The organism is Teichococcus globiformis (assembly GCF_042646265.1).
Classification (GTDB): Bacteria; Pseudomonadota; Alphaproteobacteria; order Acetobacterales; family Acetobacteraceae; genus Pseudoroseomonas; species Pseudoroseomonas globiformis.
On record NZ_JBHRTN010000028.1, the window covers coordinates 36,368 to 77,773 of the forward strand.

The 41,406-nt window shown below is 63.8% G+C and carries 38 protein-coding genes and 2 pseudogenes; 23 read left to right on the forward strand and 17 right to left on the reverse strand.

The features are described from left to right. Positions 1-120: 120 nt before the first annotated feature. The 5 genes and pseudogenes from pqqE to ACFOD4_RS20715 form a co-directional block, all read right to left on the reverse strand. The gene (gene pqqE / locus ACFOD4_RS20695; RefSeq protein ID WP_379599549.1) at positions 121-1,209 is read right to left on the reverse strand and encodes a pyrroloquinoline quinone biosynthesis protein PqqE; all 1,089 of its coding nucleotides are present in this window, start codon (positions 1,207-1,209) and stop codon (positions 121-123) included. Then, positions 1,206-1,478 carry a pyrroloquinoline quinone biosynthesis peptide chaperone PqqD gene (gene pqqD, locus ACFOD4_RS20700; RefSeq protein WP_379599551.1) on the reverse strand — a complete coding sequence of 91 codons (273 nt, stop codon included), beginning with the start codon at positions 1,476-1,478 and terminating at the stop codon, positions 1,206-1,208. The genes pqqE and pqqD overlap by 4 nt, the downstream gene beginning before the upstream one ends. A gap of 149 nt (positions 1,479-1,627) precedes the next feature. Further along, positions 1,628-1,771: pseudogene (locus ACFOD4_RS20705) on the reverse strand (pyrroloquinoline quinone biosynthesis protein B); the annotation flags it as partial. Positions 1,772-1,777: 6 nt separating this feature from the next. Beyond that, complete coding sequence (pqqA, locus tag ACFOD4_RS20710; RefSeq protein WP_379599619.1) at positions 1,778-1,864, reverse strand: pyrroloquinoline quinone precursor peptide PqqA; 87 nt, start codon at positions 1,862-1,864, stop codon at positions 1,778-1,780. 413 nt (positions 1,865-2,277) lie between these two features. Then, complete coding sequence (locus ACFOD4_RS20715) at positions 2,278-2,454, reverse strand: hypothetical protein (RefSeq protein WP_379599553.1); 177 nt, start codon at positions 2,452-2,454, stop codon at positions 2,278-2,280. A gap of 265 nt (positions 2,455-2,719) precedes the next feature. Between ACFOD4_RS20715 and ACFOD4_RS20720 the strand changes: the two genes are divergently transcribed. The 5 genes from ACFOD4_RS20720 (at position 2,720) to ACFOD4_RS20740 (ending at position 8,686) form a co-directional block, all read left to right on the forward strand. Next, a complete protein-coding gene (locus ACFOD4_RS20720) occupies positions 2,720-3,598 on the forward strand; it encodes a LysR family transcriptional regulator (RefSeq protein WP_379599555.1) in 879 nt (292 codons plus the stop codon). A 408-nt stretch (positions 3,599-4,006) separates the two neighbouring features. Further along, positions 4,007-5,623, forward strand: a complete 1,617-nt coding sequence (locus tag ACFOD4_RS20725; protein WP_379599557.1) for a pyrroloquinoline quinone-dependent dehydrogenase — start codon at positions 4,007-4,009, stop codon at positions 5,621-5,623. Positions 5,624-5,780: 157 nt separating this feature from the next. Next, on the forward strand, positions 5,781-6,767 hold the full coding sequence (locus ACFOD4_RS20730; RefSeq protein ID WP_379599559.1) for an SMP-30/gluconolactonase/LRE family protein: 987 nt from the start codon (positions 5,781-5,783) through the stop codon (positions 6,765-6,767). Between the two features lie 33 nt (positions 6,768-6,800). Further along, positions 6,801-7,088, forward strand: a complete 288-nt coding sequence (locus ACFOD4_RS20735; protein ID WP_379599561.1) for a hypothetical protein — start codon at positions 6,801-6,803, stop codon at positions 7,086-7,088. 554 nt (positions 7,089-7,642) lie between these two features. Next, a complete protein-coding gene (locus ACFOD4_RS20740) occupies positions 7,643-8,686 on the forward strand; it encodes an NHL repeat-containing protein (RefSeq protein WP_379599620.1) in 1,044 nt (347 codons plus the stop codon). 808 nt (positions 8,687-9,494) lie between these two features. Here ACFOD4_RS20740 and ACFOD4_RS20745 read toward each other — a convergent pair. Continuing rightward, positions 9,495-9,875 carry a dihydrofolate reductase family protein gene (locus ACFOD4_RS20745; protein ID WP_379599563.1) on the reverse strand — a complete coding sequence of 127 codons (381 nt, stop codon included), beginning with the start codon at positions 9,873-9,875 and terminating at the stop codon, positions 9,495-9,497. A 169-nt stretch (positions 9,876-10,044) separates the two neighbouring features. Here ACFOD4_RS20745 and ACFOD4_RS20750 point away from each other — a divergent pair, with 169 nt between their 5' ends. Then, complete coding sequence (locus ACFOD4_RS20750; protein ID WP_379599565.1) at positions 10,045-10,350, forward strand: hypothetical protein; 306 nt, start codon at positions 10,045-10,047, stop codon at positions 10,348-10,350. Between the two features lie 462 nt (positions 10,351-10,812). Here the strand turns inward: ACFOD4_RS20750 and ACFOD4_RS20755 are convergent, their stop codons facing one another. Further along, positions 10,813-11,616 carry an anti-sigma factor family protein gene (locus ACFOD4_RS20755; RefSeq protein ID WP_379599567.1) on the reverse strand — a complete coding sequence of 268 codons (804 nt, stop codon included), beginning with the start codon at positions 11,614-11,616 and terminating at the stop codon, positions 10,813-10,815. A 4-nt stretch (positions 11,617-11,620) separates the two neighbouring features. Then, the gene (locus ACFOD4_RS20760; RefSeq protein WP_379599569.1) at positions 11,621-12,103 is read right to left on the reverse strand and encodes an RNA polymerase sigma factor; all 483 of its coding nucleotides are present in this window, start codon (positions 12,101-12,103) and stop codon (positions 11,621-11,623) included. Positions 12,104-12,289: 186 nt separating this feature from the next. Here ACFOD4_RS20760 and ACFOD4_RS20765 point away from each other — a divergent pair, with 186 nt between their 5' ends. The 4 genes and pseudogenes from ACFOD4_RS20765 to ACFOD4_RS20780 form a co-directional block, all read left to right on the forward strand. Next, positions 12,290-13,750, forward strand: a complete 1,461-nt coding sequence (locus ACFOD4_RS20765) for an SLC13 family permease (RefSeq protein WP_379599571.1) — start codon at positions 12,290-12,292, stop codon at positions 13,748-13,750. A 106-nt stretch (positions 13,751-13,856) separates the two neighbouring features. Further along, positions 13,857-15,080 (forward strand): glycerate kinase family protein, encoded by a 1,224-nt coding sequence (locus ACFOD4_RS20770; protein ID WP_379599573.1) that lies wholly within the window; start codon positions 13,857-13,859, stop codon positions 15,078-15,080. A gap of 11 nt (positions 15,081-15,091) precedes the next feature. Continuing rightward, entirely contained in the window at positions 15,092-16,474 is a 1,383-nt protein-coding gene (locus ACFOD4_RS20775) for a S8 family serine peptidase (RefSeq protein WP_379599575.1), read from the forward strand. Positions 16,475-16,642: 168 nt separating this feature from the next. Next, positions 16,643-17,179: pseudogene (locus ACFOD4_RS20780) on the forward strand (IS701 family transposase); the annotation flags it as partial. Between the two features lie 320 nt (positions 17,180-17,499). Here the strand turns inward: ACFOD4_RS20780 and ACFOD4_RS20785 are convergent. After that, on the reverse strand, positions 17,500-19,596 hold the full coding sequence (locus ACFOD4_RS20785) for an Ig-like domain-containing protein (protein WP_379599577.1): 2,097 nt from the start codon (positions 19,594-19,596) through the stop codon (positions 17,500-17,502). Between the two features lie 1,194 nt (positions 19,597-20,790). Between ACFOD4_RS20785 and ACFOD4_RS20790 the strand changes: the two genes are divergently transcribed. Beyond that, positions 20,791-22,476 carry a Calx-beta domain-containing protein gene (locus ACFOD4_RS20790; protein ID WP_379599579.1) on the forward strand — a complete coding sequence of 562 codons (1,686 nt, stop codon included), beginning with the start codon at positions 20,791-20,793 and terminating at the stop codon, positions 22,474-22,476. Between the two features lie 466 nt (positions 22,477-22,942). On the opposite strand, the gene ACFOD4_RS20795 is transcribed toward ACFOD4_RS20790, so the two are convergent. Both ACFOD4_RS20795 and ACFOD4_RS20800 read right to left on the reverse strand, forming a co-directional pair. Continuing rightward, positions 22,943-23,158, reverse strand: coding sequence for a DUF1330 domain-containing protein (locus ACFOD4_RS20795; protein WP_379599581.1), 216 nt, complete (start codon positions 23,156-23,158; stop codon positions 22,943-22,945). A gap of 152 nt (positions 23,159-23,310) precedes the next feature. Next, positions 23,311-23,706 carry a hypothetical protein gene (locus ACFOD4_RS20800; protein WP_379599583.1) on the reverse strand — a complete coding sequence of 132 codons (396 nt, stop codon included), beginning with the start codon at positions 23,704-23,706 and terminating at the stop codon, positions 23,311-23,313. 132 nt (positions 23,707-23,838) lie between these two features. Between ACFOD4_RS20800 and ACFOD4_RS20805 the strand changes: the two genes are divergently transcribed. Beyond that, complete coding sequence (locus tag ACFOD4_RS20805; protein ID WP_379599585.1) at positions 23,839-24,648, forward strand: helix-turn-helix domain-containing protein; 810 nt, start codon at positions 23,839-23,841, stop codon at positions 24,646-24,648. A gap of 436 nt (positions 24,649-25,084) precedes the next feature. On the opposite strand, the gene ACFOD4_RS20810 is transcribed toward ACFOD4_RS20805, so the two are convergent. Next, a complete protein-coding gene (locus ACFOD4_RS20810) occupies positions 25,085-25,972 on the reverse strand; it encodes an AraC family transcriptional regulator (RefSeq protein ID WP_379599587.1) in 888 nt (295 codons plus the stop codon). A gap of 104 nt (positions 25,973-26,076) precedes the next feature. Here ACFOD4_RS20810 and ACFOD4_RS20815 point away from each other — a divergent pair, with 104 nt between their 5' ends. The 9 genes from ACFOD4_RS20815 to ACFOD4_RS20855 all read left to right on the forward strand — a co-directional run bounded on the left by ACFOD4_RS20815 (position 26,077) and on the right by ACFOD4_RS20855 (position 35,070). Further along, on the forward strand, positions 26,077-26,808 hold the full coding sequence (locus tag ACFOD4_RS20815; RefSeq protein ID WP_379599589.1) for an SDR family oxidoreductase: 732 nt from the start codon (positions 26,077-26,079) through the stop codon (positions 26,806-26,808). Between the two features lie 657 nt (positions 26,809-27,465). Continuing rightward, positions 27,466-27,681: a PAS domain-containing protein gene (locus ACFOD4_RS20820; RefSeq protein WP_379599591.1), complete on the forward strand. Its 216-nt coding sequence runs from the start codon at positions 27,466-27,468 to the stop codon at positions 27,679-27,681. Positions 27,682-28,176: 495 nt separating this feature from the next. Then, a complete protein-coding gene (locus ACFOD4_RS20825; RefSeq protein WP_379599593.1) occupies positions 28,177-28,881 on the forward strand; it encodes a DUF4394 domain-containing protein in 705 nt (234 codons plus the stop codon). A 179-nt stretch (positions 28,882-29,060) separates the two neighbouring features. After that, the gene (locus tag ACFOD4_RS20830; protein WP_379599595.1) at positions 29,061-29,603 is read left to right on the forward strand and encodes a sigma-70 family RNA polymerase sigma factor; all 543 of its coding nucleotides are present in this window, start codon (positions 29,061-29,063) and stop codon (positions 29,601-29,603) included. Beyond that, a complete protein-coding gene (locus ACFOD4_RS20835) occupies positions 29,600-30,304 on the forward strand; it encodes an anti-sigma factor (protein ID WP_379599597.1) in 705 nt (234 codons plus the stop codon). The genes ACFOD4_RS20830 and ACFOD4_RS20835 overlap by 4 nt, the downstream gene beginning before the upstream one ends. A 425-nt stretch (positions 30,305-30,729) precedes the next feature. Next, positions 30,730-31,017 (forward strand): hypothetical protein, encoded by a 288-nt coding sequence (locus ACFOD4_RS20840; protein ID WP_379599599.1) that lies wholly within the window; start codon positions 30,730-30,732, stop codon positions 31,015-31,017. 97 nt (positions 31,018-31,114) lie between these two features. Continuing rightward, positions 31,115-32,896, forward strand: coding sequence for a type I secretion system permease/ATPase (locus ACFOD4_RS20845; protein ID WP_379599601.1), 1,782 nt, complete (start codon positions 31,115-31,117; stop codon positions 32,894-32,896). Continuing rightward, positions 32,893-34,233 carry an HlyD family type I secretion periplasmic adaptor subunit gene (locus tag ACFOD4_RS20850; protein WP_379599603.1) on the forward strand — a complete coding sequence of 447 codons (1,341 nt, stop codon included), beginning with the start codon at positions 32,893-32,895 and terminating at the stop codon, positions 34,231-34,233. Before ACFOD4_RS20845 ends, ACFOD4_RS20850 begins: the two co-directional genes overlap by 4 nt. Positions 34,234-34,236: 3 nt before the next feature. Beyond that, positions 34,237-35,070 (forward strand): hypothetical protein, encoded by an 834-nt coding sequence (locus ACFOD4_RS20855; protein WP_379599605.1) that lies wholly within the window; start codon positions 34,237-34,239, stop codon positions 35,068-35,070. Positions 35,071-35,114: 44 nt separating this feature from the next. On the opposite strand, the gene ACFOD4_RS20860 is transcribed toward ACFOD4_RS20855, so the two are convergent. Further along, on the reverse strand, positions 35,115-35,666 hold the full coding sequence (locus ACFOD4_RS20860; protein ID WP_379599607.1) for a hypothetical protein: 552 nt from the start codon (positions 35,664-35,666) through the stop codon (positions 35,115-35,117). A 328-nt stretch (positions 35,667-35,994) separates the two neighbouring features. Here ACFOD4_RS20860 and ACFOD4_RS20865 point away from each other — a divergent pair, with 328 nt between their 5' ends. Beyond that, positions 35,995-37,431, forward strand: a complete 1,437-nt coding sequence (locus tag ACFOD4_RS20865; RefSeq protein WP_379599609.1) for a calcium-binding protein — start codon at positions 35,995-35,997, stop codon at positions 37,429-37,431. A 916-nt stretch (positions 37,432-38,347) separates the two neighbouring features. Here the strand turns inward: ACFOD4_RS20865 and ACFOD4_RS20870 are convergent. Then, positions 38,348-39,175: a hypothetical protein gene (locus ACFOD4_RS20870; RefSeq protein ID WP_379599611.1), complete on the reverse strand. Its 828-nt coding sequence runs from the start codon at positions 39,173-39,175 to the stop codon at positions 38,348-38,350. Here ACFOD4_RS20870 and ACFOD4_RS20875 point away from each other — a divergent pair. Beyond that, entirely contained in the window at positions 39,174-39,362 is a 189-nt protein-coding gene (locus ACFOD4_RS20875) for a hypothetical protein (protein WP_379599612.1), read from the forward strand. The genes ACFOD4_RS20870 and ACFOD4_RS20875 overlap by 2 nt on opposite strands. Positions 39,363-39,388: 26 nt before the next feature. On the opposite strand, the gene ACFOD4_RS20880 is transcribed toward ACFOD4_RS20875, so the two are convergent. From ACFOD4_RS20880 to ACFOD4_RS20890, 3 genes are all read right to left on the reverse strand, one after another. Then, positions 39,389-39,826 carry a bleomycin resistance protein gene (locus ACFOD4_RS20880; protein WP_379599614.1) on the reverse strand — a complete coding sequence of 146 codons (438 nt, stop codon included), beginning with the start codon at positions 39,824-39,826 and terminating at the stop codon, positions 39,389-39,391. Between the two features lie 512 nt (positions 39,827-40,338). Continuing rightward, positions 40,339-40,782: a DoxX family protein gene (locus tag ACFOD4_RS20885; RefSeq protein ID WP_379599615.1), complete on the reverse strand. Its 444-nt coding sequence runs from the start codon at positions 40,780-40,782 to the stop codon at positions 40,339-40,341. Positions 40,783-40,822: 40 nt separating this feature from the next. Then, positions 40,823-41,278: a cupin domain-containing protein gene (locus ACFOD4_RS20890; protein ID WP_379599617.1), complete on the reverse strand. Its 456-nt coding sequence runs from the start codon at positions 41,276-41,278 to the stop codon at positions 40,823-40,825. Between the last annotated feature and the right edge of the window lie 128 nt (positions 41,279-41,406).

Consider the following 41,406-nt stretch of genomic DNA (forward strand, 5'->3'; position numbering starts at 1 on the left):
GAGGGCCGCAGGCTTCGCTGGAACGCCGTGGAGGAGGCACGGAAGGCCCGGGCGTGGGTGGCTCGACAAGCGCCCTTATGCTGATCCGGTCCGTGACAGACGGAAACAGCCAAGCGAATGTCAGCCCTGTTGTAGCCGCCGGGGCACAAGTGCCAGCGGCGCATCGACCGCCGCATCGATCGCCTCGCGCATTATGTGATGGTCCGCCGAACGGTGGCAGGCAGGATCGGTTCGGGCGGCATCGCCGGCCAGCGCAAGAGCCTGACAGCGGCAGCCGCCCCAGTCGATCTCCCGTTGGTCACAACCTCGGCAGGGCGCTGGCATCCAGTCCGTGCCGCGGAAGCGGGTGAAGGCGTCCGAGCTGGCCCAGATCGCGCCCAGCCCGTGATCGCGCACCGATGGGAAGGTGAACCCGGGCAATGTCTCCGCCGCATGGCACGGCAGCGCCTTGCCCGAGGGCGAAATGTTGATAAATCGATTGCCCCATCCGCCCATGCAGGCTTTAGGCCTGGCCGCATAATAATCCGGCACGACATAGTCGATGACAACTCGCCCCCTGAGCCGCTCCTGCGCGGCGGCGACGACCTGATTGACCTGTTCAAGCTGGGCGCGGCTAGGCAGCAGCGCGTTGCGGTTAAGCAGCGCCCAACCATAGTATTGGGTATGCGCGATCTCGATGCGCTCGGCGCTCAGTGCTACCCCCAGCGCGATCATCTCCTCGATCCGCTCAATATTCTGGCGGTGGATAACGAAGTTGGCGGTGAGCGGCAATCCGGCGTCACGAATGCGGCGCGCTGCTTCCAGCTTCTTTGCGTGGCTGCCCCTGTAGCCACTGAAATGATCGGCCTCCTCTGAGCGCGCGTCCTGAAAGCTTAGTTGAACATGGTCAATGCCGGCCGCCAGCAGGTCCGCCATGGCGGACCTGCTAAGCAGGACGCCAGAGGTGATGATATTGGTATAGAGGCCGGCGTTCGATGCATGGGCGATCAGCTCGCGCAGGTCGCGCCGGGCCATCGGTTCGCCCCCGGAGAAGTGGACCTGCAAAATGCCGATCGCGGCGGCCTCATCCAGGACGCGAAGCCATTGCTCAGTCGAAAGCTCCGATTTCGGTGCGTCCATGGCAAGCGGATTAGAGCAATAGGCGCATTGCAACGGACAGCGATGCGTCAGTTCCACGATCAGCCCGAGCGGTGGCCCGAGCGCGGTCACAGCTGGATGCCCCCGCGCGCCGAGAGATCGTCGAGCACGGCGATCACATCGGCGGCGATCAGGTCGCGCGCAGCATCGAAGCGGACGGAGAGAGTGTCCGCGATCGCGCCGATCGAGCGCTCTCCGTCGACCAGTTTCAAGATTTCAACGGCGATGTCGTTGGGCACGTATACTCGTTCTGGCGCGAGCAGCACCCAGCCCTTCCGCACGGTATCGAAACGGAACTTCACCCCGCGCCCGAAGGCGGGAATGGCGGTCTCGTCACTCATGCGCCATCACCCGGCATGAAGGCGCCAAGCTGAATCATCCCCGGCGCGACATAGGCAAGGTAGCGACCGTCGAGCTGGCACCAGAGCACGTCGCATTTGAAGTGCAGCGCAGCCAGCACCGCCTGTTGCTTCTCGACCGTGTCGGCACAGCCTTCCTGGCTGACTGCAGGGCCCGCCTGTGTGCGGGGCGTTGCTATTGGATCACCCGCGCGGGCGCGACGGCATCCTTCCGCATCGGAATTCCACTGGGGGAAGCCGCCATTGCCGGCTGCCCCCAGGACGATGATTTCCACGAGATGTCAGGCCGTCAGGCCCGCGCTGGCGTAACAGTTGATTTCGGCGCCCAGAGCGATCTCGCGGACCTCGGGTTTCTTCCAGGACATCATCACTCTATCTCCTTCAGGGTCGGTGTCGGTCCATCAGGGATGAGCCTAACATCCAGTCCGCGCTAGTGCCGCTTCCGGCTACATTGTGTTGCGTTTTGCGAGACGCCGAACCAGCCACAACCCGGACGACATATCGGGCCAAAGAACTGGGGCCAGCTCGTTTGGTGATACGGCTGCCTCCCGGTTCAGACCGTGCCGCTGACAGGAGGGGACGCGCGCCGGCGAAGCCGGGCCCGTCGCACCGACGCAGCAGGATCGTTAGCGGCCTGCCAGGCGGATCCGGCCCGGGGTCCGTCGTCGACGATCCTGGTCGAGTAGCTCGGCCACTTGGCTCTGCTCTCACAGATCCGGGCAGGAGGCTCTCGCTCGACCAGGCCTTGCGCGCGCATGGCGTTGAACCGCACAGCCCAGTCTCAAATGATCTGCAGCGTTACGGTGCCGATCCGCGCTGCTTCGGTGCGCCAGGCGTCGTCATAAATGGCCGCCAGCGCCAGCAGCCACCGGGCCTGCATGGCATCTCTGCATCGGCGCACCGGGGTGCGCAGGGCTGGACCATCATAGTCGGGACGGAGAGGAAGCGGCTGGCCCATCGCAAAGCTCCAATGCTCGCCTCCTTGAATCGGATCGCTCCATGTCGGGAAAGCGCATTCGCGAGTCACGTCCGCCAGAACTTGATATTATGTTCATTGCTCTGAGAGCCCGCCCCGTTTGAAGTTATCGCCACTGGCGGACGCGGTCACCCGGCGGATGGCGAGGCCGCCTTCGTCGGAGGTTGGCGCGTTAGGACGGGAGCGGACGCCGATACGAGTGCCTACACGATGAGACCTGATGTGAGGACGATGCGAGGAACTTCCGATGGACACTGAAGACATGCGCACCTTTGTCGAAGTGGCGGATGCCGGAGGCGTTTCCCATGCGGCGCGGCGACTCGGTCTCTCAAAGTCTATCATCAGCCGTGCGCTGGCCCGGCTCGAGGTCGACCTGGGCACGCAGCTTCTGGCGCGCAACACGCGCGGGACGGTCCTGACGGAGGCCGGCGCAATCTTCCGCAACTACGCAGTCAAAGCCGTCGCCGACATGGACTTGGCGCGAGAGACCATCCTGCCGGAAGGCGAACTGCGCGGCCGGCTGCGGGTGTCCGCGCCGTTGACATTCGGACCCAGGCATTTCGCACCGGTGCTGGCAAAGATGTCGAGGCTTCATCCCCGTCTGCACATGCAAACATGCTACACCGACCGCTTCGTCGACCTCGTCGCCGAAGGGTTCGATTGCGCAATACGCGTGGGATACCTACAGGATTCCAACTTGGTTGCCCGGCGCATTGGGCCGGTCACCGGCAAGCTTGTAGCCAGCCCCGCTTATATAGAGGCGCACGGTGCGCCCGAGAAGCCGGAGGAGATCGCGGGGCACGAAGCGATCATGCAAGGGACGGAGACCTGGTCATTCCTGGATGGCACCAGGATCGTGACCGTCCATCCACATGGTCGGTTCAAGGCGGACAACGGCAGCGCCCTGATATCGGCGGCGCTTGAGGGTGTCGGGCTCGGCTGCCTGCCTTCCGACTTCGTCGACGAGCACATCGCAACCGGCGCCCTCGTCGAAGTCATGCCCGGTTACCCTCTTCCCCCGGCGGGCGCGTACGTGCTTCGCCCTCCGGGCCAGAACCCCTCGCGGAAGATTCGTGTTTTGACCGAGCTTCTGATTGAGCACTGCAATCCCGGAGAGCGTAACTAAATCGCCGGTGCACAAGGACGGGGCGAGTAAAGCTGGCGGACTTCTCTGCTGAACTAGCGGATTTCGGCCGAAGTTCCCGTCATTTCCGACTCGCCTCAAAACTAAAGAAATTTTTGAAGTAAGCGCAGACTCGGAGCGCTTATGATATTCTTTTATCAGCCGATTCAAGCGGAATCAGAAGTACAAAGCAGCGACCAAGTTTAACGAGAACCGTGAATACTTCTGTTTTACATTCATTGGTCAATTCGTTCCTCAAAGTGCAACGTGACTGTGCGGCCGCCGCACCTTCTCCTGATTCGAGTTCAAAGCAAAGCTCACCGCACTCGCCTGGTCACGCCTGGCTTGAGGAAAATGCTGACCGATCGGCTCCGATCCGCAGCCCGAACAACGCCATGCAGGAGATTCACAATGCGTAAGCCCATCCGGAACATTCTGCCGCTCACGGCCCTGACCCTAATCCTGTCGTCGGTGGCGACCGTCACATGGGCCGCCGGTCGCATCCAAAGCGCGCAGGATGATGCGGACTGGCCAGCCTACAACCGGACCCTCGCCTCGGATCGGTTCTCCCGCCTCGACGCGATCAATCGCGAGAGCGTCGGAACTCTCGAACGCAAATGCGAGTACACGCTCCCGGTTCCGACGTCTTTCCAGACCGGCCCCCTTGCAATCGACGGCGTCCTCTACTTCACCACCCCCGATGCCTCCTACGCGATCGACGCCGCGACCTGTGAAGAGCGCTGGCGCGTGACGCACCCCTCCCCGACGGGCGAGGGGGTCATCTCTTCCAACCGCGGCTTCGCGTATCTGGACGGCACACTGTTCCGGGGCACAATGGAGGGCGACGTCCTGGCGATTTCGCCAGAGGACGGGCGCACGCTTTGGAGCGCCCGGATCCCGGACGCCGGCCCCGGCGTCTCGATCCCGATGGCGCCAATCGCCGCAGACGGCAAGGTTTTTATCGGCAACGCCGGAGGCGACCGTGCAAACGTGACAGGCCATGTCTATGCCTACAACGCGGCGACCGGAGAGATGCTGTGGCGCTTCGAGGTGATCCCCGACACGCCCGAAGTACGGGCCACATGGCTGATGCCGGAAGGCAATCCACTTTCTGGAGGCGGCGTTTGGGTGTCGCTGAGCTATGATGAGGAGATAGGCGTCGTCTACGCTCCCACCGGCAATCCCGCGCCGGACTTCGACGCCGAACTCCGCCGCGGCGACAATCTCTACGTCAACTCGATCATCGCCATCGATGGCGACACAGGCCGGATGATCACCCACAACCAGATCGTGAAGGAGGACTTCCACGACTGGGGTGTGAGCGCCGCGCCTGCCCTCGTCACCACCGCCGGTGGACGCCGCATCGCCGCTTCCGCGAACAAGGACGGGCTGCTTTCGGTGCTCGACCGGACCGATCTCGCTGCCGGTCTTCCCCTCATTTACGCTCAGCCGGTGACGACGCGCGAGAACGTCGATGTCCCGCTGTCGCGCGAACACCCGACCCGGTTCTGCCCCGGGATCTTCGGCGGTGTCGAATGGAACGGCGCCGCGTTCAACCCCTCGCTCAACACCTTGTTCGTCGGCGCCGTAGACTGGTGCGCCACGGTGACGCTCCAGTCCCGTGATACGCCTGTTCCTCCCACAGGCGACATCTGGCTCGGAATCCGCGAAACGATGGGACAGGCGCTGGGGGACTGGTCGACCGCCCGCGGATGGCTCACCGCGTTCAACGCGGACACCGGCGCCGTACGCTGGAGGATCGAGGCGCCCAAGCCCGTGCTGGGCGGCGTCACGCCGACGGCGGGCGGCCTGGTGTTCGCCTCGGATCTCGCCGGCAACCTCTTCGCCGTGGATGCTGAGGACGGCCGACGGCTATGGAGCATCAACGTCGGGCAGCCCATCGGGGGCGGGATCATCACCTATCAGGCGGGCGGGAACCAGCTGGTCGCGGCGGCGGTCGGCAACGGCGGCGGCGCGTGGCCAGTCGAGGTCACCCGCAGCAGCATCGTGGTCTACGGCTTGCGATGACGAGATCGCCAACCACCCGCCTTCCGGAGGCCGATCTTCTCGCCGTCCTGGCGCGCTCGCCCATCTCACCCGACGCGCTTTGCGGGCCGGTGGACCAACGAGGGATGCTGGCGCCTCCAGACAACACTGTTGAAATCAATCAGGACAGGAGCCTGTTGTGACCTATCACATCCTGCTGGCGACACTGGCCGGCCTAGCTTTGTCCGCCTGCGACGCTCAATCTCGGGGTACCGCTCCGGAAGACGTCTCTGCACTCTCGGCCCGTCCGCTACTGGACGCGATCGCCTATCCCGAAGGCATTGCCTACAACAGCGCCGGCGTCTACTACGTAGCGAGTGCGGCCGACGGCGCGGTGACGCGGGTCAACCTTGATGACAATACCGCGACACTGCTCGTGCCGGGCGGGAGGCTTGCCCCTGCTGGGGATAGGGACTTTCCGGTGGCCCTGGGCATCAAGCTCGATGAATCCGACCGCTTGTGGATCACAGGCGGCGTGCGAGGCGATCTCCACATCATCGATGCGCAAAGTGGCCGAACGGTGATCAGCCTCGCCAAGCCGGATGGACCTGCAAGCCTGCTCAACGATTTGGCTCTGACACAGGACGCGGCCTACATCACGGATTCGTCCAGGCCTGTGCTGTGGCGGGTCAACCGCAGCGGCGGCGAGATCGGAGCCCTGGAGCCCTGGCTCGAGTTGGAAACGGCTATTCCGTATTCGGAAGGGCCCAATCTTAATGGCATCGTCGCGACGCCCGACGGTTCGACGCTGGTCGCGGTGCAGATGAACACAGGATTCCTGTGGACGATCGACGTCGCGGAAAGGACCGCGACCCGAATCGACTTGGGCGGCGCACTGCTGCGCGGTGGCGATGGGCTGGTTCTTGACGGGCAACGTCTCTACGCCACCCTGCAGGACACCCATGAGGTCGTCGCCATAGACTTGGCGCCCGGATTTGTATCCGGAACGATCGTCGGCCGCCTGCAGGATGAACGCTTCGCGGCGCCCGCCACGGCGTTCGTCGAAGCAGGCAAGCTCTACGTCGTCGTCACGCAGATGAACCGGTTCGCCGACAACTCGGCCGTTAGGCCATTCAATGTTTACGAGATGCCGCTCTCGGCCATTCACCCGGAGGGTCGACCGTAAGGCCGTGTGCTGGGCCTTGAAGGAGAGCGCAAGGTGGCGGACTGCATCCCGCACTTCACCAACACCGCCTCCTCGTCTGCGGAAATGCGCCGCCACCACGCCGCGATCCGTACCCGGAGCCGGGAGCAGGCGCTCGACTTCTATGTAAGCAGGTTCGACTTCTGCATCGTCGCTGCCGACGATCGCGCCGAGCACCCGATAGCCGCCGGTGCAGAAGCTTTCCAGCACGGTGCCCAGCAGCGCTGGCTTGCCGCCGAACAACCCGTCGACGCCTGTGATGTGGAGCAGCAACCCGTCCGGCGGGTCCACCGCCGCCGGTAGCGTGAAGCGCAGCGCCCACAGCGCCAGCCGCTCCAGCAGAACGGCATCGGACTCGGGATCGGCATCATGCAGGATCAGATGCGGCCGGATGGCCTGGGCGTTGGCCAGCGCCTGGCGTGAAACCAGCCCCGGCACGTCCGTGGTGTTGAGCCGGCGGTTGCTGACCACGTCCCACACGGTCATTATAGAACAAAGAAAGAACAACAAGGCGGCTGACAGGCTGTCTCGGAAGGTTGAGGCGTCATGCACGAGCCTACGGTTCGCCACCGTTCCTGCTTTCGTTGTCAGCATCAGGCTGCCAGCCACGGGCGGGCTGCCCGACGACCAGGCAGGCTGAAAAGATCGGAGTCGACGGACCACGCTTCCTTTCCGGGCTGATTGGTCTACCGTAAAGCGCAACAAAATCGGGAGGAGACGGTATGGCTGTCACCACGCGGAGAACCGCCCTGCGCAACTGCGTGGGGATGTGGGCAGCGCTCGGTTTGACCGCTCTTCCGCTTAGGTCGGCCCTGGCTCAAGCAGGATCGACGGCGGGGGCAAGTTCCGCCTTGGCGGTGGCCCCGGAATTTCAGGTCGACCCCTTCTGGCCAAAGCCGCTGCCCAACAATTGGATCATCGGCGCCGTCGCGGGCGTGGCGGTGGACAAGCGCGACCATATCTGGATCGTCCAGCGGCCGGGCACCATCGCCCAGCGCCAGCTGATGGCAGAACGCAACCCACCGGAAACGTATTGCTGCGTTCGCGCGCCGGCGGTGCTGGTGTTCGACCGGCAAGGCAATGTGCTGCGCCATTGGGGAGGTCCGGGACAGGGGTATGAATGGCCCGAGGTGGAGCACGGCATCTACGTCGATGCCAACGACTTCGTCTGGCTGGCTGGCAGCGGGCCCAAGGATCACCAGCTGCTGAAGTTCACCCTGGACGGGCAATTTGTGATGCAGATCGGACGATCGGGTCAGTCCAAAGGCAACGCGGACACCGCCAACCTCAACCGCCCGGCCGATGTCGAGGTCGATACCGAGGCACGGGAGGTTTTTGTCGCGGATGGCTACGGCAATCGCCGTGTGATCGTCTTCGATAGCGAGACCGGAGCCTACAAGCGGCACTGGGGTGCCTATGGCCAGCCGCCGGTCGATGGCGGCCCGGAAGCCTATGGCGGCACGGCAGCCTATACGCCGGGCCAGGCACCATCGCGCCAGTTCGCCAGCCCCGTGCACTGTGTGCGACTGACCCGGGACAGGCAGGTCTATGTCTGCGACCGGACCAATGACCGCTACCAGGTCTTTCAGCGGGACGGCAGCTTTGTGTCCGAGCACTTCATCGCACCGGAGACCCGGCTGAACGGCTCGGTGGCCGACCTCATTCCCTCGATGGATCCATCGCAGGAGTTCCTGTTCAGCGTGGACAACTCGAACGGCGTGGCGCGGGTCATCCGCCGTCGCGATGGTGAGGTGCTTTCCACCTTCGGACGCCCCGGCCGATGGGCGGGGCAGTTCCACGTGCCGCACAACATCGCTCAGGACAGCGAAGGGAGCCTCTACATCACGGAAGTCGATAATGGGCAACGTGTGCAGCGCTTCGTCCGCCGTGGACCCTCCTGACCGAGCTTGCCGCCGAGGTTCGCGCCCCTGGGCTGGGGCAACCCCCAATTTGATCAACGTTGCCGTACCCCGGGCAAAACGTGCGCTTCACGCGGTGAGCAACCGTGAGGAGTGGCAAGGTGCAGGAGTATTTGCCGAGGCAGCACGAACGCTGCAGCCGATCTCCGCACACGACTGGCAGGACAGGAGACGAGGTACCCTCTGAGGCGCGGTATGGTCCTGGAGATAACTTCTCTGGAGCCTTAGCGACGGAGGGATCTCTGAGGCTGAAGATCTCAGAGAAGTAGCTTGCGGAAGGCGTCCTGCAATCAGCATGCACCAGTAACGCCGATGCGCGCCGTTTTGTCGGGACCATCCTCGGATGGGCTGCCGCCACACCTGCGGGCTTGGCGGAAGCCGAGATGCCTGCTGGCCGGCCACCGCGCTGACTGAGGTAAGCAGCGATGCGCAAAGCAACGACCGCAAATCGCGCTACCGCTCTCTCTCCGGTTACAAATATGGATCAAGAAGGGCGTCGTTGATGTACTCCATGAGGCGGCAGCCATCATGCCGATGGCCTCCTGCGACTTGGAGGCCACGAACGCATTCGGTGCGATAGCCTCCCAACGACCCCTCCAGGCTTGGAAAGCCTCGCTCTGCTGGGCGTCATCGCGCTTGGCCCGAATATGGAAGACGAGGTGCTCAAGATTAACAACTGTGCCGCCGCATTGTGTGGAACAGCTGCTTGAGCAGAACGCCTGCCCTAAGCTTGCCAACCGTTCAGCACCCACATCCAGGCATAGTATCAACTCAACGTTTCTGGCAACTCTCAGCCGATGTCATAGCTCAGACGCACCATTCCCTTGTCGAGCGTCCTGGAGGTCCTGAGGATCAGATCACGCGACCGCTCCTGCCGTGGAAATAAAGGTAGTCCATCCCCCAGCAAGATCGGGACGATGAAGAGGTCGAGATGGTCTAGTTCGCCTGCCTCAACGAAGGCGGCTTGCAACTTGGCGCCACCAACGATCCAGGCATCGCCAACCGCCTCGGTCCTGAGATGCCGGGCCAAGCTGAGAATGCCGTCGTGCCAGCCCTGCACGTCCGGGTACTTGCCCGGAATAGGTTGAGACGTGACAACAATCCCCTGCTTGCCTTGGTAAGGCCAACCGACACCGAAGGATGGGATCTGATCGTAGGTGACGCGGCCCATGACAACGGTCGAGATCGAGGCGATGAAGTCCTCGTATCCGGCCTCCTCATGGACACACAAGGGCCATGAGAGGAACTACACGCTTTCCGAGGCCGTACTCATCGGCCATCGACCTAAAGCAGCTCTTGCCGTCTAGCCACCCACGACCCGCCGACCTACCTTTCCGTGCATGCCCCGCTCTCCTGCTGCCGACCTCGCTCCCCTGATCAAGCTCCTGCAGGCGGGCGTCCCACCCGTTCGGGCTGCCGCCGAACTCTCTCGCGTTCTGGCAATCTGGAAAGCTGAACTGAAGGACGACGATGAGCAGCTCCAGGAGCGGCTATCCGGCCTGGCCGAGCAGATGGCGACGGGGATCGAGGAGATGCACGAGGGCATCGCCGAGGCGAGCGACAAGGGGAAGCCGACGCTGCGGCGAATCCTGGCAACGCATGAAGCAGTGCTGGACGGGGTGCGGAAGGCCCAGGGGACAGGGTAAGCATCTCATGATCTGCCAGGAAGGCGACCACGGCATGCGGCCCTTAGCGATCTTTCGAGCCGCCCAGCAGCGGACGTTCCATGACCATCGTGCGCTCCTCCCCGTGAAAGCTGTCTCGGACCGAGGTAAAGCCTAGCGACGGCATCCCTTGTGAGAGCCTCTGCCGCTAGGACGACGCACCCCATCGCTGGATTTGGCAGCGGCGGGAACCGGCGGCGATACTTGGCCAATGTCCTGGTATGACGCACAAGCCGAGACGCTGGTGCCGCGCTACGAGGCGATGCGGCTAGAGGCGCTGCATGGCTGGTGCCGTGATCTATTGCCAACGGCCCCATGGCGCTGAGTCATTCGCTGGATCTGCGCCTTCGTCAGCCAGAACAGGTCAGCCATGGCAGCACCTGCGTGCCAGCATGGAATCACAGCAGGATCAAAGTACAAGAGATTCGCCGATAGGTCCTGAGCCTAGAAACCCCGTAGGTTACGCAATGCAGCGCTCTCCTCCGCCGGCTCCAGCGGCGCGCTGATCCCTCGGCTGTCCAGAAATGCATCGACGACCGAAGCGGCGGAACCTGCGGGAGTGAAACCGCCCTGCTTCTCCGCTGGCATAGCCAACAACAGGGAAGGCTGCCACGCATCGGCGTCGCGACACGCGATGCCCAGCAGGTTGCTGGCGCCAGCCAGCTGAAACTCACGGCAGAGCCGCCCCGAGGCGTCGCGAAAGCTCGCCACGGCCTGGAAGCGACGACCGTCAGGGAAGGTCCGTGTCTCACCTGACATAACCACATCGAAGGCGCCAGACAGCTCCTTCGGCAAGGCTTGGCCCAGAGCCAGCACGGCGAGACCTGTTGGTTGACGCGGCGGTTCAGCGGGGCCGAATTGCAGCAAGGCCGGAATAACCAGGATGGCGGCAATGCCGGCGGCCATGGCGGCGCCGTGCCATGCAGGACGGGTCGCTGATGTCTTGGGCTTTGGCCGTGGACGCAGCGCGATGATCTCCGCCTCTCGCCGGGTTTCACCATCAGCCTGGCTCTCAGGCGCTTGGGCCGTGCCGACCATGGCCTCCACCTTGCGGCGCAGGCCTTCAGGGACCTCAGGCGCGGTCCCGTGCAATTCCCGCATCAGGCGGCGCCCTTCCCTGAGTGCTTCCAGCCGCGCGGCAAGGGCGTGGTCTTGCTCCACGGCCTCGGCCACGGCCGAGAACTCCGGCTCCTCCAGCACGCCGTCGCCGAAGGCCATCAGCATCGCGTCGTCGAATTCATGCGGCATACGCTTAGAACTCCGTGGCATCGGCGCCGACGCGCTCGGCAACCGTGCGGCGCGCCCGCGCCAGCCGGCTCATCACGGTGCCGATCGGCAGGTCCAGGATCTCGGCCGCCTGCCGGTAGCTGAGTTCCTCGACGCAGACCAGCAGCATCAGGCTGCGCTGCTCCTCGGGCAGTTCGCCAATGGCCACCGCCGCGCGCCGAAGCGCAATGCGCCGTGCCGGCGCCAACTCGGCGCCCATCGCTGGCAGATCGTGACGTGTCTCCACATCCACCTCCTCGCCGCGGGTCCGCCGGCGGCGCATGCGGTCTAGCCACAAGTTCCGCAGGATGCGGAACATCCAGGCCTCGGGACTGGCTAATCCCTCGCTCGGCAGGCTGGCCGTCAGCGCACGCTCGCAGGCCGCTTGCACGAGATCGTCGGCTTCATCAGGTGACCGGCACAGCCCCAGCGCGAAGCGGCGCAACCGGGGCAACAACCCTGGCAGCATACTCCCGATATCCTGTGGCAACCGACCTCCTTCCCTCCATCAGACGCGGCAACGCCGCCGTTATTCCACCGCCAGCGATGCAATTCCAGTCATGCCCCTGAACTGCGGCAAGCCTGTGCAAAGGGAATAGAAGGCCGGAATGCCGCGTCCTCCTTCTGTCACCGGATCGAAACAGCAGGCAGCGCCATGTCATCCACCGCCCTCAACATCCTTTCCAACGGCGTCACCGCGAAGCGGAGCCGCGTGCTCGTAATCCTCTTCGCCCTATGCCTAATCCTGGCCACGGCAGCGCTGCTCCTGTGGTCGCCTGGCGAGGCCGCACTGTCACGCGAAGCGATGCTGACCCTGCTGGTATTCACCGGAACGCTGCTGGGCTGGACCGTGTTGCGCCTGCCAGAAACCCCTGTCGCCCTGGCTGGCGCGCTGGCCTTGATCCTGGGCGGCGCGGTGGAGGAAGATGCACTGGCCGATGCGCTCGGCCATGACATCACTTGGTTGCTGATCGCCGCGTTCGTCATTGGCGGTGTTCTGCGGCGCACCGGTCTGACGGAGCGCCTCGCCTTCGCGCTGCTGGCCCGCTGCGGCAGCGTCGGCGGTGTGTTCCTCGCCTGCACGGGGATCATCCTGGCAACGGCCTATGTCATTCCCTCGACCTCGGCGAGAGCGGCGGTGCTACTGCCAGTCTTCCTTGGCCTGTCCGAAACCATCGACCAGCCGCGCGTGACCCGCGCCCTGGGCCTGCTCTTTCCCTCGGTCATCCTGTTCTCGGCCTGCGCCTCTCTGCTCGGCGCCGGTGCTCACTTGGTAGCGGTGGACTATATCGACGCGCTGGATGCCGGGCCGGAGCCAAGCTTTGCGACCTGGGCAGCGCTCGGCCTGCCCTTCGCTCTAGGTTGCAGCGCCTTGGCCTGCCTAGTCATCCGCCTGCTGTTCCTGAGCGGTCCGGAATGGAGCAGTCCGCTGTCCCGGCGCCCGGCGGCGGAGGCCCGGCGGGACAAGGCCACCACGCGGCGGGACAGGGTAGTGTTGGTCGTTCTGTGCGTTACCGTCGCCTTTTGGTGCACGTCGTCTTGGCACGGGATAGGGGCAGCCACCATCGCCCTGGTGGCGGCGCTTCTGCTGGCCAGCCCAGGAACCTCCGGCGTGAGCTTCCAAGAGGCACTGAAGGGCATCGAATGGGGCCTCGTTGTATTTCTTGCGGCCTCCATGGTGATCGGCGAGGCGCTACTCGATTCCGGGGCCGCCGAGTGGCTGGTCGAGGGCACGTGTTCAGTCCTGAGCGCGACCTCGCCATCGCCCGCCTTCATCGCCCTCGCAGTGGCAATTCTCTCCGCACTGGCGCATCTCCTGGTGGTATCCCGCACCGCCCGCGCGGGGGTGTTGATCCCCGCCCTTGCCTTGCCGCTCGGTAGTTTCGCCGAGCCGGCGGCACTGATCCTGATCGTCACCATGGGCAGCGGCTTCTGCCAGACCCTACTGGTCTCGGCTAAGCCGGTGACGCTGTTCGGCGCGGGCGACGCCCCACCCTTCGCGCAAACCGACCTGCTGCGCCTGTCGCTCTGGCTGCTTCCTGGCTTCGTTTTGCTGCTCACCGGCTGCGCGCTGGTCCTATGGCCTTGGCTGGGCGTGCCTCTCGTGCGCGGCTGAGGGTTTCGCGAAGTTTCGTCCAGCCGCCGGGAATAGAGCGCTGCAGGCCACGTCTCCAGGATAGGGCCACCCTACAAGGCCCGGCCCACAGGAAAGGAACGGCCAGATGCCGCTCACCGTGCTGATCGCGCCCTCCGGCTTCAAAGAATGCCTCTCGGCCGATGAGGTGGCGGATTGTATCGGGCGGGGCGTGCTGCGCGCCATCCCAGATGCCACCATCCTCAAGGCGCCCATGGTCGATGGCGGTGAGGGCTTTACCAAAGCGCTGGTCGCCGCCACCGGGGGAACGCTGCACCACCTCGCTGTCACCGGCCCTATAGGCGATGCCGTGCCTTCCTTCTTCGGTTTCACAGGCGGCGCCGGTCCGCGCACCGCAGTCATCGAGATGGCCGCCGCCGCTGGGCTGAGGCTGGTGCCGCGTGATCGTCGCGACCCGACCCGCACGACCAGCCGTGGCGTCGGAGAGCTGATTCGCGCCGCGCTTGATGCCGGCGCCGAGCGCATCCTGCTCGGATGCGGCGATAGCGGCATCAATGATGGCGGGGCAGGCATGGTCCAGGCGCTCGGCATCCGGCTGCTGGATATGGGCGGCCGCGACCTGGCACCGGGCGGCGGCGCACTGGAGCATCTGGCGCGGATCGACTTCAGCGGCCGCGACCCTCGGCTCGCGGATGTGAAGCTCGATGCAGCGGTGAACTGGCACAACATGCTACTGGGCGCTTCCGGCGTGGCGCGGGTCTTCGGGCCGCAGAAAGGCGCGACGCCGGAGCAGGTGGAGCGGCTCGATGCCGGGATGCACCGCTATGCCGTGGCTATCGAGGCAGCGACGGGGATTGCCGTGGCCGAGGCGCCTGGGGCCGGAGCCTCCGGTGGAATGGGGGCGGCGGTGCTGGGCTTGCTAGGCGGGCGGCTCCATCCCCGTTACGATATCGTCATGCGCTACATGGATCTCGACCGCCTCATCGACCGGGCTGATCTGATCATCACCGCCGAAGGCAGCATTGATGGCCAGACGCCCTTCGGCAAGATTCCTGCCGAGGTGGCCTTTCGGGCCAAGCGCGCGGGTCTGCCGGTGATTGCCCTAGCCGGAACCATCGGTAAAGGCGCCGCCAGCAATTTTGAGCATGGTATCGACGCTTTCGCCAGTATCCTGAAGCGGCCTTGCAGCTTGGAGGAAGCCATCGCCAAGGCGGGCAAGCTGCTGGTCTGCGCCGCCGAGGACGCCGCCCGGATGGTGAAGATCGGCATCGGTCTTGCGCCCTTTTGCGAAGCTACCGGCAAGTCCGGCCGTAGCGGCCTGCGCTTGCGTCCGGTCAGCCGCACCGCCTGACTGAAGCCCTGATGCGTAGCACCCGTCTGTTTCCGCTCCTTCTCCGCCTGTTGGTCGCGGGCGCGCCGGCCCTACAAATCTTTGCGCTGCCCGGCACCGCCATAGCCGATGATGGCGGTGGGAATAGCGGAGGAGATGGCGGCGGCAGCGGATCGGGCGGCGACGGCGGGCAGGGTTTCGACGGGCTGCCAACCACTCAGCCAGGACGCGGCCTCGATGAGCTGTTCGGACGTGGCGGTCTGTTCGACCGGATATTCCAGGGCAGTCCACCGGCTCGGTCGCCCACACCTCCCCGCACGGCCGCTCCGGCCACCGCAGCGAGCGGCGAGGTCATAGCCTTCGGCCTGACGCAAGCGCAGCTTGGCCGACTCAACACCAGCGGCTTCGGCATCCTTGCGCAACAGGACATGGCAGGCGCCGCCGTCATGGCTCGGCTCCGCGTGCCGCAAGGGCTTGGCACCCAAGCTGCCATCGCGCGAATCGCCACCTTGGCACCGGGTGCAGCGGTCGCACCAAACCACTACTACCGGAACCAAGCCGGCGCCGATGACTGCACCGCTTCGATCTGCGCGAGCTGGTCGCAGGTCGGGTGGCGCGGAGCCGGCCAGTGCGGTGAAGAATTGCGGATCGGTGTGATCGACACCTCGCCCGAACTGGCTCATCCGGCCTTGCGCGGCGCCCAGATCACAACGCGGCGCTTCGTCGCCGGGGAAGCCTCTCCCTCCCCCGGCAGCGGGCATGGCACGGCCATTGTCGCCATATTGGCTGGTGCCAGCGACAGCCCGGCACCGGGCCTGCTACCTGGAGCCGACATCCTGGTCGCGGACCCCTTCATCCGTGGGCCGGGCAGCGACGAGCGGGCCGACAGCTTCGACCTCGTGCGCTCGCTGGAACATCTGGCAGGCAGTGGCGTGCAAGCCATTAATCTCAGCCTGGCCGGACCCGAGAATGCGGTGCTGCGCCTGTCGGTGGAGCGGGTGCTGCAACAAGGCGTGGCGCTGGTGGCGGCGGTGGGCAACGCCGGCCCCCGGGCACAGCCGCTGTACCCGGCCGCCTATCCCGGCGTGATTGGCGTCACCGCTGTCGATGCCGCCGGGCAGCTCTACCGGCGTGCCCTTCGTGGAACACAGGTGGATTTCGCGGCGCCCGGCGTGCGGCTGCCAACCGCCAGCCCACCGGACGGGCTGCGGATGCAGAACGGCACCTCCTTCGCGACGCCCTTCATCACCGCCGCCATCTCCGTGCTGCTGGCTGCCAATCCAAAGCTTGGTCCGGCCGAAGCTGAACGCCTGCTATCCAACAAGGCGCGCGATCTGGGCAAAGCAGGCCGCGACAACAGCTTCGGTTGGGGCCTATTCCAGGCGATGCCTCACTGCGAAACGAGCGCAGGTTAGGCGTTCGATGCCGATGCGACAGTCATGTTGGCAATCACCTGGGCAGACGATGGTGTATAGGACGACAACAAGGCCAAACTAAAGCTCTTAGCACTACCTGGGCATCTTCATTAAGTGTGATGCGACCGTGTGCGACGTTGCCTTGTGGAGGCGACATCGGTGACGAACATTCCTGGCGGTGGGACTGACCTGGATCGCTGGCTGGCGCCGTTCCTCGAGGTGACGCGCCGCAAGACCCGCCGCATCTGGGCGCCGCTCTACCTGCGGGGTCTGCTCGGGCCCGGTGAGCGCAAGAGCCTGCAGCCGATGGCGGCCCGACTTGGCCTGGGCGGCCACGACCAGCTGCAGCACTTCATCGCCAGCACGGCCTGGGACGACGCGCCGCTCTGGTCCGTGCTGGCGCAGCAGGCGGATCGGTGGCCCGTCGGCCTTGCTGGTGATCGACGACACGGCGCTCCCCAAAAAGGGCACCATGTCGGTGGGCGTGGCACCGCAATACTATGGCCAGCTGACCAAGAATGCGAACTGCCGGTCGCTGGTGTCACTCACTTGGCGCAGAGCAAGGTGCCTGTCCCGGTCGGCCTGCGGCTGTTCCTGCCGGAGGAGTGGATCGGCGACCCGTCGCGTTGCGCACAAGCTGGCGTGCTGGAGGCGGCAATGGCCCTGCGAGCCAAGAGCGAGATCGCGCTCGACGAGTTGGACCGGCCTGCCCTGTATCGACACGCGCTGATGACGTGCATCGCCTATGCCTATCTGCAGCACCTCCGCCTCGCCGCGCACCGCCGGACGAGGCGGGGGGGGGACAATGCAGACCTTGATGGCGGGTCCGCCACCCTCGCCGAGCCTACCCACGGTGCGCCGCGCCATCCTCGACTGGCTGTTCGCGCATCTCACCGCCGATCCAAGGTCCGCACTGCCGACGCAGGTTCCTGCCACCTCCGTATAAAGTGCCCAGGTAGTGCTAGAGGTAAGTCCACTTCGTAGGACGCAGCGCGAGACCGCAAGTTCTCGCGCTGCCAGCCATTCTACCCCCCGATCAGTCCAATCGGTTCACGGCCCTCCGCACGGCCCCACTCGAGGTAGTGCGCAAGAGGATCTAGTTCGGCCGCCACAACATCTGGATTGCTTTCCAGGTAGAAGCTGGTGTCGAAAGCAGCACTTGGGTCACGATCCTCTCTCCATCCGTACTGATGGTAGTGCTCCGTGGGAATCAGGCCGGCTGCAGCTACGTCAGGCTGGTTCTCTAGATAGTAACTGGTGTCAAAGAAGGCATTGGGATCTCGCCCCTCCTTCCATCCCCACTGGTTATAATGCTGAGTTGGATCAACGCCGGCAGCGGCAACATCGGCATAGGTCGAGAAGTAGAAGGCGGAGTCGACCAGTGGCGCCTGTGGGCCGGTGGGATGAACGGCCCCTGCGGTGATCGCACGGTCCTCGTACTCACCGTACTTGAGGTAATGACCAAGCGGGTTCAGTCCCGCTGCTGCAACGTCGGGATTGGCTGCCAGGTAGGCGCTGCTGCTGAAACCGATGCTAGGATCACGCCCTTCCGAAGCGCCCCATTCCGTGTAGTGTCCGAGCGGATTAAGGCCAGCGGCGACCACATCGGGGTTCTGGTTCTGGTAGAAAACGGTGCTGAAGAGGACGTTCGGATCGCGGCCCTCGCGCCAACCATAGGTCTCATAGTGCTCGAACGGATCAAGCTGCGCTTCGGCCACGTCGGTGTAGCGAGCCAGATAGAAGGCACGATCAAAGCTCGCTATATCGAGGGAAAAATCAGCTGGATCACGAGGCTCGAGGATTGTCAGGTTCAACGCTGCGGATGCAACCGACAGATTTCCTGCCGCATCGGCCGCGATCGCAGTGAGGCTATGCGCCCCGCCGCTTAAGGGAGAGCTGGTGATGGACCAGGTGCCATCGGCGGCCGTGGCCGTACCGAGGATGGTTGTTCCATCAGTGTCGTAGAGCGTGACGATGGAGCCCAACTCGGCCGTGCCAGTTACTGTCGGGCTGTTGTCCGAGGTGCGGCCGTTGTCCGGAACTCCGGTATCGCTGCCGGGATCGAGGACGAGGATCGGCGCGTCCGGCGGCGTGACGTCGGCCTGAACGTCCAGCACAAGTGAGAGCGAACGGTCGGATTCGACGCCATCTACCGGAGTGGCGGTCGCGGTGAAGTTGTACTGGCCAAGTGCAAGGGCCGCTGTGGTGACCGACCAGCTTCCATCCTCACCTGCCGATCCGGTGCCGAGAGGTGTTTGGCCGCTATAGAGCGTGATCAAGCTCCCGGCCGGAGCTATCCCGTTCACTGTTACGGTATTATCCGTGGTGACGTTATCGCCCGTTGGAGGAGTGTCGTCAGCGAATCCGGTGATGACTGGGGCAGAGAGAGCTTCGGCGCTGATCGTGAAGGTGCCGCTGGTGGCACCCGAACCTGCAACCTGGATGTAGTAGGTCTGTCCTGGCTGAGCGATGAAGGAGACGCTCGACTGCAGAGCGTCAGTGAAGAAGTTGTTGCCCACAGCCTGTAGGCCGGCATCCGTGGTGGCGTTCGCAGGCCCAGAAAGAACGGTCAGCGCGCCATCAATATCGGGCTGGGCATCCCAGGTTTCCGATCCGGCCAGCCTGATGGTGACAGGGCCTGCTTCCGCTGCCGTGTAGCTGTACCAGACCGTGCCCTCGGCACCGAAGTAGTTGACCTCACCCTCATCCAGCGTCGCGTCGACGGTCGTGCCTTCCGCCGAGGCGCCGAGTGCCAGGGGTATCGCCCCCGCGATGGCGTCATTGTCCAGGCCGGCGGTGATGTAATCTCCGAAGGTCGCGTCGAAAATACGAAAACCACCAAAAGGAAAGGCGGCTTCGGACAAATAGAAGAAACGTTCGAAGGGGCCTGAGGCAGAGTCCGGCACCTCAACGATGAAGCCCTCGGCGTCATCATAGGCTGTGGCTGTGACGATGAGCTGAGTGCCATCAGGCAAGGTGAGGGTACCCTGATCGCCCTCAGCTCTGATGTTGCCCGTGAAGCGGCTCTCTCCCGTTATCGGGAGCCCTGCGTGGTATGATCCCGGCCCGTGGAAATGGCCGGAGGTAACGTCTTGGAAGATGGCCTCGTTGAAGATGGTCACGCAGCGCTTCCTTATGGTTGTGTTGCGCGGCTATCGTGCCTTCAAAAGCAATTTTAGTGCAGTAGTAAATCAACCAGTGGCATGGCCTGTGTGCAGAAAACTTCAGCATTCTGGCTAAGGTTGCTTGTGATCTCCTCCTCTTCCAACTTGAATTATCTTATTGGTAGAATTAATGTTCTCGATATCTACTTACAATTAGGTGCTGTGATCGTTCCGGAGCTCGCTATGCCGTGACAACGGGATTGACTTAATTCGGGCGACACCCAGAGGCCAGCTGCTTCTGGACGCGAAGACGAAGGCATAACGCGAGAGTAGGCGACTCTGGAGGCTGGCCAAAGGCAGAGAGGGTTGCGCTCTAATAGCGCTTCAAGTGAGCGGCCATCGCAGTCACTGCAGTTCAATCCAGGACTGTCTCTCGAAATGTCCGAGACCAATTTTTGCTTGAGCTTCTGATGTGCCTGCTCACAGATCCAGCGTGCTTTAATGCTGACCGTTAGGGCGTGTAGTGACGTGCCAGGATCCAGATTGCTAAGGTCGTGATTCCGTTTATCGCTTGTCTGCCACTCGCTACCAGCCAGACCTCGTCGCCCGGCAGGTGCCGGTTGTTGGCGCATACGTCTCCATCATCCACCTAGACACGTGCTGCGGCGAACTGGGCAGCCAGCGCATCCTCCATACCCTGCGTCGGGTTAGATCGAGACGCCTTGAGAGATCCCCTGTTCCATCCCGCTTTTGCGTTTCTCTTACGCCTCGCGCGAGGCAACGGTACCCGAGCAACGCCGCGAACTCGTCCCCAGGTCGGCCGCAACGGGCTGGACAACGCAACCATGCTCTCGGCAGCCGTCGCGGTCTAAAGCTCCCATATGGCCATATGCACCGTCGGCCCGGCCCTAGATCTGCTTCATGCCGTCCACCAACTTGCCGACCTAGGCACCAACCTACTTGCCGAGCCATCGCGTGCTGATCGCTCCACGAGCGCTCGCCATCATCACCTCGCCAAGATCCAACTTAGACAATGCTTTAGTCATGACCTGCGACACGCACCCAGGCTCATCTGGCAATCGTACATATTCACCAGCTCACCACCCCCATCTCTCAGGAATGTCATCAGCGCGGATGTTAAAAAAAGCTTAGCTTCCGTTTTCTTTAGCGGTCGGCACCGCCGATCCTGTCAAACCCGATTGACGGTAGCCGATGTCGAAAATCCACATTTCTGCATTCAATGTCGCACGCCATGCTGTCGTCTTGGGGACGGAAGGGGAAACGATCACCCTGAACGTGTTCCGCGAAGACTTCACGCTCGAACAGGAGTTCGAGATTCGGTTCGCCGAGCCAATGCAGCACGGCTTCGGGCTGATCACCAACCACGATCTGAGCCAGCCCATCAGGGTGCGGTTCGACGCCGGGGACACCCAGCCGAAAACGATTATGCTCGACTTGTTCGACGATGATGTGGTCCGCAACGAGAGCTTCGTGCAGTGGCTCAACGTCATTCCCGGCATGAACACCAGCGAGGGCGACTTCACCTCTCCCGGTTACACTGGCCGGTGGGGCGACAATCTGAACTTCGGCATCTCCATCGCCGAGGATGACCATCCCGGAGTCTACGCCACCCTGCTAACCAATACGCTCGATGACTCCACCATCACGGCGCTCGAAGGTCAGCAGATCAGGTTCAAGTTCGAGCGGCAGCACGAGACCGGGCGGGGTGAAGTGTTCTTCATGCCGACCAACGAGGAGGATGCCTATTTCGGCGCCTTGAAGCTGGGCTACGATCCGGCCGATCCCTTCAAGGTGGTTTGGGAAGACGGTGACACCTCAGCCAAGTTCCTGACCATCGACGTACGCGACGACGACATGTATCTTCCCTTGAATAACTACATGACGTGGGCGCTGGTTCCGGGCGAGAACGTCAGCCGCGTCATCGGTCCTGACATGATGTACGGGGGTCACACAAGCGACGGCAGATGGGAAGGTCCAGTCTACTTCATGGACAACGACAACATGCCGAGCCTCGGCATGAGAGTGCCGCGCGTCGAGGTCACCGAGGGCGTTCACAGCACCCTGTCCTTCGAGGTAACCCGCACCGGCAGGACCGACTTCCAAGGCACCACGAAGGCGTGGATCAAGCTTGAAGGCATGGGCGACAATCCGGCCGAGTTGTCTCGCTTCGGCGCCATGCCGGATGTGGAGGTGTCCTTCTCTTGGGGCGAAACCTCGAAGATGATCACGCTCAACCTCCCAAATGATTCCATCTATCAGGGCACTCAGCAGATCAAGGCCACCGTGGTCCGGGGCGAACATCGCTGGTGGAACGACACCTTGATCCAAGACACGGTCGAGGGCGTCAGTTCGGCGGCGAGCGTGACGATCTACGACAATGATCGCGCACCGCCTAACCTGCCAGACCCGCAGCCGCTGCCCAACACGAGCATCGATGTCTATCGGTATTACAACAACGATACCGGAATGCACTTCTACACGCGCAGTGACGATGAGATGGCGCGCATCAAAGCGCAGATTCCGCAGATGACGCCGGAAGGTATTGGTTTCAACGCTTTCGCCGATGAGGTGCTGGACGCGACCATCGCCTTCCGCTTCTACAACAAGTCCACAGGCGTCCATCTCTACACAGCGAGCCTTGAGGAGCGCGCATTTATCAACGAGACCCTGCCGAACTGGACGGAGGAAGGCGGGGCGTTCCGCGTGTCCACCAAGGCGGGTGCCGGGCTTGATGAGGTCTACCGTTTCTACAACACCCATCTGGACTCGCATTTCTTCACGGCGAGTGAGGCGGAGAGGGACAAGGTCATGGCAACCTTGCCGCAACATACCTACGAGGGCGTGGCGTTCTATGTGCCGGAGACGGTGATCGCCTGATGGTGTCGCGGGAGGTCTTGGCCTCCCGCACTCATCAAGCCCCGACCGGTGGATCCGCAGTGCGATCATCCGCACTGGTGGGCGTGACATGAAGGGCCAACAAGTGGCCCAACGTTTCGAGCGTCAGGTGCCGCTTGGAGTTCTTCTTACGCTTGGCGCTGTCACACGCCGCCCGTCCGCCGCTCTCGGTAGGGAGCGTGTCGTCCCACCATCTAGACGCAGCGCTGTGCTGCGCCCTTCGTCCGCCGGAGAAGCGCAGCACCATCCGGAAATTTCCGGCCAGGCTTTGCTGTGACGCCGCCACCAAGCTCAGCAACAGGGGAGCACTGTGGCATGGCTGGCATGGCCTGCAGGTGCCAGGATCGACGGCCATGGTATCCCAACAGGCAGCCTGCGTGTCGACCCAGTTCACCAGCAACAGGCGGATTCCACAGTGTCAGTTGACCCCGCCGAAGGATCGCCAACCTTACTCCTGGGCGGGTGCCCCCTGCCCTGCTCGCAGGATGTCTGGGGCACAATGCCCCTCCTCGACCTCGTTGATCAGGAACACATCCCCCTGCGCGTTACGCCGCCGCAGCGGCAGCAGCGCCTGGTAGGCAACAGAGCCGTACCAGGCTCGGGCTGCCATCCGGTCTGGAAAGGCGATGACGATCAGGTCGCGTTCGCAGCGCCCTTCGAGCACCTCGCGCGGTCCGCCATGGATCAGAAAGCGGCCGCCAAAGGTGCCAGCGTGGCGTCGATCCCCTCCAGGTAGGCGACGATGTCTGGCCCCATCCGCACGTCGTGCAACAGGCCGATGGCGTAGCAGGCCATGGCACGATCCTCCTTTCCGGTTCAGGCCACCGCCGGAGCAGACCGCGCCCCAGCTTCCAACCAGGCCAGCAGGGCCACTGCGCCGGCCTGCCCCAGCAGGAACAGCCATCCCGGCAGGCTGGGCGAAACCAAGCCCAGCATGGGCAGCAACACGCTTCCCATGGCCCAGAAACCGTTGCCCGCCACCACCAGGCTCAGGCCCCAGCGCGGAACGGTGGGCCGAGAGGCCAACCACGCCACAAAGGCCGCAATCAGCAGCAGCGCCAGCCCGGCTTCTCTTAGCAGCGCAGGCGGCAGGGCCATCCAGCGGCCAAGCTGGACAGGCGCGGCCAGCAGCGCGGTGCCCATGGCAGCGCAACTCAGCGCGTCGAGGCTCAACAGGGCGCGCAGGGACAGGCGGGAAGTCAGGTGGCGCATGACACGGTCCTCGCAGATCTGCGGCGCCGCGGGACGCGGGCCGGTATGGCGAGGCTGGACCCTGCCCCAACAGCCGGTCGATGACCTCGCGGGTCATTGTCGGGCTTCGGAGAGGCCGGCTAGGCTCCGCCCATGATGAACAAGGAGCGGCCGACGGCCGGCACCCTGCTGCGGCACTGGCGGCAGCAAAGGCGGCTAAGCCAGATGGCTCTGGCGCTGGAGGCCGGGATCTCGCAGCGACATCTGAGTTGCCTTGAAGCCGGACGCGCCATGCCCAGCCGGGCGATGGTGCTGCATTTGACAGAGCAGCTTCGCGTGCCGCTGCGCGAGCGCAACGCCATCCTGGTGGCGGCGGGTTTTGCACCGTTCTTCCACGAGCGGTCATGGCAGGCGCTGGAACTGTCAGCGGCACGGCAGGCCATGGAGCGCATCCTGCAGGGCCATAACCCGCACCCGGCGCTGGCGGTGGACCGTCACTGGAACCTGATCTCGGCCAATAAGGCCGTCTTCGCTCTGCTGAGCGGGTTGTCAGGGTCGCTGATGCAGCCACCCGTCAATGTGCTGCGCCTCAGCCTGGCTCCGAACGGGCTGGCGCCGCGCATACTGAACTTCACCGAATGGCGCGCCCACCTGCTGGCACGGCTGACGCACGAGGTGCAAACCAGCGCGGATGCAGTGCTGCTGCGGCTGCTGGAGGAGCTGAAGACCTATCCCATACCGCCCCAGGCCCGCGGAACCCGCGCTCCACCACTTGAGGAGGCCACCATCGCTGTGCCGCTGAGGCTGGCAGGGGCTGAAGGACCGCTCAGCTTCCTCAGCACCACGACGGTGTTCGGCACGGCAGTGGATGTTACCCTCGCCGAGGTGACGATTGAGACCTTCTTCCCAGCCGATGACATGACCGCCATAGCGATGGCGAGGCTGACTGAAACGTTGCAGTAAGTGAACTCCGATCACAGATGTATGTCAGGAAGGTTCGCCTGATACCTACATGAGATGAGGGCATAGCAACCACCTTCTGCTTCGGAGTTGTCAACAGGCGCTAGGCATTAGGTAAGGTTAAATAGAATCTTTGTTAAATAATTGGCGTAGAAAAAACGGTTCGTACTACATCGTTATACCTCATAATTTCATAGCTCTGGTGCGCCTGATAAGCCGATCGTCATGCGCCTGACAAACCAAGGCATCCCGTGCAGCTTCGAGTAAGTGCCTTACGTTACCGCCCGCTGACGATCAGCGTCACGGCAGCCCCTGACCTGTGTGGCGATGGATCTGCTGCTTCGCGCCCCTATCAGTCACGGCTCGACCCCGCTCAGCATCCCAGAAGCCGACCCGTCGTTCGGTTGGACGTGAGGCTGGATCATCCAGCAGTTCGGGATCAGACCTTCCACGTCCTTCGCCGTGGAGAATGACCAATCACGCGCTTGTAGGCGTGGCCGAAGGCACTCTGGGACGTGTAGCCAACGCGGGCGGCGACGCCTGCGACATCCATCGCGCCCTGCTCCAGCAGGCGGCGCGCCAGCGTCATGCGCCAGTATGTCAGATAGTCCAGCGGCGGGCGGCCGACCCGCCTGGTGAACAGGGCGGCAAAGGCCGAGCGCGACATGCCGACCCGCACGGCCAGTTCCTCGACAGTCCAGGGATGGGCGATGTCGCCGTGCAGGAGGCGGAGCGCCCCGCCGGTCCGGCGGTCGGCCAGGGCGCCGATCCAGCCCCGGCTCTCCTCCCCATGGTCGGCGACATAGGCGCGGATCGCCTCCACCAGCAGGATCTCGGCCAGCCGTGCCATGATGAGCCCGCTGCCCGGTCCGGGCCGCTCCGTCTCCGCTTCCAGCAAGCCCAAGGTTCTCACCACCGCGGCGGCAGAGGGCGCCTGCCTGGCGATGTGCATGAAACGGGGCAGCGCATCCAGCAGGAACGCGGCGTCGTCGTTGGCGAAGGCAATCCCGCCGCCGACTAAGATGGTCTCGGCGCCGCCCAGGTGAACCACGTCCTGGTCCGAAGCAGTGAACAGGGGCGTGCCGTCGACAGCTTCGACATCCGGGCGGCTCGTCACCGTGTAGGCGGTGTTGCCGAGCAGGAAGGTGTCACCCGCCGAAAGTCCCAGTGGCGGCTGCCCTGCCACCAGCATCCAGCAATCCCCGCGCAGCACCGCCACGAACTTCAGCCGCGCCCGTGTCGGAAAGGTGAGCGCCCAGTCTCCCGCGGCTTCCAGCCGCGTGCGGCGAACGCTTCGTGCGCCGAGCGTGGCCAGCACGTCGGACAAGGGATCACCGGCACTCCTGGACGCAGACGACAAAACCATGGCGCCTCGAGCATAGATCATCCGGCAGCCAATCCATACCTTCTCACCGACAAAAGGAGGCAGCCATGAACATCGAGAAGGTTGTGGTGATCACCGGAGCTGGCAGCGGCATCGGACGGGCCAGTGCGCGGCTGCTCGCCGCTCGGGGCGCCAGGCTCGTGCTGGGCGGGCGACGGGAAGCGCAGTTGGCGGCCGTGGCCAGGGAGATCGAGGACGCAGGCGGAACCGCCGTCCACCGGCAGGCCGATGTCACGCGACGTGCGGATCTGGCCGCCCTGGTCGGGCTGGCCTGCGACCGCTACGGCCGCCTCGACGTTCTCGTCAACAATGCAGGCATTGGCCCGATCTCACGCTTCGATGCGCTGAGGGTCGACGATTGGGACGCGATGATTGACGTCAACATCAAGGGCGTCCTCTACGGCATCGCCGCTGCGCTCCCTGTGTTCCAGCGGCAAGGTTATGGCCACATTGTCAATGTTGTCTCAACGGCGGGATTACGGATCGTGCCGACGATGGGGGTTTATGCCGCCACCAAGAACGCAGTCCGGACCATCACAGAGGCCTTGCGGCAGGAGGCGGGTCCCCATCTGCGGGTGACTGAGGTGTCGCCAGGCATGATTGCCACCGATTTTGTGGACTCGATGACCGATGATGCGGCGAAGGCGGCCGCGCAGGAGCGGGTATCCACCATCGCGATACCGCCAAACGCCGTCGCGCGAGGCATCGCATTCGCGATTGAGCAGCCGCCGGAGGTGGATGTCGGCAGCATTGTGATCCGTCCTACCGCACAGGAATGAGGAGCGGCGAGGGAGCGAGAAATGCGGCACCGGCCTCCATCACAAACGTCTGCTCTGGTCATCCGATTGCCTGAAAATAGCTGTTCCATTTTCGACCAGCCTTCGCCCACTTCGACAACCAGCGCCTTTATGGAAAGAGCCAGGAGGCCCTTGCCCTGCGCCTGACTATGGCTTTGTTCAATCGGATAAGACCGGCATTCAGAGGCACCCTCGACATGACGCTCTGGAGCGCAAGACGAAGAGATCCCGGTAGCCATACGGACAAGCCTCACTTTGACTGATGGTGAATTGCGCATGAGCTGGACGTGCCGGGGGCTAAGACGTGCCGGAACCTGAAAGCTTGGCCCCCCAGACCGAAAGCATCTCCATCCTGGTGAACCGGCATGACTGGTCGACAACATCGCTTGATCCGCGATCAATGTAGCCCAGAGCCTGAGAACCGCGGTTGATATGGTTCTCGCACCGGGGCATCCCATGTGCCTTGCTTGGGGGCCGGACCGGACCCTCCCCTATAACGATGCCTACGCGCCCATTCGGGGCACCCGTCATCCAGCAGCGCTGGGTACACCCATCGCAGCGGTCTGGTCGGATGTCCGGGCGAAGATCGCGCCCCTGCTACAGCGCACCTTCTAGGGGACCATCGCGACGTACCGTGACATGCCCCTGCTGATGACCCGGCATGGCTATGCTGAGGACATCTGGTGGAGCTTCTCCTACTCTCCGGTGCGGAACGAACAGGGCGATGTGGCGGGTCTGATGAATGTCACGCTTGAAACCACGGAGCGCGTGCTGGCCGAACGCGAGCGGGACGCGGCCGTCGAACGCCTCCACCGGCAGGCCGCGCTTGGTGCGGCGTCAACAGCCCCTGTTTGATCAGGCTGGCCCTTGCGCCCGGCAGCGCGGCGAAGACGCGGTTGAACCCGCCCATGTGGCTCCCAGCGATGAAGCGGCTGTTCAGCGTATCGTGTGAGCCACACTCGGCAGGCGCGTCATGCCAGCAAAGTCCGTTGGAAACGACGTGGATAATGCCGCCAACAACTCACGAGCCGTTGACCCGCGGCGATCCGCTCGACCTTCGTTCTCGTGAGCCAGAACGCGTCAGCCATGGATGCACCTCCGGCAGCGACGGAATCAAAGCATGATGGAAGCGAAAGAGACGGATTAACAGGTCCTGAGCTTAGCATGCCTCCGCTGGAAGAATTTCTTGGAGGCTGCATCCGATCGGCATTCCAGCCCGTATAGTTTATTAGACGGCGAACATGCCTCTACGCCTTGAAGGAGGTCCTCATGGGTATCGGTCGACTAGAACCGCTCGTTGCGGGAACTGTGGCACTCTGGGCAACGCTTTCGCCGGTTGAAGCCGCCACATTGCTCGGCTTGACCAATGACAACCGTATCATGGTCATCGATGCCGAGGCGAGCCGCGCGCGAAGCCCGATGGCGATCCAAGGGCTGAACGGAACCTTGCTGGGCATCGACCAGCGGCCGGCCGACGGCAAGCTCTACGGCGTCACCGATCGTGGACAGATCGTCACCATCGATCCACAGACCGGGCGTGCGCAGGAAGTCAGCCGCCTGTCGATGCCGTTCAGCAGCGGCGGGCGCGCGGTGGTTGACTTCAACCCCGCCGCCGACCGCCTGCGCCTGATGGGAATGAATGGCACCAACTTCCGCGTGCATCCTGACACCGGCGCCGTGACGCAAGATGGAAGCTTGAAGTACGCTGCGGGTCCATTGGGTGAAACCACGCCTCGCATCACGGCAGGCGCCTACACGAACAGCGTTGGGAAGCCCGCATCGACCGAGCTCTACACGATTGATGCAAGCCTCGGGCAGCTGAACCTGCAGGCCCCTCCGAATGACGGGGTGCAGCAGGTCAGGCACATGCTGGGCTCGCTGCCTCCAGGCATCGCCTTCGACATCGTGCCGCACGCCGATGGCCGGAACCAGGGGATCCTCTTGAAGCTCGGCACGCTGCACAGCGTGGATCTTCAGACGGGCGGCCTGAGCGAGGCCAAGCCGATTGCCCAGCTGCACGATACCGAGATCATCGATATCGCGGCCATGCGCTAAGCCACAAGGGTGTGCGGCCGACAAACCAGCAGCAGCATTGAGCCAGCCCAGGGGCTCAGAAGAAGCGCGAGGTTTTCATCGACAGCAGCCTTTTCTTTGATTGCGACTTGCCAAACTTGTGTTGGCCGTGGCTTTTGCTGCGGTCCCGCGCATTGCTGACGCGGGAGTGGGGAGGGCGCATGGCTGACGATCATGACACACTGGAGGAGTTGATGCTGTCGGTCGCGCGTGGTGATTCTCCAGCCCTCAAGATCATTTACCAGCGCCAAGCCGGGAAGATGATGGGTGTGGCGATCTCCATCCTGCGCGATCGGGAGGCTGCGGCGGATGCATTGCACGACGCCTTCATCAAGATTGCCGAGCGTGCGCGGCAGTTCGATGCCGAACGTGGCGCGGCCGCGGCGTGGATGACCGGCATCGTGCGCAACGCGGCACTGGACCGAGCCAGGGCGCGCGGGCGCGAAACACTTTCCGATGATCCCAACCTCGGCGATGCACTGCTGGAGCCCCGCGCCCTCGAACGCATCACCGAGAACGAGGATGGGCAACGCCTGCGGGACTGCCTTGAACAACTGGACGAGCAGCCCAGGGGTGCCATCCTGCTGGCCTTCGTCCACGGCCTGTCGCATCCGCAGATCGGGACGCGGCTCAAAGCGCCGCTGGGCACGGTGAAGTCGATGATCCGTCGAAGTCTGCTTCGGCTGCGGGAGTGCCTGGCATGATGCCCCGTGATGAAGAGGACATGGACCTGTTCGCCGCCGAGTACGTCCTCGGCACCTTGGAGGCGCGCGAAGTGATGCAGATCGAAGCCGCTCTGGCGGGCGATCCGCGGTTGCGCGAAGCGGTACAGCGCTGGCAGCACCGTCTTGCGGCGCTCAACATGATGCCCACGGTGGAGAGCGTGCCGCCTGAGTTGTGGTCGCGCATCGAGCGCAGCTTGGCCGAACGCCGAGTTGGCGCGATCGTAACGCCCATCGTCGCGGCGCGGAAGCCGTTCGTCCGACCTGGACTGTGGCGTGGGTGGGCCTTTGGAAGCACCGCACTGGCCGCTGGCCTGGCCGCCTTCCTCTGGATGCGTCCCGCGCCGGAACGCTTGACCACGGTGCTGCTCAGCGAGCGTGACCAGCCTGCCTGGCTAGTGGAGGCACGAGGCGGTGCGTTGCAACTTGCGGCTCTCAACCCCCGTCCGGTTGATCCGTCACGGGTGCTGCAGCTTTGGGCCCTTCCGCAGGGGGCGACGGCTCCGACCTCGCTCGGTCTTATCCCGCCTAGTGGCCAGTTTAGCGTCACGCCGGGTGGCATCACTCCGTCGGCCGGCATGCTGGTGGAGATCACGCTGGAGCCGCCTGGCGGATCCACCACCGGCAGGCCCACCGGGCCGGTCCTTTTTATCGGCCGGCTATCGCCCGTCAGCGGCTCCTGAGAGCAGCGCGGCTGCAACGCGACCGGGGTTTCATGGCCTTGCCATAAGGCCCCGGCGCCGGAGGCGCCGGTGGTGCTGTTCGCTCCCCTTGGATACGTCAAACCTCGCCGCGCAGTCGTTTCCATCGCTCGGTTAGCAAGACTGCATCATCTATGTTGATGTCCAACCTGCGCGTTAACGTACTTTGGTTGCACAGTCATTGCAGGATGCAGGAACGATTTATGCCAGCATCATACTTCGGCTTTTCTGTTCACACGGATGCGAGCACCGCATCCGTTGGCGCGCACCGCTCGTAAGTTGGGTGGCGGGTCCGAAATCGAGGGCGTCCATGACTCCTCGCTCCCGCTAGCATCGGCCTGAGTTCTTCAGGCTGTGTTCTCCCCACCAAAGGCCTCCTTCCGGAGGCAGAACCAAGGAGAAACCCAATGCTTGGACTGTTCGGCAAGGGCCACGGCGGCAATGACCACGGCGGCAATGACCACGGTGGCAAGGGTGGCGATTGGAACGTCAGCAAGGACGACAACAGCGTCAATGATTCCCATAACGACCACAGCGTGAACGACTCCTACAACGACACCGATTTCCTTTCAGGCAACAGCTTCCTGAACGGCAACAGCTTGCTGTCGGGTAACGAGACCTCGCTGACCCTGATCGGCTCCAAGGGCGGTGGCTATGGCGGTGGCCATGGCGATTGGGGCAACGACTACCACTAAGCGCCCGCTCGCTGATCAGCGCGGCGGCCAGTTGGCTGCCGCGCCTTTGTGCCTCGTGCGACACCGGACGAGGAAGCTTCATCAGCGGGAGCACGTCATGCCCCAACCCGATGCCGCCTCGGCCCTGGAGCCGCAGAACGATCCAGGCCTGCGCCGCGCGTGCATGCCCTACTTCATCGCCGCCGCCGTCTTCAGTGGCGCCATCAACCTCCTCTACCTAGCATCACCTATCTACCTGATGCAGGTCTATGGCCGCGCGTTGCCCGGGCGCAGCGAGGCGACACTTCTTCTCCTGACCCTTGTGCTGCTGCTCGCCCTCCTGGTCATGGCGCTGCTCGATGCCGTGCGAGCCAGGATCCTCGTCCGCGCTGGCATCCGCATGGACCAGATGCTGGCGGCGCGCTTGCTGGCGACGCTGGCCGCGCGAGGCACGCGGCGGGAATCCGGTGGCGGAGAGAAACGCGGCGAGGCGCTACGCGATCTCGATCAGCTACGACAGGTCATGACGGGCGCCGGGGTGCAGACGCTGTTCGATGCCCCCTGGACGCCGATCTACCTCATCATTCTGGCGCTGATCCATCCCGTTCTGGGCGTAGTGGCGACAGCGGGCGCACTGCTGCTGCTGCTGCTTGCCATCCTCAGCGAGTTCGCCATCCGTCGGCCGATGCGCCACGCCACCGAGGCGGCCAGCCGCTCCTACGCCTTTGCCGGGGAGGTGCTGCGGGGTTCCGAGCCGGCTGTGGCTATGGGCATGCTGCCCGGCCTTGTCGCACGCTGGCAGGATGACCGCTGGGGCATGATCGGCGGTCAGGCCGAAGCCAGCGACCGCCATGCCGCCTTCTCCGCCGCGACGCGCTTCCTGCGCCTGTCCTTGCAGAGCCTGATGCTGGGCGTTGGCGCCTGGCTTGCCATCGAGCGTGCCGTCGAGCCAGCCGTGATCTTCGCTGGTGTCATCCTGATGGGGCGCGCCCTGGCGCCGGTCGAGCAGGCAGTGGGTGCTGGCCGCCAGATCAGCGCCGCCTGGGACAGCTGGCGCAGGCTGCGTGGCGTCTTCGCCGAGATGCCGGCGCAGAAGCCGCGCATGTCCCTGCCGCGCCCCGACGGGCGGCTTGCGGTGGAGAAGCTCACCTATCACTTGTCCGGCCCCGGCGGGCGTCGGGTACTGCGCGACGTGTCCTTCTCCGTCGCAGGCGGGCAGGCGCTGGGCATCATCGGCCCCAGTGCTGCGGGGAAATCGACCCTGGCCCGCATGCTGATCGGCGCACTGGCGCCAGGCGAAGGGCGTGTGAAGCTGGGTGGCGTCGATCTCCGGCAATGGGACCGGCAGGCGCTGGGGCGCCATGTCGGCTACCTGCCGCAGGAGGTCGGCCTGTTTGCCGGCACGGTGCGCGACAACATCGCCCGCTTCGGCCAGGCCTCGGATGAGGAAGTTGTCGCCGCCGCACTGCATGCCGACGTGCACGACATGATCCTGGACCTGCCGCAGGGCTACGACACGCCGGTCGGGCCTGGTGGCGCCGTGCTCTCCGGTGGGCAGCGGCAGCGGATCGGGTTGGCCCGCGCGTTGGTCGGCCTGCCCAGCCTCGTCGTGCTGGATGAACCCAACGCCGCGCTCGACGCGGAGGGCGAGATGGCCTTGCGGCAGGCCCTCATCGCCCTGAAGGAGCAGGGCGTCACCTTCGTGGTGATCGCGCATCGTCCGAACATCATCGGCGCAGTGGACGACCTCCTGGTGCTGGAGGACGGAGCGGTGAGCATGACCGGCCGCCGTGCGGAGGTGATCGACGCCCTTCGGCGGCAGGCGGTGCGTCCCGTCGACCACAAGGAGGCGGAAATCGGGGAAGAAAAGCGGGACCAGTCGGCGGGAGGTGCGCCATGAGTGGAACTGACGGGCTGCTGCACGGCCAAGCGGCCCGCCCACATTCCGATGCGCGCGGCTCCATCGTCTTCGGCACGGTGGTGATGGTGTTGTTCTTCGCCGTCGCCGGTGGCTGGGCAGCCCTGGCGCCGCTAAGCGGCGCGGCAGTGGCCCCAGCCTCTGTCGCGGTTGATGGCAACCGCAAGACGGTGCAGCATCAGGAGGGCGGCATCATTCGCGAGATCCTTGTGCGCAATGGCGACAGGGTCGCGACGGGAGACCCGCTGCTGCGCCTGGATGGCACCGCCACCCGGGCCCAGGTTGACGTGCTGGAGGCGCAGTACAATGCCCTGGCCGTGACGCAGGCCCGGCTGGTGGCCGAGCGCGAAGGCACCCAGGATCTGGTGCTGGACGATGCCGAACTTGTGGCACGGCCTGGCGGGCTGGCGCCGGCTTCCCTGATCGCTGCGCAGGCCGCGCTCCTGGTGGAGCGGCGCCGTCAGCTGGAAAGCTCGGTCGCCGTGATCGGGCAGCAGATGGTGCAGCTGCGCGAGCAACTCGCCGGCGGGCTGGCCGAGTTGGATGGCATCGACCGCCAGCGCCGGCTCATCGCCGACGAGGTGGAAGGCTTGCGGGACCTGCTGCGGCAGAGGCTGGTTCCGCGCACACGCGTACTGGCGCTGGATCGCAGCGCCGCCGCGCTGGATGCCGATCGGGGGCGGGTGGTGGCCGACATGGCCAGGGCTCGCGCCTCGATCGGCGAGGCGGAACTGCGCATCCTGCAACTGCGTCAGCAGCGTCTGACGGAAGTATCAGATGCCCTGCGCGACACCGGCGACCGCATCGCAGAGGTCCTGCCGAGGCTTCGCAGCGCGCGGGATGCGCTGGCGCGAACCACGATCATGGCGCCGGCGAACGGCGAGGTGGTTGGCCTCAGCGTCTTCACCGAGGGCGGGGTCATCGCGCCCGGCGCGGCGCTGCTCGACATCGTGCCGCTGGGGGCGCCGCTATTGTTCCAGGCGCGTCTGCGGCCGGAGGACAAGAGCCGCGTCGCATCCGGCATGGCAGCCGAGATCCGGCTGTCCGGCATCTCGGAAATGCGCGACCCGGTGCTTCGGGGCTACGCGACGACCATCTCCGCCGACCGGCTGACGGAGGATCGGACCGGCGAGGCCTATTATGCGGTCGAGCTGCGAACCGATGCCAGCGACCCGCACACCGTGGACACCTTGCGCCGGCTCCGGCTGCAACCGGGCATGCCTGCCCAGGTCACCATCGCCACGGAGCCGCGCAGTGCCCTGGACTACCTGGTCGGACCTTTGCGCGACCGGCTCGGGCGTGCCTTCCGGGAGGAGTGACGCATGGCGGATCGCGAACCTAGCATTCGGCGGGCGTCTATCATCGACCTCGTCGACGAGCAGGATGCGCTGCCCGCCTTTCGCAGGCGCCGCCCGTCCCGGGGCGAAACCGTTCCGGACGTGTTGACGCCCGCCAGGACTGGCGCCGGCACCAAGGTCGAAGCGAAGCTGCCGGGCGAGGCCGATACGCCCGCCAGCGGGTGGTTTCGCCAGCAGCGGCGCCCGAGAATAATGACAATCTGGGCGGCCGGAGGCACAGCTTTAGTGGCGACTGTCGCAGCGTTGCTGAGCATGAATGGTCTGGAGAAAGATGGCCCCGGTCTTCCACCATCGCCGCCAGGCCGGTATCCCCAGGTGGCGCTGATAACAGAGATGCCAGGGATGCTGATGCCCGAGCCGCTTGGCACTGCTTCACCGGAGGCAGACACGCCCGAGCCGGTCGCCGCGCCCCTGCAACAGCCTGCCTTCGCGCCGGGCGTGCAAACCTATCGCCTCGAGGTCCATCGGCTTGCTCCGGTCGGACCTGACCGCATCGTGCAGGCAGCAGAGCCACCGGCGCAGAAGGCGCCCGCCGCGGCGTCCGTAGCACGAACCGAGGACGCGTCCCCGGCAAGAAATGCCGAAGCACGGGACGGCGACGGTTCTCAGCCGGCGGTACGGAGCCAAGCACAGGCCACGGCGCGCAACGGCAGCCCGACACTGAAGGCGGTTGCCCGCCAAGTAGCCTCTGCCAAGGGACGTGGCTTGGCAAACTGCCGTGCCGTCATTGTCCGCGTGCAGCTGGGAGAGAGGCTGACGGCAGTGGAGCGGCGTCAATTGCAGGACGGATGCGGCTGAACGGGCTGCGCTTCAGACAATGCACTGTTGCTGCTCCGTGCCTGTCACCGCCAGGACAGAAGATCCAGGTCGAGCAGCTTGCGGAGCGATGCATCGGGGATACTGTTGATGGACCCGGTGAAATCTGGCTCGCAATCGCCGGCGAGAAAATCGTCCACGGGGGCATTGATGGCACGGGCCGGACGGTCCTCGACAACGGCCAGGGAGTGGGAAATGCGTTGCGCCAGCATGCACGCGAGAACGGCATCAACATGGATGGAAACGAGCTTGGTTGAGGCGCTTGGCTCAGGGCGTCTCTGATCTGCCTGCAGTCGCATCCGCACAAAGCCAATGACCTCGTCCTGATACAGGAACCGGTAGATCCCTTGATGCTGTCCCCTTTCTTCTTGGACCTCGGATATAGCCTCGGCTCCGCAATCGCGAAGGATCAGCGCGTAATCTGGGTCCTGCGTGGTTAGGAGATCGGCCATCCGCGCAAAGAGCTCGAAGCTATAGCCGCGCATGAACTGCTCCAGTGCGGACTGGATGCCGCGCGGAGATAGGGTGCGCAAGCTGGGCATTAGCAACAAATCTGCAACCGTGGGGGCTTTGAGCATCGCTGGCGTTCCATTCTGGAGAGGTCAAACTTCTGGCGACTTCCACCTTGCCCCGGTGTTGGCCCCGGGACGTCTTCGCCAATTCATCTACGGGGCGCAGCCCTTCGCAGATGCATCAAACCCGATCTACTTGTCACGGTAGGCCAAAATTTCCCGGTGCAATTGGTTGGAACTTGACGCTGGTGGATACACGATGAAAAGGACACCACATTGAATGACTTTTTCGTGTTGTCCGGCGTCCATCTTGTTGTTCCCTCCGTAGGGAATAGTGACGGGTCATCCTGGCCCGTCTTGACGGGGAAACCCCGCTGCGGAGGCACAACACGCCATGAACTGGAAGAAGTTCAGTCCCGACGCCATCAAGGAATGGCTCAGCCCCGAGAACGACTTTACCTTCCTCCATCTTTCCAGGAACGGGCCCGTTGAAAAGGATCTCGGCGCCGGCAGGGATACTGTGCTGGTCTACGGCGAGCAGGCAGGGCAGGCTCGGGTGACCTTTACGAGCGCCGAGGTCGGCAATGGCAATGCGCGTGACTCGAACACCATGGCCAACCAGGATGGCGGCCTGGCAGTGCGGCTTCAGAAGGAGGGCAGCAACGGCGATCTTATCGGCCCCGTGCACCGCTTCGACGACGAGGGCATCACCTTCAAATCCTTGAATCCGGGTGTCACCTTCGACGTGCGTGATCTCGTCGCTGGGACCGAGCGGGGCGATCAGTTCAATGTCGTCAGTCTCGGCACGGAGAAGAGCGACCACTTCGATCAATCCGGCTCGCCGCTCTCCTCTTACATCAATGGCGGCATGAGCGATGATGTCATCACCGGCGGCAAGAGCGATGATTTCCTGGTTGGCGGCGCGGGCAATGACACGCTGAAGGGCGGGCCCGGCAACGATTCCCTGCTGGGCGGTGCGGGTGACGACGTGGCGCTCTTCAATGTCTCTCGTGACGGCGCCGATATAGCCGATCTTGGCCCTGGCGGCGATGTGGTGAGCGTGGGTGCCGATGCTGCTGGCCAGGTCCGGCTGACCTTTACCAGCGCCGAGGTGGGCAATGGCAGTGCGAACGATGGCAACGCTCTGGCAAATCAAGACGGCGGCTTAGCTGTCCGCCTCCAGGCAGAGGGCAACAATGGCGAGTTGAAGGGGTCGGTAAGCCGATTCGATGATGAAGGCATCACTTTCGAGGCGGCTAAGAAGGGCCTCACCTTCGACGTCCGCGATCTAGTTTCCGGAACCGAGCGCGGCGACCAGTTCGATGTTGTGCGTCTCGGCACCTCGGAGTCCGACACGATTGACGTGTCCGCCTTGGCCAAGAGCTACTACATCAACGCCGGCATGGGTGATGACATCATCACTGGTGGCAAGGGCGATGATTTCCTGGTTGGGGGCGCTGGCAACGATCTGCTCAACGGCGGCACTGGCAACGACTCCCTGCTCGGCGGTGTCGGTGCCGATACCTTCGCACTCAGCGCGCCGCTCGGGCTCACGGGCAGCTCCGACAGCATTGTCGACTTCAGCGTCGGTGAAGACAAGATCCAGCTCGATATCAGTGTTTATGCCGGGTTGCCCGTGGGCCAGCTGGCGGAGGACGCCTTTGCTGTCTCAGGGACCGCTGGTGAAGACAACGCCCGGATCATCTACGACACGGATACGGGTGACCTGTTCTTCAACGGGTATGGCGCTTGTGGCAGTGAGACTATGGTCTTCGCGACGCTGACGACCAAGCCGGCGGATCTTTCTGCCAGCGACTTCTTTGTCGCCTAAATGGAGAACGGCCGGGCATCAAGCCCGGTCGACATTCTCCAAGCGCTGTCTCTATAAGCAGGAGCCGAAGTTTCACGATCAGCGCACTCGCTTGAGCCAGGACTACGAAGCTGCACTCGTTGCCGCTCCTTTGACAGCGTAACGCCATTAAGCCAAGCATTTCGGTAGGAGATGTCCCTTTTCCAATAGAGGCTCATCCTTCAGCAGCACGCCGCGATCTTCTTGCTTCTCGATTCCGAGTTACCCCCGCATAAGTCGCAACTCCAACAAAGAGCGGCATCGGCTGCCCCGATCCGATCATCCGGTCCCATCAGCAGGATGCGACACGGCCTGAGGCATGATCCTGCTCACAGAAGCTGCACTGCAACGGGTACTTCGAGGTGTCCGAATGCTTCTGGATGTTATCGGCGGCTGCAGTCCAGAAAGATCCGGGTCGTTCCCGTGGGTGCGGTTGAAGGGAGCGCTGCTGACAAGGTGTAGCCGCAAGGCTGCTGTGTGGAGATCCAGCTGTTGACGGCGTGGTACTGCTCAGCTGTCGTGGATGGCTGACGTGGGAAGGGGGTCTGCAATTCTATTTGGCACTTCGAACTTCTGCAGTCGATGGTCCGCAAGCTGTCCCGCGGCAGGCGGGAGTCGGCAGCATATGATGTGCGCAGCGTTGCTTCTTGTGCACGGGCCCAGGCATCATTCCGCTGTTCGTTCTGGACTTCCCGCGCCAGGCTATCCAGGAAGCGGACTTCCTCCTGGCTGCGGCTCTCCAAGGCTGTGCGGTATTGCTCTGGGGAAAGGTTCGCTGGCCAGTCCTGGGCCGGCGCACAGGAGAGAAGCATCAGGGCTGTCAAACCTGTGCCGAAGAACCAGACTGGCCGCTCGCATGACATGGGCATCGCAGCACCTCCAGGACGCTTTCGCTAATCTACCTTATCCAGACTGGCACTAGCTGCCGAACGGATGATACGGTTCCCCCCGGGAACTGGAGCTGCACGAATGCTCCTGACGCAGAGCTCGGCACCACAGGCGGCTGTACCCATTGCAAGGTTGCGCCCCCAGAAAGGGTGCGTGGAGCGCCACAGGTGACGGTGAAGGTTCCTGAATGCACGCATAGGCGTGCCGTCAGGGTGCCGCTAGACAGCGAAGCATTGAAGAGGACATAGGAAAGATCGTCGACCGACCAGCCGGGCGGCATGGTGATATGACAGAAGGCAAGCTCCCTGAAGACATAGAGCCAGTGCTGGTAGGGGACGGCCGACGTGGTGTCGTAGGGCGGATATGAGATACAGGTAGCCCCATTGATGACCTCCGTGGCGGTTTCCGCACGCGCCGGAAGCTCCAAGCCGGTGGTTAGAACGATGAGTGCAGCCTGCAGGCATCTACTGAGTTTCATGGCAGAACTCCCTGTATGGGAATGCACTGCGTCTATATGCCGTTTCGTACCCGGAATTATATGTTTTTTCTCGATCGGCGACCACAAGAGAATGACAGGCAGCATCAGACCCGCGTGGATGCCTTGAGCGACGCAGGGGCCGGCGAACCAAGATATGATCTTCTCAACGCCGGCCAGGAGAATGGCTTGATCTGCACAGGCTTCACGCTCGACCGCAGTTCCATTGCAAAATGGTCGATAGCCGGGAATAGGCACGACGATGGCCGGATCAGGCGGTGGACTAGAATGGCTTGCTGATGAAGATAGCCGATCCAACAACGGGCGACGTCGTTCCAGGGAAAGCCGATGGGGAAAATCCATGTCCAGCTTCGTTGCCGAAGCCTATTCCCACGTGCCACGAGAGATCGGCCCTGCCATCGCTGAGCCGATGTGCCAGCTGTCGCGGTGCGAGTTCGAGCATGCCTCCAGGAACTCGACGACCGGCGCAGCGGATTATGACCTGGATCTAGCGAAGTTCAGCCTGCACTACGGCAGCAGTATACCTTGATACCGGTCCTGTGCTGGTGAGGTGCGTCATCCTGTGCCGCCTTCGACGGGACGCCAACCCAGGTCGCTGAAGAAGCGAAGCAGGTAGCCATCTGGATCAGCCATGACGAACTGCCGGCTGCCTGCCTCAGTCTGATCTTGTCGATACCAACGCTCTTCAAGCGGGATAACGACCATCAAACTCGCCTGCTGGACACTCGCGTACAGAGTGTCAACATCGGATACCTCGATCTGCAGGTTGATCCCTCGGCCGAAGGGATACTCGAGGGGGGCGGTTCGGAAGCGTCTACCTGGTCCAGCAGCCTCTTCCAGCATGAGGTGAACCCCTTCGCGGATCAGGTAAGCGAAGCGCTCTTCAGGGCGACTTACGTGACACCTGAAGCCCAACACATCAATATAGACGGACAGCGAGTGGTCTAGATCGAAAACATCAAGCTCAGGGACGAGAGAAGGAGTGGCGGGCATATCGCATCTTCTACCTGCGCCGTTTACCGCTACGCTTATGCCTTGTGTTTTCACCGGCTTCTTACCCATCGCGACCGTGCCCGACAGGCATTCAGTCCCAGCCTACAAACGTTTGCTGCCGTTCATCGAGCATTTTACTCCGCCTCAGCTGCAAGGATCTCACTACGGCGGCGCAGCAAGCACCTTAAGCGAGAACAGATCTTCATCGGATCGCCACCAGCCTCCGGGCGGTGTAGAGTGAGCCCGCTAAAACACCGCCCGGCCGGAGGAAACCACCGGGCGGTTAGCATTCGGGTGACACCCTTGCACTGACCCTGCCCTATGCTTGCCTGCCATGGCCTAAGCGGTCGCAAGGCTGGTCTCGATTGACGATGCGTCGAGCTGGCGAGGTTGTTCTCCGCCTTTCCGATAAGGAAGTAAGCATCAGAGCGAAGGCCGCGGCAGGCAGGATGCATGCAGCGGCTTTCTGGATGGCTGGAAACAGGCTTGTCTCGGGCGCTGCTCCCGCAGGATCAGCGGGCGATCGGCAGCCCTGTCCGGCGCATCCAGCTGTCGAGCGCGTACCGCCCCGCGCCGGTGACATAGAGCAGCAGAAAGCCACCTATGATGCTGAGGTTCTTGTAGAAGTTCACCGCATCATTGTACCGGACCGCGCCCTCTGTTGCCCAGAACGGGTGCCCGATCAGCCCGGTGCCCAGGGTGTAGAGCACCATGAGCAACGCCAGTGGTCGCACCCAAAGTCCCAGGCCGATGGCCAGGGCCACGAAGACCTCGACAACCAGTGCGACAAGGGCCGCCAGGGACGGCATGGGCGCGCCCACCTGCGCCATGTAGGCAACGGTTGCGGAGTAGCCGATCAGCTTGCTCCAGCCAAACACCAGGAACAGCACGATCAGGAGGATGCGGGCGGCGAGGATCACCTCGTCACGCATCCGGTCGGCAGCGAAGTTGGTCACGGCTCACGATCCTTTCGGAGCATGGGTTGTAAGAAGGGCCTTATTGTTCCTTGGCGATCGGCGTGGTGAGCGCGATGTCGTCCGTATCCACCACAAAGACGGCGAGCAGCTTGGCAGGTTCGGTCTGGCTGGCATTGGCGCTCACATCGTGGCGGTCACCCGGCAGCTCGGTGAAGTTCTGGCCTTCGGTGAAGGTCCGCAAAGCACCACCATTGAGCTGGTTCAGCACGGCGCCCTGCAGCACGGTGGCGTAGATCAGGGCCGAGCGGGCATGCGTGTGGGCGGGGTTCGCACCGCCGGGCGCATACTCCACCAGCACGCCCTTGATGCTCTTGTTCGGCAGGCCAGGCAACTCGTGCTGGTACACCAGCGTCACCGTCACGCCGGAACTCTGCGCGATCTGCGGCACCGGCGCGGAGGCCAGCTGATGGTCATGCGCCGCCGCGGCCTGCAGTGGCAGGGTGGCAAGCAGCAGGGTGCGTAACAAGGTCTTCATGGATGGCTCCTCGCTTCTCGCTGGTTCAGGCCGCGGCCGCGCGGCGTCGGAGCCAATCCTCGAGACTGGTCTGGCCGAGCCGCGCCTCACCCAGCGGCACCAGGGACAGCTCACGCACCTCGCCGCCG

Excerpts from the sequence above, each read along its gene's own strand:
- ACFOD4_RS20890 (WP_379599617.1), bottom strand. The coding sequence starts at position 41,278 with ATGAAGACCTTGTTACGCACCCTGCTGCTTGCCACCCTGCCACTGCAG.
- ACFOD4_RS20880 (WP_379599614.1), bottom strand. The coding sequence starts at position 39,826 with ATGCCCGCCACTCCTTCTCTCGTCCCTGAGCTTGATGTTTTCGATCTA.
- ACFOD4_RS20830 (WP_379599595.1), top strand. The coding sequence starts at position 29,061 with ATGGCTGACGATCATGACACACTGGAGGAGTTGATGCTGTCGGTCGCG.
- ACFOD4_RS20750 (WP_379599565.1), top strand. The coding sequence starts at position 10,045 with ATGCCCCGCTCTCCTGCTGCCGACCTCGCTCCCCTGATCAAGCTCCTG.
- ACFOD4_RS20850 (WP_379599603.1), top strand. The coding sequence starts at position 32,893 with ATGAGTGGAACTGACGGGCTGCTGCACGGCCAAGCGGCCCGCCCACAT.
- ACFOD4_RS20775 (WP_379599575.1), top strand. The coding sequence starts at position 15,092 with ATGCGTAGCACCCGTCTGTTTCCGCTCCTTCTCCGCCTGTTGGTCGCG.
- ACFOD4_RS20835 (WP_379599597.1), top strand. The coding sequence starts at position 29,600 with ATGATGCCCCGTGATGAAGAGGACATGGACCTGTTCGCCGCCGAGTAC.
- ACFOD4_RS20800 (WP_379599583.1), bottom strand. The coding sequence starts at position 23,706 with ATGCGCCACCTGACTTCCCGCCTGTCCCTGCGCGCCCTGTTGAGCCTC.
- ACFOD4_RS20855 (WP_379599605.1), top strand. The coding sequence starts at position 34,237 with ATGGCGGATCGCGAACCTAGCATTCGGCGGGCGTCTATCATCGACCTC.
- ACFOD4_RS20815 (WP_379599589.1), top strand. The coding sequence starts at position 26,077 with ATGAACATCGAGAAGGTTGTGGTGATCACCGGAGCTGGCAGCGGCATC.
- ACFOD4_RS20755 (WP_379599567.1), bottom strand. The coding sequence starts at position 11,616 with ATGCCGCATGAATTCGACGACGCGATGCTGATGGCCTTCGGCGACGGC.
- pqqA (WP_379599619.1), bottom strand. The coding sequence starts at position 1,864 with ATGATGTCCTGGAAGAAACCCGAGGTCCGCGAGATCGCTCTGGGCGCC.
- ACFOD4_RS20770 (WP_379599573.1), top strand. The coding sequence starts at position 13,857 with ATGCCGCTCACCGTGCTGATCGCGCCCTCCGGCTTCAAAGAATGCCTC.
- ACFOD4_RS20845 (WP_379599601.1), top strand. The coding sequence starts at position 31,115 with ATGCCCCAACCCGATGCCGCCTCGGCCCTGGAGCCGCAGAACGATCCA.
- ACFOD4_RS20865 (WP_379599609.1), top strand. The coding sequence starts at position 35,995 with ATGAACTGGAAGAAGTTCAGTCCCGACGCCATCAAGGAATGGCTCAGC.
- ACFOD4_RS20860 (WP_379599607.1), bottom strand. The coding sequence starts at position 35,666 with ATGCTCAAAGCCCCCACGGTTGCAGATTTGTTGCTAATGCCCAGCTTG.
- ACFOD4_RS20790 (WP_379599579.1), top strand. The coding sequence starts at position 20,791 with ATGTCGAAAATCCACATTTCTGCATTCAATGTCGCACGCCATGCTGTC.
- ACFOD4_RS20820 (WP_379599591.1), top strand. The coding sequence starts at position 27,466 with ATGCCCCTGCTGATGACCCGGCATGGCTATGCTGAGGACATCTGGTGG.
- ACFOD4_RS20840 (WP_379599599.1), top strand. The coding sequence starts at position 30,730 with ATGCTTGGACTGTTCGGCAAGGGCCACGGCGGCAATGACCACGGCGGC.
- ACFOD4_RS20875 (WP_379599612.1), top strand. The coding sequence starts at position 39,174 with ATGTCCAGCTTCGTTGCCGAAGCCTATTCCCACGTGCCACGAGAGATC.
- ACFOD4_RS20805 (WP_379599585.1), top strand. The coding sequence starts at position 23,839 with ATGATGAACAAGGAGCGGCCGACGGCCGGCACCCTGCTGCGGCACTGG.
- ACFOD4_RS20720 (WP_379599555.1), top strand. The coding sequence starts at position 2,720 with ATGGACACTGAAGACATGCGCACCTTTGTCGAAGTGGCGGATGCCGGA.
- ACFOD4_RS20765 (WP_379599571.1), top strand. The coding sequence starts at position 12,290 with ATGTCATCCACCGCCCTCAACATCCTTTCCAACGGCGTCACCGCGAAG.
- pqqD (WP_379599551.1), bottom strand. The coding sequence starts at position 1,478 with ATGAGTGACGAGACCGCCATTCCCGCCTTCGGGCGCGGGGTGAAGTTC.
- ACFOD4_RS20760 (WP_379599569.1), bottom strand. The coding sequence starts at position 12,103 with ATGCTGCCAGGGTTGTTGCCCCGGTTGCGCCGCTTCGCGCTGGGGCTG.
- ACFOD4_RS20725 (WP_379599557.1), top strand. The coding sequence starts at position 4,007 with ATGCGTAAGCCCATCCGGAACATTCTGCCGCTCACGGCCCTGACCCTA.
- ACFOD4_RS20870 (WP_379599611.1), bottom strand. The coding sequence starts at position 39,175 with ATGGATTTTCCCCATCGGCTTTCCCTGGAACGACGTCGCCCGTTGTTG.
- ACFOD4_RS20745 (WP_379599563.1), bottom strand. The coding sequence starts at position 9,875 with ATGGGCCGCGTCACCTACGATCAGATCCCATCCTTCGGTGTCGGTTGG.
- ACFOD4_RS20715 (WP_379599553.1), bottom strand. The coding sequence starts at position 2,454 with ATGGGCCAGCCGCTTCCTCTCCGTCCCGACTATGATGGTCCAGCCCTG.